The 57,671-nt window shown below is 39.7% G+C and carries 45 protein-coding genes and 1 pseudogene (1 of these 46 running past the window's edge); 28 read left to right on the top strand and 18 right to left on the bottom strand.

What is annotated here, in order from left to right:
- A protein-coding gene (locus N523_RS0102135; protein WP_024600939.1) for a diacylglycerol kinase family protein crosses the window boundary here: on the top strand, window positions 1–1,322 show its 3' portion. 301 nt of this gene lie to the left of the window's left edge; the window shows 1,322 of its 1,623 coding nt (coding positions 302–1,623); its start codon lies off the left edge, out of view; its stop codon occupies window positions 1,320–1,322.
- Between the two features lie 42 nt (window positions 1,323–1,364).
- Here N523_RS0102135 and N523_RS0102130 read toward each other — a convergent pair whose 3' ends face one another.
- Together N523_RS0102130 and N523_RS0102125 are read right to left on the bottom strand one after the other, a co-directional pair.
- Window positions 1,365–1,673, bottom strand: coding sequence for a VF530 family DNA-binding protein (locus tag N523_RS0102130; RefSeq protein ID WP_028834132.1), 309 nt, complete (start codon window positions 1,671–1,673; stop codon window positions 1,365–1,367).
- A gap of 97 nt (window positions 1,674–1,770) precedes the next feature.
- Window positions 1,771–2,073, bottom strand: a complete 303-nt coding sequence (locus N523_RS0102125) for a DUF1496 domain-containing protein (RefSeq protein ID WP_028834131.1) — start codon at window positions 2,071–2,073, stop codon at window positions 1,771–1,773.
- Between the two features lie 102 nt (window positions 2,074–2,175).
- Here N523_RS0102125 and N523_RS0102120 point away from each other — a divergent pair, with 102 nt between their 5' ends.
- The gene (locus N523_RS0102120; RefSeq protein ID WP_008112333.1) at window positions 2,176–2,409 is read left to right on the top strand and encodes a TIGR02647 family protein; all 234 of its coding nucleotides are present in this window, start codon (window positions 2,176–2,178) and stop codon (window positions 2,407–2,409) included.
- A gap of 9 nt (window positions 2,410–2,418) precedes the next feature.
- On the opposite strand, the gene maiA is transcribed toward N523_RS0102120, so the two are convergent.
- Together maiA and hmgA are read right to left on the bottom strand one after the other, a co-directional pair.
- On the bottom strand, window positions 2,419–3,048 hold the full coding sequence (gene maiA, locus N523_RS0102115) for a maleylacetoacetate isomerase (protein ID WP_028834130.1): 630 nt from the start codon (window positions 3,046–3,048) through the stop codon (window positions 2,419–2,421).
- Between the two features lie 7 nt (window positions 3,049–3,055).
- Complete coding sequence (gene hmgA / locus N523_RS0102110; protein WP_028834129.1) at window positions 3,056–4,357, bottom strand: homogentisate 1,2-dioxygenase; 1,302 nt, start codon at window positions 4,355–4,357, stop codon at window positions 3,056–3,058.
- Window positions 4,358–4,509: 152 nt separating this feature from the next.
- Here hmgA and N523_RS0102105 point away from each other — a divergent pair, with 152 nt between their 5' ends.
- Window positions 4,510–4,941 carry a MarR family winged helix-turn-helix transcriptional regulator gene (locus tag N523_RS0102105; protein WP_028834128.1) on the top strand — a complete coding sequence of 144 codons (432 nt, stop codon included), beginning with the start codon at window positions 4,510–4,512 and terminating at the stop codon, window positions 4,939–4,941.
- 48 nt (window positions 4,942–4,989) lie between these two features.
- Here the strand turns inward: N523_RS0102105 and N523_RS0102100 are convergent, their stop codons facing one another.
- The 3 genes from N523_RS0102100 to N523_RS0102085 all read right to left on the bottom strand — a co-directional run bounded on the left by N523_RS0102100 (window position 4,990) and on the right by N523_RS0102085 (window position 12,550).
- Window positions 4,990–8,118: a TonB-dependent receptor gene (locus tag N523_RS0102100; protein WP_028834127.1), complete on the bottom strand. Its 3,129-nt coding sequence runs from the start codon at window positions 8,116–8,118 to the stop codon at window positions 4,990–4,992.
- Between the two features lie 327 nt (window positions 8,119–8,445).
- Window positions 8,446–11,652 (bottom strand): TonB-dependent receptor, encoded by a 3,207-nt coding sequence (locus tag N523_RS0102090; protein WP_028834126.1) that lies wholly within the window; start codon window positions 11,650–11,652, stop codon window positions 8,446–8,448.
- A 43-nt stretch (window positions 11,653–11,695) separates the two neighbouring features.
- The gene (locus N523_RS0102085) at window positions 11,696–12,550 is read right to left on the bottom strand and encodes a S1/P1 nuclease (protein WP_028834125.1); all 855 of its coding nucleotides are present in this window, start codon (window positions 12,548–12,550) and stop codon (window positions 11,696–11,698) included.
- A 236-nt stretch (window positions 12,551–12,786) separates the two neighbouring features.
- Here N523_RS0102085 and N523_RS0102080 point away from each other — a divergent pair, with 236 nt between their 5' ends.
- A complete protein-coding gene (locus N523_RS0102080) occupies window positions 12,787–13,656 on the top strand; it encodes a hypothetical protein (protein WP_028834124.1) in 870 nt (289 codons plus the stop codon).
- On the top strand, window positions 13,656–14,603 hold the full coding sequence (locus N523_RS0102075; protein ID WP_028834123.1) for a hypothetical protein: 948 nt from the start codon (window positions 13,656–13,658) through the stop codon (window positions 14,601–14,603). The genes N523_RS0102080 and N523_RS0102075 overlap by 1 nt, the downstream gene beginning before the upstream one ends.
- 205 nt (window positions 14,604–14,808) lie before the next feature.
- On the opposite strand, the gene ushA is transcribed toward N523_RS0102075, so the two are convergent.
- Entirely contained in the window at window positions 14,809–16,428 is a 1,620-nt protein-coding gene (gene ushA, locus N523_RS0102070; protein WP_028834122.1) for a bifunctional UDP-sugar hydrolase/5'-nucleotidase UshA, read from the bottom strand.
- Between the two features lie 75 nt (window positions 16,429–16,503).
- Window positions 16,504–16,698 (bottom strand): hypothetical protein, encoded by a 195-nt coding sequence (locus N523_RS0102065; protein ID WP_028834121.1) that lies wholly within the window; start codon window positions 16,696–16,698, stop codon window positions 16,504–16,506.
- A 295-nt stretch (window positions 16,699–16,993) separates the two neighbouring features.
- Here N523_RS0102065 and N523_RS0102060 point away from each other — a divergent pair, with 295 nt between their 5' ends.
- Window positions 16,994–17,737, top strand: coding sequence for a peptidylprolyl isomerase (locus N523_RS0102060; RefSeq protein WP_013463156.1), 744 nt, complete (start codon window positions 16,994–16,996; stop codon window positions 17,735–17,737).
- Between the two features lie 357 nt (window positions 17,738–18,094).
- On the opposite strand, the gene N523_RS0102055 is transcribed toward N523_RS0102060, so the two are convergent.
- Complete coding sequence (locus N523_RS0102055; protein ID WP_028834120.1) at window positions 18,095–18,514, bottom strand: MAPEG family protein; 420 nt, start codon at window positions 18,512–18,514, stop codon at window positions 18,095–18,097.
- A 153-nt stretch (window positions 18,515–18,667) separates the two neighbouring features.
- Here N523_RS0102055 and N523_RS0102050 point away from each other — a divergent pair, with 153 nt between their 5' ends.
- Window positions 18,668–21,550, top strand: coding sequence for an insulinase family protein (locus tag N523_RS0102050; RefSeq protein WP_028834119.1), 2,883 nt, complete (start codon window positions 18,668–18,670; stop codon window positions 21,548–21,550).
- Window positions 21,551–21,652: 102 nt separating this feature from the next.
- On the opposite strand, the gene N523_RS0102045 is transcribed toward N523_RS0102050, so the two are convergent.
- Window positions 21,653–23,035: a Na+/H+ antiporter NhaC family protein gene (locus N523_RS0102045; protein WP_028834118.1), complete on the bottom strand. Its 1,383-nt coding sequence runs from the start codon at window positions 23,033–23,035 to the stop codon at window positions 21,653–21,655.
- Window positions 23,036–23,338: 303 nt separating this feature from the next.
- Here N523_RS0102045 and N523_RS0102040 point away from each other — a divergent pair, with 303 nt between their 5' ends.
- Window positions 23,339–23,848 (top strand): GNAT family N-acetyltransferase, encoded by a 510-nt coding sequence (locus N523_RS0102040; RefSeq protein WP_028834117.1) that lies wholly within the window; start codon window positions 23,339–23,341, stop codon window positions 23,846–23,848.
- Window positions 23,849–23,850: 2 nt separating this feature from the next.
- On the opposite strand, the gene N523_RS0102035 is transcribed toward N523_RS0102040, so the two are convergent.
- The 3 genes and pseudogenes from N523_RS0102035 to N523_RS0102025 form a co-directional block, all read right to left on the bottom strand.
- On the bottom strand, window positions 23,851–24,459 hold the full coding sequence (locus tag N523_RS0102035; RefSeq protein ID WP_028834116.1) for a PqiC family protein: 609 nt from the start codon (window positions 24,457–24,459) through the stop codon (window positions 23,851–23,853).
- Window positions 24,459–26,114 (bottom strand): intermembrane transport protein PqiB, encoded by a 1,656-nt coding sequence (pqiB, locus tag N523_RS0102030; protein WP_028834115.1) that lies wholly within the window; start codon window positions 26,112–26,114, stop codon window positions 24,459–24,461. Before pqiB ends, N523_RS0102035 begins: the two co-directional genes overlap by 1 nt.
- Window positions 26,111–27,339: pseudogene (locus N523_RS0102025) on the bottom strand (PqiA/YebS family transporter subunit). The gene pqiB and the pseudogene N523_RS0102025 overlap by 4 nt, the downstream one beginning before the upstream one ends.
- Window positions 27,340–27,469: 130 nt before the next feature.
- Here N523_RS0102025 and N523_RS0102020 point away from each other — a divergent pair.
- Window positions 27,470–28,240: a substrate-binding periplasmic protein gene (locus N523_RS0102020; RefSeq protein WP_028834113.1), complete on the top strand. Its 771-nt coding sequence runs from the start codon at window positions 27,470–27,472 to the stop codon at window positions 28,238–28,240.
- Here the strand turns inward: N523_RS0102020 and N523_RS0102015 are convergent, their stop codons facing one another.
- On the bottom strand, window positions 28,241–29,050 hold the full coding sequence (locus tag N523_RS0102015; protein ID WP_008464384.1) for a thioesterase family protein: 810 nt from the start codon (window positions 29,048–29,050) through the stop codon (window positions 28,241–28,243).
- 239 nt (window positions 29,051–29,289) lie between these two features.
- Between N523_RS0102015 and dnaK the strand changes: the two genes are divergently transcribed.
- The 11 genes from dnaK to N523_RS0101960 all read left to right on the top strand — a co-directional run bounded on the left by dnaK (window position 29,290) and on the right by N523_RS0101960 (window position 41,974).
- Window positions 29,290–31,206 (top strand): molecular chaperone DnaK, encoded by a 1,917-nt coding sequence (dnaK, locus tag N523_RS0102010; RefSeq protein ID WP_013463167.1) that lies wholly within the window; start codon window positions 29,290–29,292, stop codon window positions 31,204–31,206.
- A gap of 215 nt (window positions 31,207–31,421) precedes the next feature.
- On the top strand, window positions 31,422–32,561 hold the full coding sequence (dnaJ, locus tag N523_RS0102005; RefSeq protein WP_013463168.1) for a molecular chaperone DnaJ: 1,140 nt from the start codon (window positions 31,422–31,424) through the stop codon (window positions 32,559–32,561).
- Between the two features lie 104 nt (window positions 32,562–32,665).
- Window positions 32,666–33,127 (top strand): Cys-tRNA(Pro) deacylase, encoded by a 462-nt coding sequence (gene ybaK, locus N523_RS0102000; RefSeq protein ID WP_028834112.1) that lies wholly within the window; start codon window positions 32,666–32,668, stop codon window positions 33,125–33,127.
- A 182-nt stretch (window positions 33,128–33,309) separates the two neighbouring features.
- Window positions 33,310–33,678 carry a response regulator gene (locus N523_RS0101995; RefSeq protein ID WP_008112370.1) on the top strand — a complete coding sequence of 123 codons (369 nt, stop codon included), beginning with the start codon at window positions 33,310–33,312 and terminating at the stop codon, window positions 33,676–33,678.
- A 136-nt stretch (window positions 33,679–33,814) separates the two neighbouring features.
- Complete coding sequence (locus N523_RS19600) at window positions 33,815–34,066, top strand: hypothetical protein (protein WP_013463170.1); 252 nt, start codon at window positions 33,815–33,817, stop codon at window positions 34,064–34,066.
- Window positions 34,067–34,229: 163 nt separating this feature from the next.
- Window positions 34,230–34,493 (top strand): CBU_0592 family membrane protein, encoded by a 264-nt coding sequence (locus N523_RS0101985; protein ID WP_008112375.1) that lies wholly within the window; start codon window positions 34,230–34,232, stop codon window positions 34,491–34,493.
- 171 nt (window positions 34,494–34,664) lie between these two features.
- A complete protein-coding gene (locus N523_RS0101980; RefSeq protein WP_028834111.1) occupies window positions 34,665–36,395 on the top strand; it encodes a sensor histidine kinase in 1,731 nt (576 codons plus the stop codon).
- Window positions 36,388–37,749 (top strand): sigma-54-dependent transcriptional regulator, encoded by a 1,362-nt coding sequence (locus tag N523_RS0101975; RefSeq protein ID WP_028834110.1) that lies wholly within the window; start codon window positions 36,388–36,390, stop codon window positions 37,747–37,749. Before N523_RS0101980 ends, N523_RS0101975 begins: the two co-directional genes overlap by 8 nt.
- A 174-nt stretch (window positions 37,750–37,923) precedes the next feature.
- Window positions 37,924–38,880 (top strand): porin, encoded by a 957-nt coding sequence (locus N523_RS0101970; RefSeq protein WP_028834109.1) that lies wholly within the window; start codon window positions 37,924–37,926, stop codon window positions 38,878–38,880.
- Window positions 38,881–38,891: 11 nt separating this feature from the next.
- Window positions 38,892–40,367 carry an SLC13 family permease gene (locus N523_RS0101965; protein ID WP_028834108.1) on the top strand — a complete coding sequence of 492 codons (1,476 nt, stop codon included), beginning with the start codon at window positions 38,892–38,894 and terminating at the stop codon, window positions 40,365–40,367.
- A 188-nt stretch (window positions 40,368–40,555) separates the two neighbouring features.
- Complete coding sequence (locus tag N523_RS0101960) at window positions 40,556–41,974, top strand: coniferyl aldehyde dehydrogenase (protein ID WP_028834107.1); 1,419 nt, start codon at window positions 40,556–40,558, stop codon at window positions 41,972–41,974.
- A gap of 63 nt (window positions 41,975–42,037) precedes the next feature.
- Here N523_RS0101960 and N523_RS0101955 read toward each other — a convergent pair whose 3' ends face one another.
- A complete protein-coding gene (locus tag N523_RS0101955) occupies window positions 42,038–42,763 on the bottom strand; it encodes a tetratricopeptide repeat protein (protein WP_028834106.1) in 726 nt (241 codons plus the stop codon).
- Window positions 42,764–43,079: 316 nt separating this feature from the next.
- On the opposite strand from N523_RS0101955, the gene N523_RS0101950 reads away from it, so the two are divergent.
- Complete coding sequence (locus N523_RS0101950) at window positions 43,080–43,943, top strand: DUF6279 family lipoprotein (protein WP_028834105.1); 864 nt, start codon at window positions 43,080–43,082, stop codon at window positions 43,941–43,943.
- A 111-nt stretch (window positions 43,944–44,054) separates the two neighbouring features.
- Complete coding sequence (locus N523_RS0101945; protein WP_028834104.1) at window positions 44,055–45,077, top strand: GGDEF domain-containing protein; 1,023 nt, start codon at window positions 44,055–44,057, stop codon at window positions 45,075–45,077.
- On the opposite strand, the gene N523_RS0101940 is transcribed toward N523_RS0101945, so the two are convergent.
- Window positions 45,074–46,012 (bottom strand): LysR family transcriptional regulator, encoded by a 939-nt coding sequence (locus tag N523_RS0101940; protein WP_013463180.1) that lies wholly within the window; start codon window positions 46,010–46,012, stop codon window positions 45,074–45,076. The two genes, N523_RS0101945 and N523_RS0101940, sit on opposite strands and share 4 nt — an antisense overlap.
- A gap of 118 nt (window positions 46,013–46,130) precedes the next feature.
- Between N523_RS0101940 and N523_RS0101935 the strand changes: the two genes are divergently transcribed.
- From N523_RS0101935 to N523_RS0101915, 5 genes are all read left to right on the top strand, one after another.
- A complete protein-coding gene (locus tag N523_RS0101935) occupies window positions 46,131–47,300 on the top strand; it encodes an efflux RND transporter periplasmic adaptor subunit (protein ID WP_028834103.1) in 1,170 nt (389 codons plus the stop codon).
- Window positions 47,301–47,309: 9 nt separating this feature from the next.
- Complete coding sequence (locus tag N523_RS0101930) at window positions 47,310–50,459, top strand: efflux RND transporter permease subunit (protein ID WP_028834102.1); 3,150 nt, start codon at window positions 47,310–47,312, stop codon at window positions 50,457–50,459.
- Entirely contained in the window at window positions 50,452–51,864 is a 1,413-nt protein-coding gene (locus N523_RS0101925; protein ID WP_028834101.1) for a TolC family protein, read from the top strand. Before N523_RS0101930 ends, N523_RS0101925 begins: the two co-directional genes overlap by 8 nt.
- A gap of 8 nt (window positions 51,865–51,872) precedes the next feature.
- Window positions 51,873–52,898 carry a zinc-binding dehydrogenase gene (locus N523_RS0101920; RefSeq protein WP_028834100.1) on the top strand — a complete coding sequence of 342 codons (1,026 nt, stop codon included), beginning with the start codon at window positions 51,873–51,875 and terminating at the stop codon, window positions 52,896–52,898.
- Window positions 52,899–53,189: 291 nt separating this feature from the next.
- Entirely contained in the window at window positions 53,190–55,445 is a 2,256-nt protein-coding gene (locus N523_RS0101915; protein ID WP_028834099.1) for an acyl-CoA dehydrogenase, read from the top strand.
- 173 nt (window positions 55,446–55,618) lie between these two features.
- On the opposite strand, the gene N523_RS0101910 is transcribed toward N523_RS0101915, so the two are convergent.
- A complete protein-coding gene (locus N523_RS0101910) occupies window positions 55,619–56,587 on the bottom strand; it encodes an integron integrase (protein WP_028834098.1) in 969 nt (322 codons plus the stop codon).
- Between the two features lie 311 nt (window positions 56,588–56,898).
- Between N523_RS0101910 and N523_RS18840 the strand changes: the two genes are divergently transcribed.
- Complete coding sequence (locus N523_RS18840; RefSeq protein WP_051440299.1) at window positions 56,899–57,171, top strand: hypothetical protein; 273 nt, start codon at window positions 56,899–56,901, stop codon at window positions 57,169–57,171.
- Window positions 57,172–57,671 lie beyond the last annotated feature (500 nt).

Below are 57,671 nucleotides of genomic sequence, written 5' to 3'. Positions count from 1 at the left end.
CATGTCGTTTGTTTCCCTCTGATATAGATACATTAAAAGAAAATGGCATTACCGCTATTTTAGATGTGACTTGTGAATTTGATGGCCTTGAATGGACATCTACCCAAGAAAATATTAGTTATTTAAACATTCCTGTTCTTGATCATAGTGTGCCTACTCACTCGCAATTAAACCAGGCAATTAACTGGATCCATCACCATATAAAGAAAGACCGTCGTGTTGTGGTGCATTGTGCATTAGGTCGCGGACGTTCGGTGTTTGTTATGGCAGCGTATTTATTGAGTCAAAATAAAGAAGCTGATGTACATGACATTCTTGCTCAAATCAAAGAAACACGTGAAACAGCCAATCTTAATAAACGGCAATTACGCCATTTAGTTAAGCGCCATCGCAGGGGGGAGCTACTGATAAAAAATAAAGCATATTTAATTGCTAATCCTGTATCAGGCACTAAGTTATGGTCTGAAAAAGAGCATTTAATCGTTACACGTTTATCTGCTTATTATGATTTAACCATTTTAAAAACTACACCGGAACAAAACGGCATTACATTGGCTAAACAAGCTATAGAGCACGAGCCTGATATTATAATTGCCTGCGGTGGAGATGGAACCGTGACTGAGGTTGCCAGTGTGTTGGTGGGTACATCGTGTCGATTAGGGATAATACCGCTGGGGACCGCTAATGCGTTGGCCCATGTGCTGATGGGAATAAAATCTAAATTTATTCCTGTTGAGCAAGCGTGCGATTTAATAATTGATGGTCAGACAAACCTGATCGATACCGCATATTGTAATAACGATTTGATGTTATTGCTAATTGGCATTGGCTTTGAGCATGCAATGATTGAAAAAGCAGATAGAGAGTCGAAAAATAAATCTGGCCAGCTTGCTTATTTAAATGGGTTTTTACATTCCTTTGGCGAGAATAAAGCGCAAAAGCTGATGGTTAAACTCGATGATAATGAGCCTGAAGCTATTAATACAAATAGCTTTATTGTCGCTAATGCTGCCCCATTTACAACCCTTTTAGCCCAAGGTGGGGGACAACCCGACCACCGTGATGGTTTATTGGATGTAAACTGGTTAACGCCAAACAAAGACAATGAAACCACAGTATTGAGTATTGCTGAGCTAATGTTTAGCAGTATCACGCAAACACATTTTGCTATTAACTCGCATTATACTAACGCAAAACGTGTAGAGATAAGCGCAGATAAAACGCTAGATTATGTAATTGATGGTGAGGTTAAATCTGCCGATAAAGTGGTAGTGAGTATTCACCCTGCTTCATTGAATGTAATATGCCAAGAACAAAACTAACTGACTAAAAATGGCGTAAATATTACGCCATTTAGCACTCATTTATTTTTTAATAGAGGGCCATACAAAATCTGATGTATCAGGTTGCGTGGGCTCTGTTAGTTTTGGTTTATTTCTGGGTTTTCGTAGCGGTTTATTACTCATGGTATGAATATAAAGTGCTTCTACTTTATCTCTTGCCCATGGGGTTTTACGTAAAAATTTTAAGCTTGATTTGATACTCGGAGAATCAGTAAAGCATTTTATGTTTACTTGTTCACCCATTGCTTTAAAGCCTAAACGTTGCTCTAGTTCTACAAGAATTTGCTCTAAAGTTATCCCATGTAGCGGGTTTTTTGGTTGATTATTCATAGTCACACTGCTTTTTTAAACTGCATGTATTGTAACGTATCCCACCGCATCTTAATAGTTTGGAGATGGCTGGTAGATTCCAGATTGTTAATCTTGATTAATTTACAGTGATAGTTGCAGGCTTCTTGGGGTAAATAAGGTTACCTTGCTTATCAAGCTTTAGCCAAATCAATTGACTGTTGTTATGTTGGGGGTACTTTGCAGCACAAATAAGCGTAACTGAGTGAACCTGCAGTATAGCTCCTTCGCTGTAACGTTTATTATCATACCAGCACTCAGTGCTAGTGTTTATAAGCTGGGTAGCATCAACAATAGGAAGCGTTTTTATTGTGCTAGCGAAGCTTAAAGCTGAAAAACACAAGCATAAAACAGCAATAAACGAAGTAAAATAATAACGCATCAAAAACCTCCAGTGTTTAAAATAAGTACACTTAGCAAAAAACATGCTAGGGTAAGTAAGACAACATAAGTAAAACACAGAACAATAAAAAGGTGAACAGATATGCTATTTAATCAAACGATGATTGACGAATTTACACTACTAGCAAAATTTCCACGCGAGAGCAAAATGCAGGGAATTAAACTTCATTCAGACGCTGAACCCGCCTTACTAAGCGCAGCACAACGTTTGTTCGATAAAGGGGTTATAGATAGCCCAGATGGCGGTTATTTAACCGAACTGGGCTTAGATTTAATTGAGCATGTGACGGTAATACACAGTGCACTTAAAAGTTAATTTACTCTATTAGTTTGCATCAGGTTGATTTTCAGGGGCTGCATCAATAAAGGCTGCCAACTCATTACAACGCTGATATATGGCTGCTATTTTAGGGTAGGCAGCCATATCTACTTTAAAACGAATGGCATTAAATACCTGCGGTACTAAACATACATCAGCTAAGCTTGGCGACTCGCTTGCGCAAAATGTATTTTTACTATCGAGCATGCGTTCTATTTTTTCAAAACCCACTTCAACCCAGTGGCGGTACCATTTATTTTTTGCTTCATCATCAACATTGAGTTCACTACTTAAATACTTAAGCACACGTAAATTATCAATCGGGTGAATATCACACGCAATTGCATAACTTAAATTGCGAATATGTGCTTTTTGCCATGCATTACCAGGCAGTAATGGTGTTTCAGGGTATTGCTCTTCAAGGTACTCTAAAATTGCTAGAGATTGACCTAATACGCCGTCTTCTGTTTCTAAAGAAGGTAAAAGTCCTTGGGGGTTTTTCTGTAAGTAATCTGTGCTTTGTTGCTCTGATTTTAGTAAGTTTACCGGCACCAACTGGTGATCAATATTTTTTAGGTTTAATGCGATGCGCACACGATACGCTGCAGATGAGCGAAAATAAGTATAAAGCTTCATAATCTAATTACCCTTGATTGCCGTTAAAGTGTTTTTTAATTGTGCGCCAGCAGTCAGTGTAATTAGCTTGGCGCTCTTTACCTTCTAATGCGTATTTAGTTGGCGATATTACATAACGTGACTCAAACATAAACGCCAATGTATTATCGTAGCGTTGTGGTTCTAAGTCCGCGTTTGACGCTTTTTCAAATACATCCGCCTCAGGACCATGCGGCGACATACAGTTGTGTAAGCTCATCCCTCCAGGGACAAAACCATGCTCTTTTGCATCATAAACGCCTTCAATTAAACCCATAAACTCACTCATAATATTACGGTGATAATAAGGTGGGCGGAAGGTGTTTTCAGCCACCATCCAACGCGGTGGGAAAATAGCAAAATCGATATTTGCAACGCCTTCAGTGCCTGATGGCGAGGTTAGTACCGTGAAAATTGATGGATCGGGGTGATCAAAGCTAACGGTATTCATGACATTAAAGCGGGCTAAGTCGTATTTGTAAGGCGCACTGTTACCTGTCCATGCAACAACATCAAGGGGTGAATGACCAATATCACAACGAAACATATTGCCATTAAATTTAGCAATAAGTTCAAATTCGCCTTCAATGTCTTCAAAAGCCGCTACTGGATATTGAAAGTCGCGGTCGTTAGCGTAACCATTTGCGCCCACAGGGCCGCGCTCAGCTAACACATAAGCATGGCCGTAGTTTTCACAAATATACCCACGGGCTGTGTCAGTTAATAATTGAACCTGAAACTTAATGCCGCGCGGGATGACCGCAATTTCACCGGCTTTAATACTTAAATGCCCGAGTTCTGTTTTAAGTAATAACTCGCCGTGTTGTGGTACAAATAACATTTCGCCATCGGCGTTATAAAAAAAGCGCTTGTCCATTGATTTGTTAGCGACATAAACATGAATGCCAATACCGGCTTGCCCATTGGCGCTGCCATTTGCAGCCATTGTGATCAACCCATCAATAAAATCAGTAGGTTCTGCTGGTATATCAATGGGATCCCAACGAAGCATGGTGGGCGGCGTTGGCACTTCAGTAATGGGTGCTGTTCTAATTAAGCCATTGTCTATGGCTGTGTAATCACCTTGCACAACCGATGGACGAATACGGTACATCCACGTGCGGCGATTATCGGCGCGCGGAGCAGTAAATGCAGTGGTACTAAATTGCTCTGCGTATAAGTCGTATTTTACTTTTTGCGGGCTAAATTGCCCTATCGGTAATGCACCAGGCAGCGCTTCAGTTTCAAATTCATTACCAAAGCCGGTCATATAGTTTAATTGTGTCGCCATTACTGACTCCTGTGAAAGTGGGGGAGTGTTATATTTTTGTTATTTACGCTAAGATACTCTCAAGTGAGACTAATATCAAACACACTGATTATGACTCTTGTAAATAAAAGCGAACAAATAAAAGTCGTATGTAAATAAATAAGTGATTCAATATGAAAATAGATTTAACGACATTTTTACCTTATCAATTAACACACTTAGCAACACAGGTAAGTAATGATTTTTCGAGTATTTATAAAAAAGAGTTTGATTTAACTATTCCTCAGTGGCGAATAATAGCTAATTTAGCGCAATCAGGCCAAAGCACAGCTAAGCAATTATGCATTCAAGCAGATATGGATAAGTCGACAGTATCAAGGGCAGTAAAAACGCTAATTGATGAAGGGCTTATTTATAGCGAGTTAAATAAGCATGATAAGCGCGCTGCATTTTTGATGCTAAGTGATAAGGGCATGGCTTTATATGAAAAAATAACGCCACAAGCATTGCAGTGGGAGCGTGCATTATTAAGCTGCCTGTCGGATGCTGAACAGCATCAGCTAATCGCAATTTTTGATAAATTAAAAAATAAATTACAGGCATAAAAAAGCCCACAAAGTGGGCTTTTAAATACACTAATTTAATCAATCAAATTAGAACGTGTAACGAACACCTACACGCATTTCCCATAAAGAGGCATCGCGTTGTACAGACTGTTCAGCACTACGTGCACTGAAGTTTGAGTAAACGTATTGACCTTGGTCATTAATATTTACTTCAACCATCTTATTACCCACGAAAGAGCCTTTTCTTAATACACCCCAATCATCGTTTAACATATTCGTTAAGTTATCGATTACGAAGAATGCTTCACCTTTATGGCCATCCATAAAGCCAGGTACTTCTTGAGTGATTTTAAAGTTAAATTTAACAAACCAATCAGAGTTCTGTTGGTTACGACCAGTGATTTCACCACGTTTAAGACCTTCAGATGCAATAAAGTCGTTAAACTCATTGATTTCATCCGCACTCATGTTGTAGACAACGTTTGGATCATTTTCAAGTGGTACATACAATAATTGACGCGCGCCATTTGAATTGTCGTCACCAAATTGAATATCGCCCGCACCGGTGTCACGATTACTCTTGTAAGTAAAGCTATATGGTAAACCTTTGTATGCTTCACCAAATAGGTTAAAGCGGGTGTTATAACCATCGAAGAACTCGTGTTTATAACCTAGGTTTAATGTAAAGCGATGTGGGATTTCGTAATCAGATGATGCCACGCCAGGGTTACCTGGGTTTGATGTTGCTAGATTACCGTAGTTTGAGCTGGCTACAGAGCTAGTCATTGGGTTTACATCATCTGCATCAGTGTAAGCGTATGAGAACTGAACGCTAACGCCATTATCAAACGCTTTGCTCACTGCTGCTGAAATGATTGATGATGAACCGCTATCGCCGTTAACATTAGTCAATAAAAGCTCGCCATCACGACCTTCAATTGATTCATACAAAGGACGACCGTCAAAGCTAACTTCACCTGTAGGGCGAAGTGCGATATCTTGTAATGTCGCTGCATCGCGTTTATCAGTGTAAAGGTAATCTAAAGCAATAACATAATCGTTTTCAGTAGTGTAGGTTGCACCTACTGAATATTTCCATTCTGATGGAATTTCAAAGTTAGGATCAACAGCGTTAACAGTACCATCACCTGAACCGATTGGCGTATTAGCTACCTTATCAAACTGAGATTTTGGAATATCAAAACCTGGGCCCGCACCTGTAACTGTAACGTTTTCAGGAGCAAATAAGTCTACGCTACCAAACTGGTTAGCACTAATATTTGTAATACCGTCATTTGAGTATGAGTTAGATAACCATACATTTGGATTACCGCCTGAGAATAAGCCAACACCTGCACGTACTTCTAATGCATCTGTTGCATACCACTCAAAACCAACACGTGGTTGAATTAGATCAATACCATCAAACGTTGACTGATTGCTAAAACCGTAACGATCAGTAAAGTTTTGGTTGAAAGTAGGTTTATCATCGCTTGAATAACTATCGTAACGAAGACCAAATGTTAATGATGCATCGATATCTGAAAAGCTGTATTCATCTTGTACATAGAATGTATTTTGTGAATAAGCGAAGCTAGCAGCCGCATCTGTAGGATCATTTGTGCCTGCTGCATTATTGTAAAATACTGCACTAGCAATACCTTGCTCATAAGCATCGATAGATGCAAAGCGCCATTCACCTTCAGTATGTTGTACGAATTGGTTAAATACTTCTAACTTTTCATACTCAAAACCAGCGGTAATCGTGTGCTGATCAAGGTAGTAGGTACCCGAGAATTTAGCTGTTGTGGTATCGTAGTTTAAATCATTTGATTGACGAGAGTCATCAGGACCAACGTACACAGTAGCGTCGTCAGTGCTGATTTGGAACTCACCAAAACCGCTTGCTGCGTCTAAAGATTGAACGCGAGCGTCAAGCTCTGATTTACCTAAACGAACTTCAGTTGAAAAATTGTCATTCCAATCAGAGTAAAGTGATGCAACGATTGAAGTGAACTCTGCGCCTTGCTCATAAAAGTGGCTGTCAAATGCGAGCTCATCACCATCTGCATCTGATTGCGATAAGGTAAAGCCATCATTGTAGTTATAAATTAGGTTAGCACGGTGGTCATCGTTGATGTTCCAGTCTAACTTCACTAAGATTTTTTCATCTTCTACTGGTGAGCTTGCTGGTGTTGCACCTGCTTCGTAACCATAAACATCACGTGTAATTTGTTTAATACGCTCGATGTCTGCTGACGATACTAAAGATGAATAGTTAAACTGTTTAACACCTTCAAGTTTTTCGTAAGAAGTGAATAAGAAAAGCGTGTCATTAATTAGCGGTAAACCAACATTAAAGCCATAACGTTTTTCACTGTAATCGCCATTATCAACGTCATTACCTTCAATCTTATCACCTTTCATCGAATCGTTAGTGTAATCGTAGAATACACCACCGTGAATGTCGTTGCCGCCAGATTTGGTAACTGCATTAATGTTACATGATGTAAAACCACCATATTGAACATCAAAAGGGGCTAATTCTACCGCTACTTGCTCGATTGAATCAAAAGAGAACGGAGCGCGAATAGTAGGGTAACCGTTTGAGCTTAAACCAAAGTTATCGTTCATGCGAACGCCATCAAGGGTTAAGCTGTTAAAACGTGGATTACCACCACCACAGTTGATTGAACCACGGCTATCATCGATAGCAACGCGAGGGTCAATACGAATAATATCTTTTAAATCACGGTTAATAGCTGGTTGATTTTCAAGATCGCTTAATGTAAATGTTGAAGCAGGACCCGTACCACCAGACATAGTGCTAATAGGGCGACCAGTTACTACAATTTGTTCAACATCTGAGATATTTTCAAGTGAAGTATTTACAGGGTAGTCGCTACCAATGTTCAAGATAATATTATTGAACTCTTGGTCAGCGTAGATGTCTGAGTCTACAATTACTTTGTAAGGGCCGCCAACACGAAGACCTTTAGCAGTAAAGTAACCAGCGTCATTTACTTCAGTTGTTTTAACAGAGCCTGAAGGAACATGTAAAATAGTAATTTTAGTTCCTGCAGCAGGGTTACCGTTAGGACCCTTTATTTGACCTTTAATTGCAGAGGTTGTTTCGTTTGCAATTGCAGCACCACTCACACCAACACATGCTGCTATAGCAAGTGATAGAGCTGTTTTGCGAAGTTGAATTTTCATTTTATTTTCCCGTGTAGTTAAATAAACTTTTAATAGCTTTTTTATTTTAATTTTGGATTAAGCGACCGCAAAATACACTTAACCCAAAATACTTACATAGTGTACCTCATTTGTTTGTTACAAATAAAATACAACTGTAATTTTTTTATTATAAAACACTTTATTTATGAAATTTAGCATTTTATCTATGTTTCAATATTTTACCGTGCAAATAGTAAGTAGTTTTTATGACAAACAGATGAAAAGTGATTTTTTCCATAAAAAAAGCCATTACATTCATGTAATGGCTTTTTTAATTTTACGAGTTTTTGATGTACAGGCTATGTATTAAAACTTATAGCTAACACCAATTTTAGCTTGCCAAGCTGATGAGCTAGTTTGATATTGGCTATAGTTACGAACATCAGCGCCATTAAATCTGCTATCAATTATATAACGACCTTGATCGTCTAAGCCGCCAAAGTCGTAAACTGCTTGGTCAGAGAAACCTAAGCGCTTTTCTACGCCCCAGTCACTGTTTAATAAGTTGGCAAAGTTATCAATCATAAAGTAAACCTCACCGCTATGACCTTTTGCAAAACCAGGGATCTCTTGTTTAACGCTAATATCCATAGTGGTAACCCATGGTTGCGTACCTGAGTTACGGTCTAAGATTTGGCCTCGCTCAGAAATACCCGCTCTATTAAGTAGTGTCTCAAGTTCACTCCATGATAGCCCTGATTCATCCCAATTTACATTGGCATCATCTGCACCAGTTGGAATATACGCTAAATAAGCTGAGCTTGAATAAAAGTCACGCGTATCACCTAAGTCACTATCTTGATACATACCCATAGTATAGCTAAATGGACGACCAGAGCGACGTTCGAAATACACATTAAATCTTGTGGCATAGCCACTGAAGAACTCAGTGTTATACGCTAAATTAACTTTAAAGCTATGCTCTACTTCATATGCACCACGGGCAGCAAAGTCTTCATTTCGGCTCTTAGTGATATTGTACTGATAGTTGCTTTGTGCACGTGATGAAGAACCTGAAGACGCTTCTGTTACATCTTGATGTGCATAGCTTGCTGAAATATAAAGACCATTTTCCCACTCTTTAGCAAGTGCTGTTGAAATAATAACAGAACGACCATCATCAGTTGAGTTAGTCATTGCGATATCAAAGTTATCAGCTAAGTCACCGCTGTAAATACTTTCATAGATAATACGTTCGCCGTCTGCTGCTACACCTACAGGTTTAATGGCGGTGTTATGCCACACAGCTTCGTTTTCTTTTTTGTGATAAGCAATTTCTGCTTGCCATTTAAAGCCTTCACCTAATAACTCAGAATCAAAGTCGTACTCAAAACCAAGTTGTGCACGGATGCTTGACGGTAGTTCAAAATTTGGGTCAACATAGTTTGTGCTACCTGCACCTTGAACTAAAGAGCCTTTTATGGCATCTGGTACTTGAGTGATATCAGCTTGATTATTAGCATAATAATCGTTAATAGCACTTTGAGGTGCATCTACAAAAGTAATGCCATCGTTTTGGAATGAGTTATTGTACCAAACGTTAGGGATACCACCTTGGAAACGACCTACACCACCGTTAACTGTTAATGCTTCTGTAGCGTAATACTTAAAGCCAATACGCGGTAGAATAATATCTAACCCATCGAGATTTTCTTGATTGCTAAAGCCATAGGTGTTTAAAAAGTTTTCGTTGAGTGCTGGTTTATCATCAGAAGATAAACGCTCATAACGAACACCTGCCGTTACTTCTAAATCATCACCAACATAAAAAGTATCTTCAATGTAAAGTGCTAATTGATTACGGGTTGCGTCGTAAGCGGTGTCATTAGGGTTATTTGTAAAGGCATTGCTGTAGCTAAAATCGTACTTTCCTTTGTAGTTACCTACTTCACGATTTTCGAAACCATTAAAGTTATCAAATTCCCATGAACCGAGAGAGTTAGCTGCAAAAAGGTTGTATAAGTTTAACGACTCATATTGCATACCAAAGTTAATTTCATGCTCGTCCATTAAATAAGTGGCATCAAGAGAAAGTGTTAAATTTTCTGTTGCTGAGCTATTTGCATGGCGAAACTCATCGGTACCAAAGTTATAAGAAGGCCCGCGGAAGTATTCTTCAACTTTAACGCTACCAATATCAGAATTTGTTAAACTTCTCGATGATACATCTTTGTATGCAATACCGATTTCAGTTGAAAAGTCTTCATTCCAATCTGAATATAGCTTGGTAGCAAAGTTATTAAACTTGGTTGCGTAGGTATAACGACTTGATGCAAACTGAACTGATGTGCCACCAGTACCAAAGTTTGTTTCATCTTTGTCATCTTGCCACTGATAGGTAAAATCTAAACGATGATCATCGGCAATGTTCCAGCTTAGCTTTACAAGTAAAGTTTCGTTGGTGTCTTTAGGATCGCCACCAAGAGAATCGGTTAAACCGTATTCGTTATTTAGAATATTAAGGAAACGGTTATAGCTTTCTTCACTCACATCGTATTCGTTGGTTGCGCCTGAACCTTCAAAACCATAATCTAAATCTAGTTCGCTTGACCATTTATTGTAGTTAACAAAGTAAAATAAGGTATCGTCTATAAGTGGGCCGCCAACATTAAAACCGTAGCGTTTTTCAGTTTGGTTAGGTTCTACTTGTTCAACAATGTATGTGCGGTGACCATCGTCATCTAAAACAGGGCGGTTATCAGCAAACACTTGAGATATGCTGTCTACATCGCCTGCAATATCAGGTGTTGATGTTTCGTAAAAACCAGAAAACTTAAGTTCGTTAGTACCTGACTTAGTTACCGCGTTAATAGTACCACCACCAAAGTTACCTTTAGAGGCAGAGAATGGAGAAACATCAACAGATATTTGCTCAATTGCATCAAGGGCTACTGGGGGCTGCGAAGTAGGGTAGCCGCCGTAACTTAAACCAAAGTCATCATTTTGGCCAATACCATCTACGGTTAAACCATTCGTACGTGGGTTGCTGCCAGCAAAAGTTAGCTCACCACTGCCATTAATACTCGCAAGCGGATTTAAACGTGCGATATCTTTAATGTCACGGTTAAAGCTAGGCATATTATTGATAGTATCTTCGCCAAACGTACTACTAGAGCCACCTGATTGTTGTACAATTTTATAACCAGAGACTTCAATCTTTTCAATGTTTAGCGGCGCTAATTGCGATGTTAATCGGTAAGTTTCGCCAAGGTTTAAAAAGATGTTTTCAACGGTAGTATCGTTAAACGTATCAGAGTCGATGATCACAGTGTAAGGTCCACCAACACGTAAACCATTCGCAATGAAAGTACCACTTTCATTGGTAGTTAGTTCACTAATTGTGCCGGTTGGTTGATGAACAACCTTAATTTTAACGTTTGCAGCGCTCGCACCTGAAGGTGTGGTTATTTTACCACGCATTGCAGATGAAGTGTCAGCAGCCATAGCGCTTGTTGAAACTCCTAGAGCTAGAATTACAGCCCCAGTTAATTTCGAAAGGCGAAGCTTAGTCATAATGTTGATTTCCCATGTAGATGATTTAAGTTAGAAACTAAATTTATTTTTGTGTTTGCTGTGTTAAGGCCATTTTTGATTGCGTGTTAGCAGGATCAAATAATGTATTTAACAATCCAGCCAAGCGAATTCCCGCTTGTTGCAAGCGTGTTTTCACAATAGGGGTGTTGTTGTAGATATAGTCGTAGCTAATCTGTTCTTCTGTTGATTCATATATTTTTAGGGCTAAGTTGTGCGACTCTTCAAGCCAGCTTGTTGGTGTACTTTGTAAATATTCACTAATTAGCTCGCTGTTGTTGGTATTTATAAATTGAGCGTACTCAGTAAAAGATAAGTTTTCGTTTTCAACTAGTTTGGTATCCCATAAGCTATGAAGATTGGTTTGTTGGTTAAAAAAAGAAACCTTAACGCGATTCCCGCCTCTATCTTCAGCTCTACCTGCATGAAATGGTTGATGGCTGTCGCCGACTAAGTGCACTAAAAAACGTAAACTAAACTGCTTTGCTGCAAGGCTTGATTTATCATCCTTCAATACTTTAATTGAATAGTGAATGCCTTCTAATATGTTTGTTACTGATTCTTTGTGTTTAGTGTGGTCGTGGTCAAAACTAAAGGTCGCGTTGTCATCAGCATTAATGTAATGCCAACGAGATGATTTTTTTTGCCAAAAGTCACCTGGTGCAGATCGCATTTCGTCAGGCCATGTTGAAATCTGAGCTAAAGATTCGCCGTTGAGATAGGGGATAAGTGCAGTCTTAGTAGTTTCGCTTATGTGTGACTCTGCAATTTTACCCACTACACGATGCCCGTTTTGGCCCCAAGCATTACAATCTGTGCTTGCAAATATTGCACTAATTAAAAGTGTTAAAGAAAGCGAATATTTTACATTTTTGTACATTGAAGCATCCTAGTTAGTGTGACATTTATTTTGTAAACGCTGATAAGGTCAATTGTCCTCATTTTTTTAGTTGATAGAAAGGACTCAATAATATTCATATTTTCTTGTTTAAAATTGTCTTTATTCAATGGCTTGGGTTTGACAGGTAAAATTACCTGTTGTAATAAGTAATTAAAATTGTTCAAATGAGCTATTACTCTAATTTAAACGGGTGTTTTTTGAATATTAAGAAGTTAATGTTGCATAAAACAGCAGTTGTTACATTTATGTTTCTGGCTGTGTTGCTAAGTTGGTTTTCAGGTCAAGTTATTGTGGGCGAAGAAGATATAACATTCCCAGTGATAATAGAGACATCAACGACATGTCAAACAACGGCAACGGCTAATAAGAGTCAACTTATAGTATTTACCCCCTCAAAATACGTTGCTCAATTACTTACTCAAAATCTCTGTGGCGACAAAGTAGTGGCAAAACAGTATGGCTCTGTCATTGGCTATTGGGGATATAGAACCGTTGATAGCTTAGAGTTTGTAGGTAAAGGTATTGCAGATTTAATTTTAGCGAAAAATAATATTATGGATGCGTTTAAGGCTGAATCTACTTACAACTATCAGCCTGTGGTTGGCTTTTCTGATTACACTGCGTTTTTTATCTCTTCAAAAGAAAAACCAAAGATCAGCAAACAATATTTTTTAGATAAAAAAATCGGTCTGTTAGATTATCCAACGAGTCGCTCAGGACACATTTTACCCAAACAAGCCTTTAAAGAGCTAGGCCTAAACATTGCTCAGCTAAAAATAACCTATGCGAGTTCACACAATGAGTTGAGAGAATTATTGGCGAACGGGGAAGTAGACCTTATTGCCTCTTTTTGGAGAGAAAGTGACAGTCAGCGTTTTTCAAAAAATTATATTACGCCTATTAGTAGTAATGTGGCAGGCACCCGTTGGTACTTAAAAATGCAGCATAACAATACTGATTTACTCTGTGCTGTACAGTCTCACTTATTGAGTATGTCTAAAGAACAATCGTTTCAATATTATCAAGATGTTGAGCCATATTGGCAGTGCAACAGTTACCCCGTTACCTTTATAGGGGAGTCGTAATGAATAGGTTAATATGGATAATATGCACAATTTTTTTATTCTTGGTTTTCTCGTCTGTTTTTTATATTTCGACAATGCAAAAACAACAGCAAGTAAATAAATTACAAATAATACAAATAGAAAAACGAATCGCTTTAGACTTACCTTTGTTAGATTTATCAAATGAGCTGCTCAAACACTCAGGTAATAAAGCAGCTTTACTTAATTATATTCAAACCTTAAACACCTTTATTGATAGTACCGGTATTGAGGTTGTAGCTATAACGCCACAACATGAATTTGATGCTTCTTTAAAAACTTCTACAGAGTTTATTCGAGAGTTAAATAGTAATAATGGTGTGGTGTTTATTGTTTTGTCTTTGAGGCAGCCGTATTTTACGGGTGATGTGGTAGCTATTTATGTGATGCTTTTTATTCTTAGCATATTACTAACATACCTAATAAAATTAGCCTATATCAACAAAAATGATGATAAGCAGGTTATTCACGCAGAATTAAATACTACAGAGTCAAAACCATTAACCCTGATTATTGATTTAAAAAGTAAAACCTTATCGAGTAGCGTTTCTTTGGATCACCAAGTAGCTTTGGCAAACAAACCGTTATGTTTTTATTTAGCGCTTGTGGAATATTGCACTAACAATCCAGAGATCAAGCTTAATCATAACAAGAATGTACCCGAGGAATTGATAGAGCTTGCCAATAAGTATTTCTATCGTTTAGTTGAGCTTGGTCATACAGTAAGAAAACGTCCAAACTTTAATAACAGTCTAGAGAAAACATTAAGTGAAATTCGTGCGGCACTGGATGACGTGTTAAACGATTGCCCTGAACAAAAGGGATTATACTACCCACCGAAAGCATTTGGAGAGGGCTCACGCTCACGAATGCACAGTTATGGGTTAGCAAATGTGGGTCAAGGAAATATAGAAATAATAGGAAAGTAATCGTGCTTTGCTACTTAACCATAACTCTGATTAAAAGAGCTACCAACTTAAATATAGTGTAAGAGGTTTGTGGGTTGAAGTGCGCTTGACTTAAGTGCGCCTAAATTAGCTTGGTGATCATATAAACCTGAATGATGTGTGCCATTGCTATATCAATGATGCCATTGCTATATCGATGACACTCATCACTGTTCAATACAGATTACTATTTAGGTGCAAACTCATGTGCATCAACAGGGCTGTGCTCTGCAAAAAATCGTTTTAATGCCTGAGCGTCCGTTTCATCGGTGCTTACGAATCCTTTCATGTGAGTAATTTTAGGGTAACTATCGCCACCAGAAGCATTATATTCATTAATACTCATGCGGTATGTTTTGTTTATATCAAGCGGCTTGCCGGCGATGAACACGTTAGTTACTTGATCCTCTTTAAGTTCAAAGGCTAAGTTGTGATATTGCATATAGGCACCAGAGTCTGGTGGAAAACGTGTCACGACATTTAAATAGGTTAAAATATCATTGCCTTTGAAATCGATATAGGCGACACGGTTTTTAAAAGGCTGTACTTTGAGTATGTCTTTATAACTCACGTCACCCGCATTGATGCTATCGCGAACACCACCACCACTGATAATGCCAAAATCGGCACCTACGGTATTCATTTGCGCTTGAATAATAACGCGAGCAAGGTTAGTTTGCTCAAAGCGTACTTTGTTACGATCACCCTCGAGTCTGTCATTCACAAAGCCAATTTTACCTTCAATTTGTTTTGCCCCTTTTTGTTGGTACGCCGCTAAAAAGGTTTGTAGCGCTGGATCTGGTTTAATGTAATTTGCAGCAAGTACGGATTTTACGCTACCGTCTTTTTGCTTTTTATCTACGTATAAATTAACGGGCAATAATTGATAACTTAGCAGTGATAATTGACCGTTTTCTAATTTAAACTCCGCTTTACCCACATACTTACCCCATTCATGGGCTTGCATTATCCAGGTTCCATTTTGTCGATCAGGTTTACAGGCTAAACCTGGCTTAAAATTCTCATCTGTGACATTTTCTGCAGCCATACACACTGGCTCTTGGGAATGGCCACCAATAATCATATCAAGGGCATTTTTATCTAAAGAGCGGGCAAGCGTAACATCACCTGGAGCATTTATTCCATAATTGGCATCTACATAATGCCCCATGTGCGTTACCGCAATGGTAATGTCAGGATTGTATTTTGCTTTTAATGTTTGGGTAAGTGAGGCGGTTATTTCAACCGGATCTTTAAAATCTAAGTGGCCAATGTATTGCGGGTTACCAATTTTAGCGGTGTCTGTCGTTGTTAACCCAATTACAGCAATGGTTAAGCCGCCTTTGTTGAATATTTTATAACGTTCAAAGATAGTTTCATTAGTTTGTTTATCAAAGATATTAGCTGATAAAAGAGGGAAATTAGCCCATTGCTGTTGCTGTCTTAATACACTTAATGGATTATCAAACTCGTGGTTACCTAGTGCCATTGCGTCATAGCCAATTTTCGACATGCCTTTGAAATCGGGCTCAGCAAATTGTAGATCTGATTCAGGAATCCCGGTATTAATATCGCCACCTGATAATAATAAAACCTGATGCCCTTGTGCTTTTGCATCGGCTCTTAGCTGGTCGATTAGGGTTTTACGCGCAGCCATACCATATTCGCCTTTTTCATTATGCCAAAAGCGACCATGATTATCATTGGTATGAAGAACAGTTAAATAGTGTGCTGCAGGTTTATTGACAGAGTCACTGGCACAGCCATATAAACCAAGAAATAAAATGAGAAAAACAAGAGTACGCATAAAATACCTATCGATTAACAAAACTCAGTATAGTAGGCGGCTAGTTTAAACTAGTTCGAGGTTAAAAAAACGCACTTATTCATATTTTTCAGCCAATGAGACTTCACGTTGCTGCTCTACAACCCGTTTTCTGCGTGCGAGCTCATCATGTGCGTATTGAGATTTTTGATGATTTACATCAATCATCCATTTCAAAAAGCTGACGGGAACTTGAGTGTATGGTTCACCTTGGTGTAGCCCAAAGTCACAAATAGTCGTGTTGTTTGCCATTATATTTACTCCTATCACTGTGTAGGCTGATAATAACAAAAAAAGAGTGATTGATAAGGGGCTTTTTAAGTACCTTGCTAGGCTTAAAGTTAATTAAAAAAGAGTCACCGTGATGTACACCAAGGCACTCAGACAATTAACTCTCCATCACGTGTTTAAAATTAAAATGTAAACAGTTGTAACTGCAGTGTAATTACTTTGATATGAATTGTAGCGTTAAGTGCTTATGTATCGATTTATAAAATGAATAACACTACTCTATGACGCCTAATGACAATAAAAAATAGGAATAATAATGAAGAAGCTTATCTTAGCGTCAATTTTAACTGCAGCGAGCTTTTCAAGCGCAGCAACCATAGTCGAAATGCAAACGAGCCAAGGAACGATAGAAATTAACTTGTTTGATCAACAAACACCTAAAACAGTAGAAAACTTCCTAAGTTATGTTAATGATGCAGCGTATAACCAAACAGTAATACACCGCTCTGTTGATAAGTTTGTCATTCAAGGAGGAGGTTTTACTTTTTCTGACAAAATGGATCCCATTACAACCAAGCCAGCGGTTATTAACGAACCTGTTTACTCAAATGTAAAAGGCACAATTGCCATGGCAAAGCAGGGCGGCAACGAAAACAGCGCCACTAGCCAATGGTTTTTTAATATGAGTGATAACAGCCAAAACTTAGATTTACAAAATGGTGGGTTTACCGTTTTCGGACAAATAACAGCACAAAGCCAAGAAACTTTAGATAAAATAGCGGCCTTAGTTCATTGTGCAGAGGTACCATTGGTTGGTATTACTAAAGAGCAATGTTCAGATGAAAATGTGGTTATTAGTAATCAAAACTTAGTATCAATACAAACGGTGGTTGTGCTTGATGACGATCCTAATTCAGCACAAAATTTAACACCTAAAGAGAATACATTAATTGATAACGTAGAAGTGACACCACCACAAAGTTCAGACTCTAGTGGCAGTATGGCATGGTTATTAGGCGCACTATTGCTTGTAGCACCTAGGTTAAAACGCACTAAATAAGCCGTAAAAATAACGGCGACTTATCATAGCCGCCGTTTTTTTAGTTAGGGTCTGTTGATCTTTGCGGATTACAATTTGTTCAAACTAGGGGCGGTTTAATCGCGGCGCGAGGTTTGTAACCTAGTGGGCTAAGTAAAAACCGAGCAAAGCTTCCGCGTCCTGCTCACGCCCCTTACCTACATCCATGTAGGCAACAAAGAGTAAATCGCCCTTAGGCAGAACTCTTCGGGCAGCGTCTGTTTGGTATTGATGCTGCGTTATCGCCTATTTATGGGGAATAACCACACCACATAGGCTCTGCCTTGCCTAAATACCAAACAGACTGCTGCAAATTTAACCTTGAAAGGTCATCAGACCCTAGTTGTAAAGTACGCTCACCAGTAACATTACCCACATTACAAACACAGCTAAGCAGCCTAGCAAAAATACTCTAAAACGGGCTCTTAAATGATTACTACCAAGGTGAATGAGGCTATGAATAATGCGTGTCGCTACAAATATACACGCCAATACTGCAATAGGGACACTCGCCATATTAAGCTGTAAAGCAAGCAAACATCCCGCATAAAAAAGCACAGGTATTTCAAATTGATTGCTAAAATTACGATCAGCGACTCTGACATGATCGCCCGCATTATCAAGTCGCATAGCAGCAAAGTCACTTAACTGTATGTGTTTGTTTTTAGCCGCCGCAAAACGTCGTTTTCCCATTATTACCATCACAACTAATGAAAGTGTTACCTGAACGAACATGGCTATTATTATTATCTTTTCCATAACTTACCTTATTATTTATATTAACTATTCACAATGTGTTACACAATTAAGTGCTAATTAGTAGCATAGTATTAATTGATAATGGTAGTTTATAAGTGATTTAGTCTTTTTATAACACTAAGCCCATATTTAACAGCAATGGATATAACTAAAATGAAACACATCATCGGCTTAAGTGCAATTGCACTGGCAATATTAAGCGGTTGTTCGAATACCGCCACACTTACTCAATCACCACAAACGTCACTTTTATCACCAACGCTTGTTGTCAGTCCTAACGATAACCGTGAATATAAAACACTAACACTTGCCAATGATATTGAAGTGATTTTAGTTTCTGATCCAAGCGCAGAAAAATCGGCTGCTTCATTGAGTGTCGGCGTCGGCCTGCTGCACGACCCAATGAGCCAGCAAGGTATGGCGCATTATTTAGAACATATGTTGTTTTTAGGCACTGAGCGCTACCCTGACACTAAAGGGTACTCTGATTTTATGACTAAAAACGGCGGAGCGCATAATGCCTATACGTGGCTCGATATTACAAACTACATGTTTAAAATTAATAACGATGCGTTTGATGAAGGCTTAGACCGCTTTTCAGACTTTTTTAAAGCCCCTAAGCTTTACCCAGAATACACAGAAAAAGAAAAAAACGCAGTGAATGCTGAGTGGTCAATGCGTCGTGAAATGGACTTTTTTGGCCAATTTAAACTTGCACGTAAAATGATGGGTGAACACCCAGCTAATCGATTCTTAATTGGTAACCTTGAAACGTTAGGCGATAAAGCTGATAGTTCATTACACAAAGAAACTGTTGATTTTTATAATAAATATTATTCATCAAATATTATGAAAGTGGCGTTAATTTCTAATTTACCGCTTGAAGAAATGCAGAAAAAAGCAGAAAAATACTTCGCTGATATTAAAAATAAAAATATTGAAAAGCCAAAAGTATCAGCCAAGCTAGATTTTGATAATGCCGGTGGTAAACGTGTTTTTTACTCGCCAAACGAAGACGTTAAACAATTACAGCTCGACTTTACAATCACTAATAATCAAACTGAATTTGCAGTAAAACCTAATCGTTTTGTTGCCTATTTACTTAGCAATGAAATGCCAGGTAGCCCAGCACAAATATTACGTGATAAAGGCTGGGTATCGCAGTTATCAGCGTCTGCTTCACCAAATCAATATGGTAACTATGGCTCTTTAAATGTGAACATAGAGCTGACTGATGAGGGCATGAAAAACCGCGAAGCCATTGTTGCGACTATTATGCAATATATTGATTTAATTAAACGTGAAGGTGTTAATAGTAAGTACTTTAATGAAATTCGCACCTCTTTAAATAATCAGTTTAAATTTTTAGAAAAAGGTGATGAGTTTAACTACGTCAGTGCGCTGACTCAAAGCATGCAAGATTACCCGTTAAATCACGCGATAAACGCACCATACTACTACGCTAAGTTTGATGCTGATGCGGTTAATAATGTACTAAAACAACTTAACGCAGATACCTTACGTGTTTGGTATATTTCTCAACAAGAAGATACTGATTCACAATTACATTTTTATGATGGTAAATACCGAATTAGTGATATTAGCGACGCAGAAATTGCCAGCTGGGAAAAACCAAGTGAATTTAATTTAGCCTTACCAAGTGTTAACAACTTACTGCCAGAGAGTTTTGCAATTAAAACGCAGGCCTTTAAAGAGCAAAAACACCCAGAACTTAGTTATGATAAAAACGGTGTAAAAATTTGGCGCCAAGCAAGCCAGCAGTTTGCAGAGCAACCCAAAGGTTTAGTTGAGGTGTATATCAACACACAAACAGGGTTGCGTGATATTAATTCAACCGTCCTTTATTCTGTGTGGGCAGATTTATATAACACTCAATTAAGTCAGCTACGAACCGAAGCGGCTATTGCCGGTATGAATGTTAATTTAAGCTCAAGCAATGGCTTAGTTTTATCATTAAGTGGTTTTACCGATAAACAAGATACCTTACTTAAACAAGCGTTAGCTGGATTTGACGATAAAATTTCAGCGCAAGCATTTAATCAAGCGATTGACCGTTATCAACGTGATTTACTCAATCAGCAAAAACAGTTCCCGTATGCACAAGCGTTTAGTGAATATTCAAAACTGACTCGAACCGGTAGTTTTGATACTGACGCGCTTATTAAGGCAGCTCAATCACTGACACTCGCTGATTTACAAGCATTAAAGCAAAGCACATTAGCGAATAATAACTTACGCGTATTTAGCTATGGCAACTATAACCAAAAAGATATTGATGCCATTGCTGCTGAATTAACGGCTATTTTACCAAATAATCATACAAAATCTGAGTTTGCTCGCAGTAAAGCCTGGTTACCACAACAAGGTGAAGCGCGCGTATTACACAAAGATATTGATGTAGCCGATGTAGCCGTTGTCGATATGACCATTCACCCAACGCCAGGTTATAAACAAAAAGCGCAGGCGGCGGTTTTACAAGGGCACTTTAGAACAATCGCGTTTGACAAAATGCGTACCGAAGAGCAACTAGCTTATGCGGTAGGGGCATTAGCGCGTCCTATTGAGGATTACTCTGGTATTGGTTTGTTTATTCAAACACCGGTTAAAGGACCAAAAGAAATTCAAGTACGCTTTGATAAGTTCAAAAAAGAGTACGCTTTAGAGCTTAATGCCATGAGTGAAGAGACATTTGCACAGCTTAAAAATGCAACGTTGGTCTCGTTAAAAGAACAGCCAAAGAATTTAAGCGACGAAATGAGTCCATTGATTAACGATTGGTACCGTGAAAACTTTGATTTTGATTCAAAACAAAAGCTAATTGCCGAAGTAGAAAAGGTCACCCTTGCTGATATTAAAGACTACTACCAGCAAACCATGTTAAATCCACAAGCAGCACGCTTAAATGTGCAATTACGTGGCAGTAAGTTTAGTGATAGCGAGTTTGCTGATTTGCCAAACCAAACTAAAGTGACGAGTTTAGATGCTTACTACAGCGATATAAAATTGCAAAAGTAAGTTGAAATTACTCAAAAACCAAACAAAACCCAGCCATTGTTGACTGGGTTTTGTTTTAACGGCGTTAATTATGGTTTTAGTAAAATGGCTACCATTGCCATGTTAGGCCATAAGTAAAAAGCCAATGATGGCAAAGCCTGCAGCAATTAAGGTATAAGGTAATTGCGTTACAGCATGACTGATCAAATTACAGCCAGAGCCTTGTGCTGCTAGTACGGTTGAATCAGAGTAAAAACAGGCTTGGCTACCAAATGAAGACGCTGAAAGCAATGCGCCAATCACCAATGGAATATTTGCATCAACCGCCGTCGCAAGGGGCATGACAATAGGAATTGAAACCGCAAAAATCCCCCAACTTGAACCCGTCGCAAACGCTAATATCGACATCGCAATAAATACCACCGCAGGTAAATAGCCAGCGGTCATATACGGGCTTAAGCTGCCAATCACAAATTGTGGCAAGCCAATTAAGTCGCATACATCTTTAAAAATAAAGGCGGCAATCACGGTTCCAATTGCGGGGATCATACTTTTAAAACCATCCAGCATACGCTCAATCATTTCGCTAAAGCTCATTAATTTTTGTAACGCATAAAATGGCAAAGTGACAGCCATTGTCGCTAATAGACCTTTGTACACATCTATTTCAAAATATACGGTAAATGCGACTAATAAAATAATCGGCAACAAAAAGTTATATAACTTACCTTTAGGATCCGCATCTTCAAAGTGTTCTTCCGCTGCTTTTACTGCATATTCATCGGCGGTTTGTACTTGAGTATAAATCGCAGGCTCTAAAGTAGGAGCGTGAGTTAGCGCCTGTTGCTCGGCTTTTTTCATGGGGCCAAAAGTAGGGATCACGCCGGCAATAACCAGCACCACAGTCAACACCGCAAACCAGGCATAAAACATGTACGGAATGGCTTGAATATAAACGGCAATGCCTTTGCCTTCTTCTGCAATGCCGTTATCGACTAACAGGCCACCAAAAAATACAGCCCACGTTGACAAAGGGACGAGTACACAAATAGGCGCTGCCGTTGAATCAACAACGTAAGCGAGCATTTCACGACTCACTTTAAATTTGTCGGTGATCCGCTTCATGGTTTCACCCACGGTAAGCGCGTTTAAATAATCGTCAATAAATATCACGACACCCAAACAAAAGGTCATAAATAAGGAGGATCGTTTACCTCGGGTGTACTTTAAAGCCAAACTACCAAACGCAGAAGCCCCTCCAGTGCGCACTAATAAGGCAATAAGCGCACCAAAGCCGCCACACACAAGTATTAACCAACCAATGGTTTCATCTGTCATTACTTTGAGTGATGTGCTGGCAAAATTTGAGAGAACTTTGCTAGGGTCAGCTAAAACAAGGCCAACTAATGCACCAATCAGTAACGATAAAATAGGGCGGCGTAAAACAACAGCCAATACAACCACTACCACAGGCGGCAGTAGAGTTAACGCAGAAGGTTCAAGCATTTATAAGATCACAAAATTAAAAGCAGATTTAAAAAGTAAACTGCTTATACAAAAACAAAGAAGATGATAAGTTTGTTGTTAAATCATTTTCCAAGTCACTGCTTTTGCACGCGTGAAGGGCACTTAAAAAATTATGTTAAATTAATAGTTTTAGTGAAACGCGTTGGCTTTGGCGCCAGACGGAGCAAGGAATGCATGCCGCTATTGTTGTGCCTTTAAAAACATCGGCGCAAAAGTAATCTTCTTTTTTATTTCAGTCAATAAAAAAATATCGGGTCGTGACAAATATTATCAGGAGTTATTTTGAATATTGCTTTTACAACAGAGCGCTTACACATACGCTTCGCACAAATAGCAGATGCGGCGGAGTTACTTAAGTTGGTTAATCAGGCTAATTTCACCAAATACATTGGTGATAAAGGTATTTATACTTTAGGCGACGCTAAAAAATACATCAAAGACAGTTTTATATCTGCCCATAAGCAGCATGGCTTTGGGCCTTATATAATCGCATTACATGATGAAACACTAGTTGGTATTGTTGGGTTTTATCAGCGAGCTGTTCTGCAATATCCCGATTTAGGGTTTGCGCTAAAAGACGGTTTTGAAAAAAAGGGCTATATTTTTGAGGCGGCAAATACCTTGCTAAACCATAGACAAAACTTGGGGATTAACCAGGTTACGGCGATCGCCCGCTGTGATAACCGTGCATCAAAAAATGTATTACAAAAGCTCGGTTTTAAAACCCAAGGTCAAGTGATCATAGAAAGCACTAACATTGCGGTAGATGTATATTTACTTAATACAGAGTGAAATTAAATTCGCGCTTTTTCAATTTCTTTCGCCGCAAGGATGTTGATTTGTTGCCACATTTTTTCAAGAGTAGCCACCAATGAATCATAGCCATCATCATCGATTGGCATAACAGATGAGAAATTATGGATGCTTAGTAAACGCCTACCCGATTCTGGGTGAGTGTAGTATAAACGCCATAGCCCTGAAATATCTGCATTACCTTGCAGATCACCGTTAAAGTGGTGTAGTTCGTATTCTAATTCGTAAAATGTTTGTTGCTGTTGGTCAGTAATAACGGGTAAGCCTTTAATAACCATCCAGTTTGTCATGGTATTAAATAATGTTTGCTGCGCGCTGGCACTGAGCATAACATCTGGCGACTCACCCCATAGATGATAATTAGCAGCATGGATTTGATTACTATCTACTTTCATAGCAATACCCCGGTTATTCAATGCGCCTCTTAGGGTAACTGTTTGCACGCGCAGTTGTGCCTGTGTATCTTGCACATTTCGCGAAGAGTCATTAATGGGCTGCTCAAATTGGTAATACTGAATTGTTGTTTGAATAGCAGAGCTGCAACCACTGATAAAGATCACACCCGTTAAAAGTAAAAATAGTGCTTTCATTATTGCTTCCTCGGTTGTGGATCTTTAGGTAGTGATTTGTCAAAAATGAGCATATTAGGTTGCTCGTTTAAGCCACGAGTAAGAGGCTGAAACTCTTCTGTTAAACGCTTAATTTGTAGCAGTGTTTGCTCAAGTTGATAGTGCATTTGAGAGCCTGCTTGATAGCTTGCCATGGTTTTGTCAAACTGGCGCATGGTTATTTCAAATTGTTCCATACTTTTAGTTATTTTTTCGAGATTACGATTAAAGTCGCCCGGTAAATTTTGTGTATCGGGCTTATTTAATAACGTGCGCATCTCACTTGCCAGAGCTTGATACTCGCTAAACGTAGTTTGCATTTTGGCTAAACTGTCTTCAATTTTTAAATTATTCACTTTATTAAGTACATCCGATACTTGATCGGCAAGCACCGTTATACCGCTCGATACACTAGGAAACACATCGTATTGAGCAAGTTTTTTAAGCTCGCTTTTTGGGGTGTCGGTATAAAAGTCAAAATCGACGTAAACTGCACCGGTTAGCAAATTACCCGGTTTAAGTGACGCTCTCATGCCGTTTTCAATCCACTCGTTAACGCTTGTTTCCCAATATTCTTTTGCTACCGAGGTGATATGGTATAAACGACCATATTCTACTTTTATCAATACCGGAACTGCGGTATTTTTAGCGCGAAAATGAGCCGGTTTCCCATCTATAATTACATTGGCGGGCGCTTCAACCACTGTGCCGACGCGAGTACCTCTATACTCAACTGGCGCACCAACACGGAGTCCTCTAATCGATTGTTCGAATTCAATAAGGTAATAATCAAAATCATAAAAACGCTCTTCTAAAGCTTGATTATAACTTTGACTCAAAGAAAAGCTATGGCCATCTTGTGCTAAATCACCAGGGGCTTGCTGATCAGGTAAGCCAACAGAAATACCGCCTTTTAATAATTTGCTTAGTGAACCAGTATTAATATTTATGCCATCAGCAGAAAGATCTATCTCAATACCTGAGTTAACCCAAAAAATAGAGTTTAAAGTGATCAGGTTCTCATAGGGGGCTTTAATAAAAATACCGTATTGCATTGCTTGGTTTTTCCAATCAAAGGTGGCGGTTTCTATTTGGCCTATTTTGTAGTTTTTAAAAAATATACCAGTACTCACATCAAGTACCTCAGCATTGTAACTGAGTAACTTAAAGCGTCCACCTTGAACATCTTTACCAATTAATGCGGGCTCTTCTTGCAGGGTAAAGCGTTTTTTAAGTTGGCTACTTTCTCCCGGTGAAAACTCTAAATAAACCCCTGAAAGTAGGGTACTCATACCACTGATCCCAGTTTCATCAATGCGTGGCTTTACTACCCAAATACTGGCATCTTCGGTGAGTAAATTATCATAGTTTTTATCTATTTGTGCTCGGGCAATTACACTGTCTTGGCTGTCAGAAAGGCGGACGTGATCAATTTGACCTATTTTAACACTTCGCACTTTTATTTCTGTTTTACCAGCAATAATCCCCTCTGCTTGGGGCATAGTGATGTAGATTGTTTGCCCTTTATTTAATTGATACTGATAAAGCATCCAAACACCAACAAATAAGGCAACCACAGGAATAATCCAAATTGCAGAAATACTTGATTTTTGTGCTACGTTAGCTGTTTTAGTCATGCTTTATTCTCTGCGTTATTATTTTTGGTGAGTCCCACAGTAGGCGAGGGTCAAATGCGTGTGCCGCCATCATTTGGCATAATACCATAACGGTAAAAAAGACGATGCCCAAACCTGGTGTAACCGACATTAAGTTTCCTAGCTGCACCAGTGCAACTAATATAGCCACAACAAACACATCAATCATAGACCATTTACCTATAAATTCAGTAAGTTGATACACTTTTGTGTAACCTTTTGTATGCAGGTTGGCGGGTTTTGTAACCATAAAGCACAAAAAGCTCAAAATAAGCGCTTTGGCTAACGGTACCACTACACTGGCAAAAAATATAATAATTGCAATAGGGTACGAGCCGCTACTCCATAACGTAATAACACCCGAAATAAGGGTTGCAGGTGTTTCATCCCCTAGGCTGATGGTGTACATAATGGGCAGTAAATTCGCAGGAATATAACAAATCAGAGAAGTAACTAACCATGCAGCCGCTTTTTGTACGCTGTTGGGGTTTCTTAAATACGTTTTACTATGGCAACGAGGACAGATTGATTCAACGCTCAGTTGATGGCAAACATGGCAGGCTTTTATATTCTCATCAATAGCCCGCTCAGCGTTTGAAGTATTTTGAAGTGTAGTGGCAGGGCTTACTTGTGACCACAGCCTAGCACGATTTAAACGCGTTAATGCACTAACATAAAAAATAACAAATCCCACATAAGCAAAAAAACTGATACCAAAGCTAACCTCAGCCAATGACATTATTTTTACCATGCTAACTAAAACACCAATCAGAAATATTTCTGACATGATCCAAGGCTCTAGCGTTAAAGTGAATTTTAATAGTTTTCTTGCAACTGCTTGCGGCAGTGCTTTGAGTGCGCCTAAATGCAAAGGGATCAAAATAATCAGCAAACTCATAGGCAGAATAATAATGCTGATATCAATAAATAGGCCGAGTAAGTCACTATCATAGTTAAATAAAATCCGTGCTGCGTCGGGCAGAGTAATAGTTTGGGTAATGCCATTACTACTAAAAGAGATAAACGGATAAAACATACTGCTGAGCAACATTAATAATGCGCTTAAACTCAGTGCGACTATTTCAGTGTCATGGTTTATATTAATACCGCGGACTTTATGGCTACAGCGTGGGCACAATGCCACTTGTTTGGCATTAATCTCGGGAATATCAATGATAAGATCACAGCTTGGGCAGGCAGTTTGCAAAATGTTAGCTTATAATTAATTCAATAATTTAAATATTGCTATAAATAATAGTTAAATACAAACGCTGCGGCTAAATTACTAAAGAAAAGTAACCCCAATAACTGAAAATAAAAACGGATTAGGTGAAAGAGTGAAAGTTGTATTTTTATTGGCCTTAGTGTGTTTATGTGGTGATAGTTTTGCATTTGTTAATGATAATAAGCAGCAACGAGTCATTATTGCGGCTAACCCTACTGTTGCGCCTTATGTAATAAGTGAAAATGATTCAGGTATTCAGCTCGAGATTGTAAAGGCAGCACTTAACAATCAAGACATAAATGAGGTTGATGTACATTACATGTCAAATCAGCGTGCAGATGCTTTATTGAACCAAGGCCATGTTGATATTGCATTAAATTACTCGGGTATTTTAATTGCTGGCATATATCGAAGCCAATCGGTTGTTAATTATGAGAATGTGGTGGTGAGTCTTAAAAAGAGTAACTTCACTATTAATAGTATTTACGATCTGGCGACTAAAAGTGTTTTAGCATTTCAAAATGCGCCTGCTTATTTACCCAAAGAATTTGGTCACAACTTAGAGAACTTGAGAGGCTATGAAGAAGTATTCAATCAACAAGCGCAGATACATCATTTAATGGCAGGGTGGGTTGATACGATTATTCTCGATAGGCGAATATTTCTTCACTATTTAAAGGAATATCAAAAAACTAATGCCACTAAAGATTTTGTTATTCATGCTATTTTTCCACCTGCGGCAAGGCCTGCGTATTTTAACAATGATTTGCTGAGACAGCAGTTTGACAAAGGCTTAGCAAATATAATTCAAAGCGGTGAATATCGCACCATAATGCTTAACTTAGATAAGCAATATACCCAGCGCGACTTCACTGCTCTTTAATTAATCAAATAAGGCAACCGTTTGGCGGGTGAGTGCAATAAGCTCACCGGATTGCGACCAAATACAGCCATCTTCTAAGCCATAGCCATCTTTTGAATGATGAGTGATTGCTTCAAAACCCAACCATTCACCTGGCACTAAATTAGGCGCTTGTACAAATTCTAAATACCACGACATGCTACTAGCCGGTGCAGGTTGCTTAAACATTTGTAGTAATGTTGGCGGCCATGCGTCGGTAAGGGCAATAACATGAGCTTCTGTAATTTCTTCAGGCGTGTGTTTAAATCGCATCCAACCACCAAGGTGAGAGGTTTGCGCACTACTAAACGGCATGGCGCCTTGTTGCGGGCATAAATCAACATGCTGAAAAAATTCTGGCATTTTCCCAGGTACAAAGCCTAAACAATGGCCTTCGTTTACAGGGTGTAAGGTTAACGACTTTGATACTGGCACATTAATTGATGAGTTACGATTTTTTGCAAAACAGGCCTGCACGATGACACACACCGCATCATCTTGAATCGCTTTGGCGAGCACTTGGGTACTGCTTTTACCTTCACGTAATATTTCTACCGATAAAGAAAACGGTTTTTCAGCCAATAATGGCCCTACAAAGTTTGTACTTAAAGAAAGCAGTCTTCTTGATGAATCAACTTTATTGCGCATTGCTTGATAAAGTAGCGCAGCAGAGAGGCCACCAAAAGCAGTACGACCTTGGCACCAGTTAGCAGGAAACTGCATGGTATTGGTTAACGGGTCAGTTTCCTGACTCGCTTGGGCTGCTTGTTTTAATAATTGTTCAAAGTGCACAAATAATGTCCTTTTGCTGTTATTTGCTGAATTTATATCACACCCAAACTCATCAGACCAGACAATAAATAAGCTCCCAAATTACAAAAAATGAGCAATCCCTACTCTTTTTAGGGTTATTTAGTAAATAAATTAAAAAAAATGCGTTTTTTTTCATTTTTACAGTTGAATTAAGTTTGTGGCATCCCTATTAACTAGTCATCGAATGTATTAACGAATTTAGAAGTTGGAGAAGATTCATGGGTAGAATTATTGGAATCGATTTAGGTACTACTAACTCTTGTGTTGCAGTACTTGATGGTGACAAAGCACGTGTTATTGAAAATGCGGAAGGCGATCGCACAACCCCGTCTATTATTGCTTATACGCAAGACGGTGAAACGTTAGTAGGTCAACCTGCAAAACGTCAAGCGGTAACTAACCCAACAAACACGTTATTTGCAATCAAACGTTTAATTGGTCGTCGCTTTGAAGACGAAGAAGTACAACGTGATATCGGCATCATGCCTTTCAAAATTATCAAAGCAGATAATGGCGATGCATGGGTAGAAGCAGGCGGTGAAAAACGCGCTGCACCACAAATTTCTGCTGAAGTACTGAAAAAAATGAAGAAAACGGCTGAAGACTTCTTAGGTGAAGAAGTAACTGAAGCGGTAATCACAGTACCGGCATACTTTAACGATTCACAACGTCAAGCTACAAAAGATGCGGGCCGTATTGCGGGTCTTGAAGTAAAACGTATTATCAATGAGCCAACAGCTGCAGCCCTTGCATACGGTATGGATAAAAACCGTGGCGAAAACGTAGTAGCGGTATACGACTTAGGTGGTGGTACTTTCGATTTATCAATCATTGAAATTGATGAAGTTGAAGGCGAGCACACATTTGAAGTACTTGCGACAAATGGTGACACTCACTTAGGTGGTGAAGATTTTGATAACCGTGTAATCAACTACTTAGTTGCTGAATTCAAGAAAGATCAAGGTATCGATTTACAAAATGATCCGCTTGCAATGCAACGTGTTAAAGAAGCAGCAGAGAAAGCAAAAATTGAGCTTTCATCAGCACAATCTACAGAAGTTAACCTTCCGTACGTAACCGCTGATGCATCAGGTCCTAAGCACATGAACGTGAAATTAACGCGTGCTAAGCTTGAGTCACTGGTTGAAGACTTAGTGACTAAGTCGATTGAACCGCTTAAACGCGCACTAGCTGATGCTGACCTGTCTGTGAACGATATCAACGATATCATTCTAGTGGGTGGTCAAACGCGTATGCCACTTGTTCAAAGAACAGTTGCTGAGTTCTTTGGTAAAGAGCCACGTAAAGACGTTAACCCTGATGAAGCGGTAGCTGTGGGTGCTGCGATTCAAGGTGGTGTACTTGCAGGTGACGTGAAAGACGTACTATTACTAGACGTATCACCATTATCTCTAGGTATTGAGACGATGGGGTCAGTAATGACAGCACTGATTGAGAAAAACACCACGATTCCTACTAAGAAATCGCAAACATTCTCAACAGCAGAAGATAATCAATCTGCAGTAACCATTCATGTGTTACAAGGTGAGCGTAAACGTTCAAGTGATAACAAATCGCTAGGTCAATTTAACCTAGAAGGCATTCGCCCAGCACAACGTGGTACGCCACAAATCGAAGTAACATTCGATGTTGATGCCGATGGTATCTTACATGTATCTGCAAAAGATAAAGATACAGGTAAAGAGCAAAAAATCACTATTCAAGCATCTTCTGGCTTAAGCGATGAAGAAGTTGAAAAAATGGTTCGTGATGCAGAAGCGCACGCTGAAGACGATAAAAAGTTTGAAGAGTTAGTAGCTGCACGTAACCAAGCTGATGCACTTGTTCACGGTACACGTAAGCAAATTGAAGAAGCGGGTGATGCTCTACCAAGCGAAGACAAAGACGCGATTGAAGCGGCTGTTGTTGACCTAGAAGCAGCAATTAAGAGTGACGACAAAGCAGAGATTGAAGCGAAAACGCAAGCGCTTGCTGAAAAGTCTCAAAAGCTAATGGAAATCGCTCAAGCTAAAGCACAACAAGCTGGTGGTGACGCTGGTGAACAACAACAGTCAGCTAAACAAGATGACGATGTTGTTGATGCAGAGTTCGAAGAAGTTAAAGACGACAAGTAATTGTTGCTAACGCTTCTCGCTAATTTAAAACACATGACCAAATCAAGTGTTTGAGTTAGGATGAACACATGAGGCGCGTAGGCTAAAGCTTAACGCGCCTTTTGCATGTAAAGAGAAGTGAATAAAACGCTTTAAAAATTCAATGATAAATCGATATGATTTATCGGTTTGTCCAGCAGCTAACGCTGTAAATAGAAAAGAGTAGTGTGATAGATATGTCAAAACGCGATTATTACGAAGTCCTCGGCGTAAGCAAAGATGCGAGTGAGCGAGACATAAAAAAAGCGTATAAACGCTTAGCGATGAAATATCACCCCGATCGTACCGCCGGTGATAAAGACCTTGAAACTAAATTCAAGGAAGTTAAAGAAGCTTACGAAATACTGACTGATGCGCAAAAGCGTCAAATGTATGACCAATACGGCCATGCAGCCTTCGAACAAGGTGGTGGCGGTGGTCACGGTGGCTTTGGCGGCGGCCAAGGTGATTTTGGTGATATTTTTGGTGACGTATTTGGTGATATTTTTGGTGGCGGCGGTGGTCGACGTCAATCACGCCAGCAACGTGGCTCAGATTTACGTTACAACATGGACTTAAGCTTAGAAGAAGCGGTTCGTGGTAAAGACGTTGAGATTAAAGTGCCTACTTGGGTTAGTTGTGAACCATGTGATGGCAGTGGTGCTAAAGCGGGCTCTAAACCAAAAACATGTACAACCTGTCATGGTGCAGGCCAAGTACAAATGCGCCAAGGCTTTTTTGCCGTACAGCAAACCTGTCCGACGTGTCATGGACAAGGTCAGATCATTTCAGATCCTTGTAATAAATGTCATGGGCAAGGCCGTGTAGAAAAAACTAAAACGCTATCGGTTAAAATCCCGGCAGGCGTAGATACTGGCGATCGTATTCGCTTATCAGGTGAAGGCGAAGCTGGCATGCATGGTGCACCAGCAGGTGACTTGTATGTGCAAGTATCTGTTCGTGAACACAAAATATTTGTTCGTGAAGCTAATAATTTATATTGTGAAGTACCAATAAGCTTTACCACCGCAGGCCTTGGCGGTGAAATTGAAGTGCCAACGCTTGATGGGCGTGCAAAGCTTAAAATACCGTCAGAAACACAAACGGGCAAAATGTTCCGTATGCGTGGCAAAGGTGTTAAGTCAGTACGCAGTGGCGCTCAAGGCGATTTAATTTGTAAGGTTGTGATTGAAACGCCAGTTAATTTAAACGAGCGTCAACGTGACTTACTTAAAGAATTAGATGAAAGTATGGGCAAAGACAGCTCAAAAAACCGCCCTAAAGAGCAAGGCTTTTTTGATGGGGTTAAAAAGTTTTTTGATGACTTAACTAAGTAATTAGTCGGATCAATAGACCCTAGTAAAAACGGCGCTTTTTTAGCGCCGTTTTTTTATGTTTAATGTGCTAAATTATTAGGGAAATTTATTTTGGACTTTATCAGATGACCCCCGCTATAGAGCAGCTAAAAAAAAGCAATATTAAGTTTGACATACTCAGTTACGAGCACGATATAAACAATACTAATTACGGCCTTGAAGCGGTTGAAAAGCTAAATCTAAATAGCGCCCAAGTATTTAAAACCTTAGTGCTAGAAACCTCAGAGCAACAGCTTATTGTAGCGGTGACTCCCGTCACTCAGCAGGTTAATTTAAAACAGCTTGCGAAGCTTTGTGCAGTAAAAAAAGTGATGATGGCAGACCCACAAAAAGTGCAGGCGAGTACCGGTTATATTTTGGGAGGAGTAAGCCCCCTTGGCCAAAAAAAACGGCTAAAAACATACATACACTCCAGTGCGTTAGATTTTGAAATGATATATGTTAGTGCCGGAAAACGAGGGTTAGAAGTAACACTAAGTGCAAAAAGCTTAGCACATATAACTCAAGCTTCGTTTGCAGTTTTTTAAACTTTTGTTTAGCTAAAATAAGGGGATATAAGTATCCATCTGATTACTTGCGGCAATAGGTATTATTAACTAATGTTGTTACTACACATAACACGTTTTTGTTAATACCTTTTAGATTGGCGTGTCGCCTTTACTTTGTTTTAATGAAAATTTGCTCGCAGCTATTTTGGTAAAACATACGCATGAAAATACTTGTTGTTGATGATATGCCGTTAATGCGTCATGTATTAATTAATATGTTAAGGCAGTTAGATTATAAAGATATTGTTGAAGCCACAGATGGGCTTCAAGCATTAAACATACTGCAAAATCAAATGTTTGATTTGGTTATAACAGATCTTCATATGCCTAAAATGGATGGCATTACTTTACTTGATAATATTAGAAAAGATGCCGAGCTGAAAAACCTTCCTGTACTTATGGTGACCTGTGAAGATAGTTCTTCGACTGTCAAAAAAGCGATTAATGCTAAAGTGTCAGGGTTTATCGTAAAGCCTTTTAATATGAATGTGTTATCAGCTCAATTAACCCGTTTATCGATAAAAGCCTAAAGCTAATCGTTTATAAAGTAGAGTTATCTACCGACTGTTTAAAAAATGTATTAGCGCAACAGCCGTTCATTATTTTCTACCACTGATGTGATAGCATTATGCTATTAACTAATCGTAAAGTAATCATTGAGGAAGTATGGCTAAGCCCAATAAAAAAGGGCCTACAAAAACGGTCGATATATTTTGTTCTGCGTGTAAGGCACCGTTATTCAAATACCGTAAAGGTGGCAAAGGTGCTTTAGTAAAATGTTTTATAGAAAGAATAACCCAAGATCACACCCATACTGAATGCGTATGCCCAGGCTGTGAACGACCTTTTGCCCGCCCCACAATTATAAGAGGGACCCCTGCCTATAAAATGATTGGTGGTAAAGTCACGTTTAAATAAACGTTTTGTTTATAGTCTAAAGTAGTGAGGGGCGGACATAAGCCCTTGTTTGCTTTTTTTGCACTGGTAAACTTCGCTGGTTTTGCTGTTTCAATGATTGAAAAAAACCCTCCCCATGGATTGGGCCAGTCAGTTGGGTTTTAAAATGGAAAAGGATAGACGTGTGATCGCACTTTTATTTGATATTGTAGGTATGAGTGGCACTTTTTTAGTGGTTGGTTCATTTTTTTTGCTGCAACTAAATAAAGTTTCACCTAAAAGTTTAACGTATAACTTAATGAATTTAAGTGGCGCTATTTTGTTACTTATTAGCCTTTGTTATAACTTTAACTTAGCAAGCTTTGTGATTGAAATATTTTGGATTGCAGCCTCATTAATTGGCTTATACAAATATTTTAAAGACAAACCTGTCGTTGCAAAAGCGTAAATTAAGCTAAAACAGCACACCTTAAAAGGTGATTAAACCGTGGAATGTAATATTTCACGGTTTTTTAGTTTCAGTACAATTGTTAACAAAAAGTTTCTTCTGCAAAGGGGGATAACTCGTTACAATATTGGCTATTACTTATTATTGGCATCATAGTTGTCATAGGCGTTTATGTTCTCCATCCCCAAAAAAATTATTTTTGCCTGTATATTGTTAGTACTATTATTGGTGGTCACCTTTTCGTTTGGTCGTGCTTATGATTTAGGGCAAGCCAAAATTCAAGCTGATCAACAAGTTATCCAATTAAATAATTATATCGATAACGAACTCGCTCGATTTGCGGCTATCCCTCAGCTGCTAACTGAAAATAACGTATTGATTCGTTTTACTAATAATGAATCACAACACTTTAATGCAATTAACAATTACCTTGCTGATATTCAACAAGCCAGTGGTGCCTCAGATGTATACATACTAGATACTCATGGCGATGTTATTGCCAGTAGTAACTGGCAAACCGACTATACATTTTTAGGTAGTAACTTTGCATTTAGACCTTATTTTAAACAAGCGTTTGCCGGTGAAAAGGTCGCATACTTTGCACTTGGTCAGCGCTCAAAAGAGCGCGGAATTTATTTTTCCCAAGCTATTTACCTAGATGGAAAAGCCATTGGCGTGGTGGCGCTTAAAATTAATGTCGCTAAATTTGAAAACGATCGTTCGCTTTTAAATACCTCAAAAGGAAGCCATTTTTATTTGCAACTTGCCGATAATATTATTGCCATGTCGGATGAACCCGAATGGCGTTTAAATAGTTTTACAGAGCTTGATATTACCGCGCGTCGTGATATTAAACAGCGCCGTGCTTACTTAGATCATCAACCGCTACAAATTAAACAACAGCGCTACAAAAGCCAGGGCATTGAGCAATTTAAAATTGCTAAAGATGAATACGTTTCCGCCTCAAGACCCTTAACTCATCTGAATGCAACCATGACAGTGCTTGTTGATATTTCAAACATTAACGCCTTACAGGTGCCTAGATTGTTATGGCTAGTGTTGTTTTATTGGGTGTTTATTTTTGTTGGATATAGCTTATTGGCACGCTTTGCCGGGTATAAAAAATTACTGTATTCGCGTCACAGTTTAGAGCTCGAAGTACTAGAGCGTACCCAAGCACTCGAAAAAGCCCAAACCGCATTAGTACAGTCGGCAAAATTAGCCACTATTGGGCAATTGAGTGCGGGCATTAATCACGAAATTAACCAACCGCTCAGCGCAATGAACACCTATTTAGCCAGTGCTAAAATTTTCCTAAAAAAGGGAAAGCTCAACGCATTAAGTGAAAACTTAATCATTATCGAGAATTTAGTAGAGCGGGTGCATAAAATAGTGGCGCAGCTTAAACACTTTAGTAAACCGGCGACCATGCAACTTCGGCCTCATCCACTGTCGGCGTTATTAAACAATGCGTTGATGATCACCCATCCGCAACTTAAACAAGACGATGTTAACGTAAGTGCACCGCAGTTTTCGCAAGAGATCACGGTGTGGGTCGATGCGTTAAAGTTTGAACAAGTATTGGTTAATGTGATCACCAATGCATCACAGGCAATGAAAGGTGAGCCAGTTAGAGAGCTCAGTTTTGATGTTGAATGCTTTGAAGAGCGCGTTAAGCTTTCTATATTAGATAGTGGCCCTGGTATTGAGCATCATGTGCTGGGGTCTATTTTTGAACCTTTTTATAGTACCAAATCAAGTAACGGTTTAGGGCTGGGCTTGTCGATTTCAAAGCAAATTATTGAATCATTTAATGGTTACTTAACTGCACATAATCGCCCTGAAGGCGGTGCGCAATTTATTATTAGTTTATCAAGCATAGAGGCCACTAAAAATGATTGAAGCCGTTGTTTGCAAACAGATTATTGTTATTGATGATGAAGCGATGATCCGCGATTCATTGAATCAGCTATTAACGCTCGAGGGGTATGAGGTACAGTGTTTTAGTGATGCAAGTGTTGCCTTAAGTCGCTTAAATCGCAGTTTTTGTGGCATTGTACTCAGTGACATAAACATGCCCACTATGGATGGTTTAACGTTTATTGAGCAGGTAAAAGCATTCGATAGTGAACTACCAGTGATATTTTTAACCGGTTATGCTGATGTTTCTGTTGCGGTAAAAGCGATGCAACTAGGCGCGTATGATTTATTTGAAAAACCACTGAACGAAAATTTATTAGATTGTATTGCCAGAGCCTCAGATAAACGTGCTTTAGTAATGGAAAACAGAGCGCTGAAGCGCGCGGTTGAGAAAACGTCGGCGCCCGGTGTGCGTATTTTAGGTGATACGCTTAAAATGCAGCATATGATGAACCTACTCAACACGGTGATTGATACTCCGGCTGATGTGCTGATTGAAGGTGAAACTGGCACAGGTAAAGAATTGGTTGCCCGTTATTTACACGATCATAGTAACCGTTCAAGCTGTCAGTTTGTGGCTATTAACTGTGGCGCAGTCCCAGAGCAATTAATAGAAAGCGAACTGTTTGGGGCTATCAGCGGAGCCTTTACTGGCGCAACACACGATCGCAAAGGTAAATTTGAGTTTGCACAAGGCGGCACCGTTTTTTTAGATGAAATTGAAAGCACTCCTTTATCACTTCAAGTTAAATTACTACGGGTGCTTGAAGAGCGAAAAGTAACTCCGGTCGGTGCTAATAAAGCGATAGAGCTTGATATTCGTATAGTTGCGGCAACCAAAGTCGATTTACTTTCGCTGGTAGAAAAAGGTGAGTTTAGAGCCGACTTATATTACCGACTGAGTTTAGTAAAAGTCAGCATCCCTGCATTAAGAGACAGAAAAGCAGATATTCCACTGTTGTTTAAACATTTTAGCTCTATAGCTGCGACCCGCTTTCATAAACCGTTAGGGGCGCTCAATATAGAACTACAACAACGTTTACTAGCGCACGATTGGCCTGGCAATGTGCGGGAATTGAGAAATCAAGCCGAGCGCGCGGTATTGCTAGGCCCCGATCTGGCATTTGCACAAAGTGACTCAAGCAACAGCACGCTATCATTAGATTTGAGCCTAGCCGAAAAGGTCAGCTTTTATGAGCAATCCTTAATTGAAGAGGCGCTAGAGCTTAACCATGGCAGCATTAAAGACACCATGACAACCTTACAAATTGCGCGTAAAACCCTCTACGATAAAATGAGTAAATATAACCTTAATCGAGATATGTTCACCGATTAATGGGTGGAAATGGTGATATTGAGTGTTTTTTATGTGTGGAAACCCGCACATTTCAATGTTTATTTTTAAACCTTTATTTTTTAAATCACTGAAAATTATTGTTATTTTTTAGTTGGTCATGTTCTTGCTTTGTAGGTGCAGACAACAAGTAGCATCACATAATTAGGACACATAATGAAAAACAATATATTCCAAGGTTCAGTACTTGCTGCGTTATGCAGTGCTGCCACGTTACCTGCAACCACTTTTGCTGCAGACTACACAGTGTATGGTAAAGCCGAAGTACAAATTGCTAACACCGATACAGGCATAATGCGTTACGCTGACGAAGGCACGCAAATAGATGCCCCTTTTTCGCGTATTGGCATTAAAGGTGACCATAAATTAAATGAGTATTTTACCGCGGTATTTAAATACGAAGTTCAAGTAAAAGGTTTTGAACACGACGACACCAATGAGCCTTTTGCAGCACGCAATACTTACCTTGGTCTAAAAGGTGCTTTTGGTGAAGTGGTGGTTGGGCGAAACGACACGCGCTTTAAATATTCAGAAGGTAAGCTTGATAATTTTAACGAAACCCAAGCTGATATTGCTCAAGTAATTGCAGGGCAAGACCGCTTAGGCGATACCATCACCTATACCTCTAAGTATTGGCATAACGCGCAGTTTTCATTTACCTATGCGCCAAAAGATGACAACAAAGATAACGAAGCAGGATTTGCTGCTACGCTAATTTACGGCGACCGAAATTTAAATAAAACACCTTACTCTATTTCAATCAGCCATGTTGATTCGCTTAATAACATTAAAGCAAGCCGTATTGCGGGTGTGTATAAGTTTGAAAAATTACAATTAGGGGCATTATACCAGCATTCAGAATCGATTGACGGCGCTAAGTCTGGCAACGGTTATGTACTAAGCGCAAGCTATAAGTTAGACAAATGGGTACCTAAAGTACAATTTGCAAAAGATGATTCAAAACTACGTCAAACCTCAGACGCTTCACAGTGGACTACGGGTGTAGATTATGTATTTGACAAGCAAACCACAGCTTACCTTTTATACACTGACCTTGACCTAGAAGAAAATGCTGATAGCAGTGTTGCACTTGGTCTTAAATATAAATTTTAAGGGCTGAACAAATGACAAAACGTATTTTAGAAAATAACGCGAATAAAAAGCCATTTATGCAATGGCTGTTATTGTTACTTGGTCCATGTGTCATGCTACTTACTTGCTTAGTTGAGCCGCCAGTAGGTATGTCGGCGGCAGCATTTAAAACCGCAGGCTTAGCATTTTGGATGGCCTCGTGGTGGGTGAGTGAGGTAGTGCCTATTCCTGCTACTGCGTTACTACCTTTAGTGATTTCGCCGATTGTTGATATAGCAGCGATAAAAAGTGTTGCAGCGCCTTATGCGCATCCGCTGATCTTTTTATTTTTAGGTGGCTTTTTAATCTCAATAGCGATGGAGCGTTGGGGATTACACAAGCGTATTGCATTAAAAACAATGCTTTATGCGGGTAAAAAACCAAGCTTACAAATTTTAGCGATGATGTTAGTGACTGCATTTTTATCAATGTGGATGTCTAATACCGCTACAGCAGTAATGATGCTACCTATCGCTTTATCTATTACCCATTTAGTTAAAAGCTCAGATCCTAGTAATGAAGGTTTTGGTAAAGCCCTTTTACTGTCGATTGCTTATGGCGCGAGTATTGGCGGTATTGCTACTTTAATCGGTACTCCACCAAATGCATTAATGGCGGCGTACCTATCAGACAGTTATCAGATTGAAATTGGCTTTGCCGAGTGGATGATTGTTGGTGTGCCTTTAGCGCTCGGTATGTTGCTGATCAGCTGGATTTGGTTAACTAAATTCACTTATAAGGTCGATGCGAATGTACAAGCGAACAAGCGTATTGATACCAAAGCGGTATTCTCTTCACAATTAAAAGACTTAGGCCTAATGCAACGTGCTGAAAAGGGCGTGTTGTTTGTATTTGTGCTTGCCGCTATTTGTTGGATATTTAGACCTTTATTAGGCGATGTTACCGGGCTTAAAATTTCAGATACCGGTATTGCTATTGCTGCAGCATTATTACTGTTTGTACTACCGGCAAATAAAGGCAGCGATGCGCGTATTTTAGATTGGGAAAGTGCCGCTAAAGTGCCGTGGGGTGTGTTGCTTTTATTTGGTGGCGGATTAACACTTGCCTCGCAAATAAAGTCATCAGGATTAGCTGACTACATAGCCAATATGATTGAAGGGGCGAGTACTATTCCATTAGTCATGAGCATTCTTGTTGTGGTTGCGCTGATTACGTTCTTAACTGAAATAACCAGTAATACTGCCACAGCAGCAGGCTTTTTACCACTGCTAGGCCCCGTTGCTGAGTCAGTAACAGGCAGTCCGTTAGTATGGGTTATTCCAGCTGCGATTGCGTGTAGTTGTGCGTTTATGATGCCAGTAGCCACACCACCCAATGCGATTGTGTTTGGCTCGGGTGAAATTAAAATGAAAGACATGATCCGTGCTGGCTTTGTGTTAAATATTGTCGCTATTGTTTTAATTACCTTAGTAACAATGACCATAGCAGCCCAAGTTTTTGGTTTTTAATAACCCACTTTAATCAACTAACAAAACAGATAACCGATGCACACAAAAGCAGTGCATCGGTATGCGTTCCAACCAACCTGTTGAGTGTTTTTGCAATCCTTTTCCTCGTGTTGCAAAATCACTCTTTATTGCTCGAGTAACAGAACAAGGTTATAGTCTTGAAAACGTTATAAATCGGGTAGCCTATTTTGAACACTGACACATTATCTACAGGGTCTTTGCGTTCGCAATTTAATGAACTAAAGCATGCTTTTGAAGACACCCCTTATTTACCCATTGAGCAACGTCTTGCTTTACTCAAAAAATTACGCGCTAACATTGTAACGTTAGAGCAAGACTTGATTGCTGCAGTATCTAAAGATTTTGGATACCGAACGGCGTTCGATACCTTAGTGGGGGATATTTTGCCCACCATGCAGGGACTTGCGCATATTATTAAAAAGCTACCTCGATGGTCTAAGCCTAGTCAGCGCAGCGCGGGGTTAAGCTTATGGCCCTCAAAAGTAAGTGTAACCTATCAGCCTATTGGCGTGGTCGGTGTGATTGCACCATGGAACTATCCTATTCAATTAGCATTGGTACCTGTTATTACTGCGATTGCAGCGGGTAACAGGGTGATGTTAAAGCTCAGTGAATTTACGCCTAACACCAATGCCGTTATTGAAAAAATATTTGCAGGTGAATTAAGGCAACACTGCACAATTATTCAAGGTGGTAGCGACGTGGCAAGTGAGTTTTCATCATTGCCATTTGCGCATTTGCTGTTTACAGGCTCGACTGCCGTTGGCAAGTTAGTTATGGCCGCGGCCAGTAAAAATTTAACGCCGGTAACATTAGAGCTCGGCGGAAAATCGCCCGTCATTGTGTTAGAAAAAGCCGATGTAAATAAAGCCGCGCGTGCATTATTATTTGGAAAAATGGCCAATGCAGGGCAAATATGTGTAGCGCCTGACTACGTGTTTGTTCCTAAAGCATTGGAGCATCAATTCATTAAAGCGCTTTGTACCCTTTATAAAAAACACTTTAAGCAAGGTGTTGAAGGTAAAAACCTGACCTCGATTATAAGCCCTGCACATTATCAACGTTTGCTAGGTTATTTAGAGCAAGCACAAGAGCAAGGCGCTAAAATTACTAAACCGCTTGAACAAAACCAGCAAGATGGCGAAAAGCATCGTATGGGTCTGCATATTGTTACGCACGTAACAGATGAGATGACATTAATGCAAGAAGAGCTATTTGGTCCCATTTTACCCATTATGAGTTACGACAAATTAGAGGACGTGCTTAATTATATTCGATTACGCGACCACCCATTAGCCCTTTACATTTTAGGTCAAGATAAACAGGCGCAACAGTACATTATTAAGCAAACACTTAGCGGAACAGTTGCGGTAAACGACACATTAATACAAGTAGCTGCCGATGATGTGCCGTTTGGTGGCGTGGGGCATTCGGGGATGGGGCATTATCACGGTAAAGAAGGTTTTCTCACCTTTAGCCATGCAAAAAATACCTTAGTCTCTGGCTCGGTTAACCCGCGCATTGGTTTATTACTTAAACAAAATAAATTACTGATCAAAGTGCTAAAGTGGCTTTATGTAAAATAGCCTGTAGCGGTTAAAACAAAAAAGCTGAATGAATCACTTCATTCAGCTTTTATAATAGCTAACTTAAAACAGGCGTCCTTCGCCAGCGTATGTTCCCGCTAAAATTTTGGTATAAATTGCATCGGCTTTTTCTTTGGCCTCAGCTACCTCTTTAGGGAGCATAGTACGTTCATCAAGTTTACGGCTGTGACTCGCTTGCATGTTGCCGTTATACTCGGCAATGGTATTCCACACATACGACATTTCAAGATTTTTTGGCATTCCTAAGCCTTCAAAATACATCAGTGCTAAATTAAACTGCGCCAATGTATAATTATTAGCAGCGGCTTTTTCATACCATGTTCTGGCGACTTTATAATCTTGGCTAACACCATCGCCATTTGCGTACATTACACCTAAGTTATACTGTGCTGCGGGAAGGTTCTTATTGGCTGCTTTTTCAAATAAGGTTATGGCCATTTGTTTGTCTAATTTAACGCCATTACCTTCATCATATAAAACCGCAAGTGCAAACATTGAATCTACATGGTTTTTCTTTACGGCTTGTTGGTAAAGCTCAGCTGCTTTGTAATAATCACGGGTAACGCCATGGCCACCTTCGTATAGCTTACCTAATTCGTAAATACCCGGTGCATAGCCTTTGTCAGCTAAATAATTAAACTCTTTAAGTGCTTCTTCAAATTCACCCGCATTAGCAGCTCTGATCCCTTCTTCTAGTCCAGCATGGGCAAGAGGGGTAGCGAGCATAATACTGGCCAGTAGCAGTGCTTTAAAATTAGACTGTGACATAAGCATGTCTCCAAATTAGTTGTCGTTCTATGTAAGCGCCATAAAAGTAAAACTTACCTAGTGAATCTATTAGTGATAGGTAAAAAATTATGAGCTAAATTAATAACGCCAACGTTTATAACCTAGGTATACAAACGTATTAACAAGTAGCTTTAACTATAGCTCAAAAATTCTAAACTTAAGCATATAGTCATGATATAAATTGCGTTAGCTTGCGATTCTATAGAAAAATGAAAAAAATAAAAGCGAGCAATAGCTTACATAATTACTTATGATGATTTTTGACATCCAAAGCATCATAAAACGGGGTCTGTTAATGTTAAATAATTTAAAAAATATAAAACTAAGCAAAATTATTTTTATAACCAGTTTATTGTTTATTGCCAGTTGTTCTACTTCCTTTGCTTATAACAATCTTGCTTGGCTGTCTTCGTTTTGGATAGACGATTATGTCGACTTAAATAAAAGCCAATCAACGCAGTTAAAAGTAATTATTAATAACACTCGAGATTGGCACCGAGAGGTTGAGTTACCAAAATATAAAGCCGATTTACTCGACTTAAGGCAGTTGCTCGATAAACAAGCCGATACAGCGCAGTTAATGGCAAAAATAACGCAGGTAAAGCAGCATTGGCGCAATTTACTTTTGTACGCGAGTGATCCCTTAATCGAGCTGGCAAAAACGTTAACTCCATCACAACGCAGTGAAATGGTAGAAAACATTCGCGATCAAATTAATGATGAAATAAAAGAGCACGCTTCATTAACCAAAGAGGAGCATCAGCAGTCTCGTTTAGACAGGCAACTAGACTATTACGAACAATGGCTTGGTAAGCTCACCTCAGAGCAGCGAACGCTAGTGTCACAAGCCAACAGTGAATATATCAGTACCAGCAATTTATGGTATGACTATAAACTAACTCGGTTAGGTGCACTTGAAGCACTGTTTAATCAGCAAACCCTTGATGATGCCCAATTTGCGCAGCAGTTACGCACTATCATTACAGAACGAGAGCTGTTTATGAGTGCTGAACTCATTGAGAGAAATGAGGAAAATTTAAGGGCATACGCACAGTTGCTGGTTAAATTAAATCAAACCTTAAGCCCTAAACAAGTCGCACATGTTGATGAGGAGTTTGCTGACTTGGTTGGCACAGTTAATGAACTGCTTACAGAATAGCTGCATTTAACCAATCCTTTTTGCTTATTTTAAAGGGGGTTGTTAAGCATAAAATTGTGATTATTGCATTTCAGGGTTAATATAAACCATTAGTTTTGATTTAAGTTTTTTATGGATATAGCCGCTCTTAACAGTACAAAAATATTACGTAAGCATGTCTTAAAATGGATGTGTTTATTTTTTGGTTTGCTGTCATTTATTTTTGCTGTGTTTAACCTATCAAAAAATCATTTTTATATTGTAGGCGGCTTAGAGGTGTGTTTTTCCGCACTTTGTTTTTATATTTTTATACAATTGGTTAAAAACAAGCAACGAAACTGGTATGCCATAACGGTTTGTATGACTGTAACGCTCGTTATATTATGTGGAACCTTTTTGGCACCACTTAAAAATGGTTTGTTTTTGTGGGCGTTTTCTTTACCCATTTTGTATTATCTACTTCTTGGTCGAAAATACGGTATTGTGTTATCGGCCACACTTTTGGTTATGCAATCATCAGTGTTGCTTTATAAATTACCAAGCCCTTATTTTTCCTCTTTTAACCTAGCGCTCAACTTACTGTTTATTTATATTATTATATGGGTCATTTCTCATGTTTTTGAAGGAAATAGGGCCGAATTTTCGAAGCGACTTAAAAACTTGGCTTTACTTGATCCTCTCACGGGGGCAGGAAACCGTTTGTCTATGAGTCATTATTTTGAAGTGGAGATAAAAGACAAATCACAGCTGTACTTGTTTTTAATTGATCTTGACCACTTTAAACAAATAAATGATGAATACGGCCATGATGTAGGAGATAAAGTGCTGGTTGAGTTGGCAACTCTATTTAGGATTACTTTTGCAAAAGGGTATGTGTTTAGGGTGGGGGGTGAAGAATTTTCTTTAATGAGCAATTTTGATAGTGCACAATCCGCGCTGGCAATGGCTGAAAATCTTAGACAAGCCGTTGCAACTAAATATATTGAAGCCAATGGTATAACCATAAATTTAACAGCCAGTGTTGGCGTAGTTAAGTACCAACAACAAAATTTGGCTGAATTAATAGCGCAAGCAGATAAGCAGCTTTATAAGGCGAAAGATGCGGGGCGCAATGCGGTTTTTTCTGATATTAACCTCTGTGCAGATGCGGCTTAATACATTTGATCAAAATTAGGAATACTATTTTCCCAAATCGGTCTTTCTTTGCCAATGTATTCACGCACGGCATCAAAAAACAATCGTGTTCTTACCGGTAAATCTCGGTGTGGGTATACAGCATACATTGCACTGTGTTCCATTAATTTTACATCGGTAAGTAAGGGCACCAGTTGCCCATCAATCACTTCTTTATCTAAAATAAATGCCGGCGCTAAAAAGTAGGTGGTGCCAGAGAGAGTTTTCATCAGTAATACTTCTGCATCGTTTGCTCTAAACACACTTTTTATTTTTTGCTCGCAGTGCTCGCCAGTGTGGTTATAGTAATTTATGCCTTCTACCCGCAGTGAGTTGCTGGCATAACTGGCCGCTGGCAATTGTGCCAAATCAGTGATTGTTATTGGCATACCGTATGTTTCTATAAACGCTGGCGCGGCTAATAGTAACAGACGATTACGGGCAATTTTACGAGCAATTAATGATGAGTCTTTGGGTTCACCCACTCTAAACGCTAAATCAAATCCTTCAGATACAATATCAACCAGTCGGTCATCTAAACGCAGTTCTACTTCCACTTGTGGAAAGCGTTTTTGGAAATCGTTGATCACTGGCTGTAAGTAGCGTCGACCTATTAAAGTCGATGCGGTCACTTTTAATACGCCGCGAGGCTCTTGGTGGTAGTTTTCTGCCATGCGCACCGTTTCGCCAAGCAGGCTTCGCAGCTCACCCGCTTTTTTTATCATTTCAGCGCCCGCTGCTGTAAGAGAGAATGAGCGGGTTGTTCTGTTTAATAGTCTTACCCCAAGTTCATCCTCTAACCGACTAATTTGCTTAGAGATCACTGAGCGGTCAATATTTCGTATTTCGGCTGCTTTTGCAAATGAGCCTTGCTCTACCACTTCAAGCAGCATTAATAGTCGACTGGTTGTATCCATTATTTCATCACTTAGTGAGTATTGATGCCATTTTGGCACTAATGAATTTAAAAATCTATTGTTTTTGTCATCAAGTATGTTCCGTATTATGCAATGCTAAATTAAAAGGAGCGTCGTTATGAACAAACACTTAATTGCTACAGCACTATCTGTTGCATTAATCACACTGGCCGGTTGTGCCGATGAAAGTACAGCGCAATCAGCCCCCGCACAGCAACAACAAGCTATTGATGTAGCCGAAGTCTTGGTTAAGCCAGTTCAAAGTTGGCATACCTATACAACACGCTTAGAGTCACCGCAAAAAGTGGCATTAATGCCGCGTGTATCCGGCATTATTGAGCAAATTGAATTTAAAGAAGGGGATAGCGTTAAACAAGGCGATGTATTATTTCGTTTAGACGATCGCTCATTCGCTGCAACCGTTGACAGTTTAAGCGCTCAGGTAAAAAGTGCTCAAGCAGCACTTGAACAAGCAAAAAGCGAAGCATCGCGTGCTGTACGCTTAACTGAGCGAAAAGCCATTTCGACTGAGCAAGCACAAGCGCGTACATCGACTTTACGTCAGCGTGAAGCACAACTTGCTGCACTGCAAGCGCAGCTTAAAGCTGCAAAGCTCGATTTAGAGTTTACGTCAGTGGTTTCTCCTATTGATGGCGTGATTTCTCGCGCAAATATTACCAAAGGTAACAACGTACTTGCAGGGCAAAGCGTGCTTACTTCAATTGTTTCTAATGACAAAATGTACGCTTACTTTGATGTCGATGAACGTACTTGGAATAGCGCATTTGACGAAGTAACAGCTGCAAGCAAACAGCCTGTTGTAATGCAAAAAGTAGGGCAAGACGATTTTAACTATAGCGGCCATATTAACTTTATAGATAATCAAATTAACGCATCTACAGGCACTTTACGCGTTCGTGCGGTATTTGATGATCGCAGTAACGAGCTGCGTTCGGGCTCATTTGCACGCATTAAGTTAGCTGCTAATGCAGTGCGTGAAACTGTCATTATTCCAGACAGAGCCATAGGCACAGATTTAAAAAATCGCTTTGTGTTAACGGTAGGCGAAAATAATGTGCTGCAATATAAATTGGTTACTGTAGGTGAGCGCTATGGATCGTTACGAGCCATCACATCAGGACTTGAGCAAGGCGATATTATTGCTGTAAACGGCCCTGCTCGTGTAGGACCCGGTATGCCGATATCACCAAATAAAGTGGCAATTAATACCCAAGGCGTGGCATTTACGCTAAGTGCTAACCCTGCTGATTTAGTTGCTAAGCAATAAGGTTATTAGATGAAATTTTCACACTTTTTTATACAGCGACCGATTTTTGCGGCCATGCTGTCGTTGATTATTTTAATTGCAGGTAGCATTTCATTATTTCAGCTGCCTGTCAGTGAATACCCAGAAGTCGTACCACCAACAGTGGTTGTGACTGCCAGTTACCCAGGTGCGAACCCGACGGTTATTGCACAAACAGTGGCAACACCGCTTGAGCAAGAAATAAACGGCACCGAAAACATGCTGTATATGTTTTCACAAGCAACCAGTGACGGACGTATGACGCTCACGGTGACATTTGCGTTAGGCACTGATTTAGACCGTGCCCAAGTGCAAGTGCAAAACCGAGTAAATAGTGCCCTGCCGCGTTTGCCACAAGAAGTGCAGCGTTTAGGTGTAGTTGCTGAAAAATCATCACCCGATTTAACCATGGTGGTGCATTTATATTCACCTCAAAACAGCCATGACACCGCATATTTATCAAATTATGCCGATTTAAATATTAAAGATGAAATAGCGCGTTTACCTGGTGTGGGTGATATTCGTCTATTTGGTGGTGGTAAATATGCAATGCGAGTTTGGCTTAACCCAGATGCGCTAGCATCACGTGAGCTTACTGCAAGTGACGTGGTCAATGCACTGCGCTCTCAAAATCAGCAAGTTGCAGCGGGTAGTTTAGGTGCGCAACCGATTTCAAATGACAGTCAGTTCCAAATTCTATTAAACGTCAAAGGACGCCTTAATAGCATTGAAGAGTTTAAACAAGTCATTATTAAAGTTGGGGAGCAAGGGCAGCTTACGCGTTTGTCAGACGTGGCTCGTGTTGATTTAGGCCAAGATTCTTATGCATTGCGTGCTGAGCTTGATAATCAACCCGCTTTAGCGATGCCAATATTTCAACGTCCAGGGTCAAATGCCATTGAGCTCTCTGATCAGGTGCGTGAAACTATGGCACGCTTATCAAAAGACTTTCCAGCAGGTGTTGAATACGACATTGTTTATGATCCAACGGTATTTGTTCGTGGTTCAATTGATGCGGTGATCGCCACTTTACTCGAAGCAATCGTGCTGGTGGTTATTGTGGTTATTGTGTTCTTACAAACCTGGCGCGCATCTATTATTCCGTTAATTGCGGTGCCTATTTCACTCATTGGTACGTTTGCCGTAATGCAGTCGCTTGGAGTGTCTATTAATACCTTATCGCTATTTGGTTTAGTACTGGCAATCGGTATCGTGGTTGATGACGCAATTGTGGTCGTAGAAAATGTTGAGCGAAATATAGAAGATGGCTTATCACCGCTTGAAGCCACCCGCGTGGCAATGACGGAAGTAACCGGCCCTATTATTGCGATTGCATTAGTATTATGTGCGGTATTTATTCCGACGGCTTTTATTACTGGGCTTTCAGGGCAGTTTTATAAACAATTTGCATTAACCATTACGATTTCAACGGTAATTTCGGCGTTTAACTCATTAACGCTGTCGCCAGCACTGGCCGCTTTATTGTTAAAATCACATGATGCCGAGCCTGATGCGTTTACCCGCGTGCTTAATAAATTATTTGGCCGTTGGTTATTTCAACCTTTTAACCGCGTGTTTGACCGTGGTGCTAAAGGGTATGAAAAGCTGGTACAAAAGCTTATTCGTATGAGTGTTGTGGTTATGGTTGCGTATATTGCTTTAGTTGGCGGTACGATTAAATTGTTTGATGCGGTGCCGGGTGGCTTTATTCCACAACAAGATAAGCAATACTTAGTCGCTATTGCGCAGTTACCTGACGCTGCCAGTTTAGACCGTACAGAAGCGGTGGTAAAACAAATGCAGCAAATTGCATTAGAGGTCCCTGGGGTTGCGAACACGGTAGCGTTTCCTGGCCTTTCAGTGAATGGTTTTACTAATAGCCCAAATAGCGGCATCGTATTTACACCACTGGCGCCTTTTGCAGAGCGTACGGATCCGAGTATGTCGGCTTCGGCTATTGCAGCGCAATTAAACCAACGTTTTGCGGCCATTGATGAAGCCTTTGTCGCTGTGTTTCCACCACCGCCAATTCAAGGCTTAGGCACCACAGGTGGCTTTAAACTGCAAATAGAAGATAGAGCTAACAAAGGCTTTGAAGCCTTATTTAACAGTTTGCAATCAGTGATTGCTGCGGCGCAAAAAGATCCGGCGTTAATGGGGCTGTATTCAAGCTTTAGAATTCAAGTGCCACAAATGGATATTGATATTGACCGCGAGCAAGCGCTTATTCAAGGTATTCCATTAGATGAAGTGTTTAACTCGTTGCAAATTTATTTAGGCTCAGTGTATGTAAACGACTTTAATTTATTTGGCCGTACTTACCAGGTTAATGCCCAAGCTGATGCTGATTTTAGGGTAGACCCAGAGCAAATACTAAACCTAAAAGTGCGTAATCGTGCCGGTAATATGGTGCCGTTAGGCTCAGTATTAACGGTAACGCCTACTATTGGTCCTGATCGTGTAATGCATTACAACGGCTACCCAAGTGCAGAGCTTAATGGCAGCCCAGCGCCCGGTTATAGTTCTGATCAAGCGCAATTGGCGATTGAAGCTGTACTAGCAAAAACATTGCCTACTGGCATTGAATATGAGTGGACTGAGGTAACGTACCAGCAAGTATTAGCAGGTAATACCATGGTGTATGTATTCCCTCTGGTTGTATTGCTGGTGTTTATGGTACTGGCCGCACAGTATGAAAGCTTACGTTTACCACTGGCCATTATTTTAATTGTACCTATGACTATTTTCTCAGCGTTATTAGGGGTGTGGTTTGTAGGTTCAGACAACAACATATTTACCCAAATAGCGTTGATTGTACTGGTCGCATTGGCTTCTAAAAATGCCATCCTTATGGTGGAATTTGCTAAAGATAAGCATGACACTGGGTTATCGCACTTTGAGGCGATGTTAGCGGCGTGTCGATTACGTTTACGCCCAATTTTAATGACATCAATTGCCTTTACCGCAGGTGTTATACCGCTTGTATTGGCAACCGGTGCTGGAGCAGAAATGCGTCATGCCATGGGTAATGCGGTGTTCTCGGGTATGATTGGTGTAACTGTGTTTGGACTATTATTTACACCGGTGTTTTATATGCTGGTGGTAAAAAAGCCGCGCGTTGAGGAGTCTTCACATGACTAAATTTAACCTAAGCGCCCTTAAATTATCGCCATGGCTGAGTTCTGTATTAGCGGTTGCTGTGTTATCAGGTTGTGCGAGTAAAATTGACACAGCCGCTCAGCAACAACAGATTAATGAGTTTGTTGCCAAGGCAATATCTGCAGAGCAATTTATGGGTGAAGATGAGCAAAACTGGTGGCGCAAGCTGGGCTCAACGCAGCTAAACCAACTGGTGAGCAACGCATTGGCTAATAATTACGACTTACAAACTAGTCAGCTGGTATTAAAAAGTGCTTTGGCGCGTATTGGCGAGCAACAAGCGCAATACTTACCGCAAGGAGGTATTGAGATTGGTGCTAAGCGAAGTGGATTAGGCGATACCAATAGCCGACAATCAAGTGCGAATGTAGCACTTGATTGGCAGCTCGACTTATTTGGTCGAATTACTGCGTTAGTCGATGCCGCGAATTCACAAGCAATGAGCCAAGCTGAGCAAGTTAGGTTATTGCAAATTGAAGTGGTGTCGGCTGTGGTTAAAGGCTTTGTAAGTTATCAAGGTAATCTGCAAAAGCAGCAAATTATTGAGATGCAAATAGAAGCGCTTGAACAAAGCATTCAAGTGCTACAGGCCCAAGTTGATGAAGGTGTGGCGAATGAGCTCGACTTAAACCGCACTATGGCGCAACTTAGACAGCAGCAAGCCTTGGTGCCGGCAATTGAATATGCCAAGTACCGTGACTTATCTACTTTGGCCGTATTAAGCGCGCAAACTACGCAATCACTGAGTATTAATGATGAACGTACTATATTAACTAAGGCATTTGCGGTGTCATTGGCAAAGCCTAATGATGCAATAGCATTAAGACCTGATATAAGTCGTGCTTTATTTGATTTTAGCCAAGCAAATAGCCTGAGTGTAGCAGCCAGCAAAGCTTTATTGCCGGATATTAGCTTAAGCGGCTTTGCAGGCGTGTTAAGTTTAGGGAGCAACGGTTTTAGTGATACCCAGCAGCAATGGCAAGTAGCGCCGCAATTGCAGTGGTCATTATTAAGTTACCCTGCGCTTTTAGCACAACGCGATGCGCAGCAGTTTTTAAGCCAAGCGGCGTATACCGATTACCAACAAGTGGTATTAAAAGCGATTAACGAGAGTGAACTTTCTCTGCAATTATTGGTCAATCAAGCACAGCAATCGCGCTTTGCTGATGAGCGTTATCAATTTGCTAATAATGCATTTTTACAAGCACAAGCAATGTACGAAGAAGGGCAAATTCCTTACTTAGAGTTGTTAGATGCGCGTCAGGATGTTTTAATAGCGCAAGAAAATGCCGTTGATTCAACTATTTCATCGCTACTTGCTAAAGTAAATGCCTACCAGTCATTTAATGGGCGATGGAGTTACGCGTTAAGTAATACTTACAAGTAGAGTTTTTGATGCCTAATACTGCAGATACAAACCCAAATACTATTCCTACATTCATGCGCTCTATTGTGTTAAACGAGCCTAATGAGGATATTAACTTATCGGATACTCAGTTACCTGTGCCTCAGTGCACAGGGAATGAGCTATTAGTAAAAGTAGAGTACGTTGGTTTAAACCCAGTGGATGCACAATTTGCCAAGTCTGGCTTTTGTACGTGGCAATACCCGCATGTTTTAGGCTTGGATGCAGTGGGGACAGTGGTTAAAGCGGGTAAAGGTATTTTTCCGGGGGTAGGGGAGCGTGTTATGTGGCACGCCAGCGTAGGTGAGCAAGGGGTACTGAGCGAATACGCAAAAGTGCCTAATTATGCGGTGTCTATCATTCCTCAGCAATTAACCAGTGACAAAGCTGCAACTTTACCCTGCGCCGGAATGGCGGCATTGATCAGCTTAGATAAACTATCAGTAACTGAGGGCGATACACTTTTTGTTGAAGGTGGTGCTGGCGCTGTAGGGCAATTTGCTATTCAGTTTGCCAAGCAGCGCGGTGCAGATGTATTTACCACCGCCTCTAAACGCAATCATAAGTTAGTTAAGCAACTCGGCGCCGATGTGGTCTTTGATTACAACGATAAAGCCTTATGTGACAAAATTCGTCGAGAGTTAGGTCCACAAGGGTTTGACGCTGTTATTGATATTATGGGTGGGGAATCGACCATTCAAAATATCGAACTAATGCGTTTTTGTGGTCGTATTGCTTGTTTAAATCCACTCCCTAACTTTGAACAGCAGCTAATGTATCGGCGTGCGCCTAATATTAGTATTGTCTCCTTAGGAGGTGCGTGGCTAGCTAACAGCTTATGTGCGCAGCAGCGGATGAGTTTCATGGGCAATTTGTTGCTTGAAACGGTAGCAAATGGCGAGATAATTCCTCCAAAAGTTTTAGCTGTTGATTTTAATGCAAACGCTGTTTCGGCTGCATTAAATAACCAGTTAGCAGGTGGGTTTACTGGCAAACAGGTAGTTAAAATAAGTTAGACTCGATTTAATCTCTCGCTTTTAAAAAACGCAGCTTAATTTTAAGCTGCGTTTTTTGTTTTTAGCCTCTCCTAAAACAGGCTTTGATTGCCTTGGTGGTCTGAATTATTAATTTTTTAACAAAAAAATTAATTTTCAGCGTACAAGTGTAAGGCTTTCTATTTCAACAGTTTACGTTCAGGTAAAGAAAATAAATTGCAAAAACTGTTAATTAATTGAATAGAGCAATTGATCTAAAGCGATTTTTATGACGTAATGTAGGTATTATTTATCTGGTCGGATGAGTTCGTTATGAGTTTACGTACAAAATTAAAAAAAGTATTACCAAGCATTTCAGTTACTGAGCAAGAAGCGCTAGACGCTGGCGATGTATGGCTAGAAGGGTCTATCTATCGAGGTAAACCAGATTTCAGCGCGCTACGCGACGTACCTGCGGCTAAATTAACCGCAGACGAGCAAGCGTTCTTAGATGGCCCAGTACAAGAATTACTTAGCATGATTGACGATTCAGTCATTCAAAATGGTATTCATTTACCAAACGACATTTTAGAGTTTTTGAAAAAAGAGCGTTTCTTCTCGCTGATCATCCCTAAATCGTTTGGCGGTTTAGAGTTCAGCCCATACGCTAACTCAACAATTGTAGGTACAATTGCTACTAAAAGCTCAGCGGTTGCGGTAACCGTAATGGTACCAAACTCGTTAGGCCCGGGTGAGTTACTTCTTCACTTTGGTACAGAGGAGCAACAGGCACACTACTTACCACGTCTTGCAAATGGTACAGACATTCCATGTTTTGCACTAACCAGCCCAGAAGCAGGCTCTGATGCAGGCGGTATTCCAGATGTAGGTACTGTAACTAAAGGTATGTACAACGGCGAAGAAGTACTCGGCTTAGAAATCACATGGGACAAACGCTACATTACACTCGCACCTATTGCCACTGTACTTGGTTTAGCGTTTAAAGTGGTTGACCCAGATGGTCTACTAGGTGGTAAAGAAAACCTAGGTATTACCTGTGCACTTATTCCAAAAGAGCACCCTGGTGTAGAACTTGGTAACCGTCATGATCCTATGGGTATCCGTTTTTACAACGGTACTACACGTGGTAACAAAGTATTTGTACCAATGGACTTTATTATCGGTGGTCAGAAAAACATCGGTCGCGGTTGGCAAATGCTAGTTAGCTGTTTAGGCGCAGGGCGTGGTATTTCATTACCAGCACTGGGCGTAAGTACTGCCCAAGTTGCATTTAAATCAGCTTCTGAGTACGCAGCAGTGCGTGAACAGTTTGGTTTATCAATTGGTCAATTTGAAGGTATTCAAGAAAAGCTAGCTGACATTGCAGGTAAAACATACCTACAAGAAGCAATGCGAGTATTGACAACTGAAGGTTTAGGCATGGGCTTAAAACCATCTGTAGTGACTGCAATTGCTAAATACCATATGACAGAGCTTGGTCGTGATGTACTTGATTCAGCAATGGATATTCAAGCAGGTAAAGCGATTCAAAACGGTCCGCAAAATACATTAGCGAGTGGTTATGTGGCGCAGCCTATTGCCATTACGGTAGAGGGCGCGAACATTCTGACTCGTAACCTGATGATATTTGGCCAAGGTGTTATGCGTTGTCACCCATACTTACAATCTATGGTTGAGTCTATCCACAGCGATGACAAAAACGCAGATGCAGAATTTAATGGTATTTTACGTAAAACAATTGGCTACAGTACAGCAAATAGCTTACGTGCATTCCGTTTAGGTGTATTACCGTTTACTGCTGGTGCAAACTCGGCATTACCAGAAGTACGTGACTACGAAAAAGCAGTGCATAAACTATCAGCTAAATTAGCTGTATATGCTGACTTTTCGTTACTAGTACTTGGCGGTAAGTTAAAGCAAGCTGAGATGCTTTCAGCACGCTTAGGCGATGTAATGAGCTTCTTATATGCAGCTATGGCATCTATTAAGTATTACGAGCAAAAAGTAGCAAGCAGCGAGCGCGAGCAAGCGGCTCCTTACTTCCATTATGCGACTCGTTTTGCATTACAAAGTGCTGAAGAAGCATTGCACAAGTTTTTAGATAACTTCCCTGCAAGTGGTACTCGTAAGTTCATTCGTTTCATTACCATGAACTACTCAACTAAAATGCCAAAAATCAGCGATGATTTAATTCGTGAATTAGCGAAACAAGCTCAGCTTGATACAGCATTTAAAGCGCAAATTACCCATTTAGTTAAGCCAATTGAAGGTGATGGTCATCACATCAACGAGCAAGCTTACAAAGCTAAAATGGCATCACTTGAGTTATTAGCTAAAGTGAAAAAAGCGCTACGTGCTAAAACCTTTAAGCCGGGTACGCGTTTTTCAATCACGCTTGAAAATGCACTTGCTGCAAAAGTAATTAACGACGCTGAATTTGTTCAGTTAAGTGATTACAACAAAAAACGTGAAAAAGCGATTCGTGTTGACGAGTTCGACTTCGATATGAACATCCTAGACGACAACGCACAGCCAGTTAATCCGCTTAAAAGCGTGGTTAACCAATAAAATTCAATAATGCAAAGCGCCTGCAGTTTAGGCGCTTTTATTGATACAAAATTAGTGTGGAGTCCTGCTTGAGTAACATCAAGCGGGGCTTTTTTATGGGTTTTCAAAGTAGAAATAGATAGCGGTATTGGTCTTAAAGCGAATATGTAGCGTAGAGAATTAAAAAGAGACGCTTATAATCTTGAAAAAGGGCTAACAACCCCGTTGGCACCTTGTTGCAGTACATGGGTATATATTTGTGTGGTTTTAACATCAGAATGGCCAAGCTGAGCTTGAACAGTTCTTATATCGGCGCCATTTTGCAGTAGATGAGTAGCAAAAGAGTGTCTTAATGTATGAGGTGTTATTATTTTTGTTAATCCTGATTTTTGGACGGCTTTTTTCACCTCTTTTCTAATACAAGAGTGATGAAAATGATGTCGTCTTATTTCACCACTTTGAGGATCTGAACTTAATATATGAGAAGGAAATAAATACTGCCACGCAAGCGATTTTGCGGCACTTAGATATTTTTTTGTTAAAGCATATGGCATCCATACGCCAGAATATTCCGTATTATTTAAATCCAGTTTTAAATAGTCATCAACGTTCAAAATTTGATTTCTCAGCATAGGTATTAGCTCTGTGGCCAGCGTAACAATGCGGTGTTTATTACCTTTTCCATTCCATACTTGAATGCATTTATAATCAAAATCAATATCTTTCACCCTTAATTGCACCGCTTCCATTACTCTTAAGCCACTTCCATACATGAGGGCTGCAATTAAATAATAGCGCTTATTTAAATGAGCCATCAACATTTTAACTTCCTCTGGGGTCATAACTACAGGGAGCTTTGCTTGTTTTTTACTATGGGCAAAATTTAAATTTAATGAGAGTTCTTTTTTTATTATGTGCTTGTATAAAAATGACAATGAATTGAGTGCGGTGGCTTGCGTACGTGATGCAACGTTTTGCTTTAACACTAAATGTTCTAAGTAGCGTTCGACTTCATTGTCCCCTATTGAGGCGGGATGGCGTTTATTATGAAAATGGATATAAGATGCAATCCATCTTAGGTAGGTATCTACGGTGCGTAATGAATATTGACGAACTAGCATATATTCAGCTATGTAATTTAAAAATGGGGAACGTGTTTTCATACTATTACCAATAATGGTGCTGTTTTTATATACAGTGTAGTTGTGATGCACACATATTCAAGAAAATGAGCGGCGAGCGCACTTTCTCTTTTATTGAGAGTTTGAGTGCTAATAAAAAATTATATATAGCAATGTGTTAAGTTATTTGGTAAAAATGATTTATAAAATACATGAGCGTATCGTTGGCAGAAATATGCGCGATGAGCGCACTATAAAATTGTTATATCTTTAGATATCGTTCAGTGTAAGCCTTGAAAATAGTTTTATTATCCCCATTATATTAACTCCTAATTAATCAAGTGAGGTACACAATGATAAAAACTATTACACAGCAAACAAGAGCAAGAAAAGAGTTTAATGCCCTTGGTCGCGCAGAAAAGGCAGAAATCACAGATTCAGAACTAATTACTGAAATGACTAAAGATATGAAAAACCCTGATTCTGCTGAGTCTGTAATGCAAGCAGCAGCCGCTCTTTTATATATGAGAGCGGTGAAAGGTGGTGAAACACCTATCACAGAAGCTACAAACCGCTGCCTTACAAAGAAAAAGGCTCAAGAAAAATTATCGCCAGCTACAGTGTAAACACTGCTAATTGGAATGCTTAAACTTTAAATGAAATAAAGCGTATCTTCGGATACGCTTTTGCAAGTTAAACATTTTCGGAATACAAGATATAACAAGTTGCTTAAACGGACAAAAAACAGTTGGCTATCGCTCGTACCTCGCAAATTTTAGCCAACAATTTTATGCCGCTTAGCAAGGCGTTGGTATGACTCCCACTGTCAAGTTAAACGCACTGACCCTTGCCTAACTTTTTAAGCCATAATTACTTCTGCTCGAATTAGAGCGAGTTAATACATAGGATGAAGCAAGTAATGTCGTCGGTTATCTTGCTGATATTCGTTGATTATTACTATTTCTAGTAACAGAGCAGACCTTACTTAGTTCGTCGTGGCACCTGTCTTCAGTCTATGTTCGTGGTTCAATGCAGCGTTAGCTGCATTGCCATCCTAACGCCGTCGGTGGTTGTGCCACACCCGATGCTTGATCCCATGCACTAACTCTAATTCGTTTATCATGCG

It is taken from the genome of Pseudoalteromonas sp. 23_GOM-1509m (genome assembly GCF_000518425.1).
Taxonomy (GTDB): Bacteria; Pseudomonadota; Gammaproteobacteria; order Enterobacterales; family Alteromonadaceae; genus Pseudoalteromonas; species Pseudoalteromonas tetraodonis.
This window is presented reverse-complemented; position numbering and strand designations above follow the sequence as displayed.

Coding starts and splice junctions, on each gene's coding strand:
- N523_RS0101925 (WP_028834101.1), top strand. CDS start 50,452: ATGACTAAATTTAACCTAAGCGCCCTTAAATTATCGCCATGGCTGAGT.
- N523_RS0101975 (WP_028834110.1), top strand. CDS start 36,388: ATGATTGAAGCCGTTGTTTGCAAACAGATTATTGTTATTGATGATGAA.
- N523_RS0102100 (WP_028834127.1), bottom strand. CDS start 8,118: ATGAAAATTCAACTTCGCAAAACAGCTCTATCACTTGCTATAGCAGCA.
- N523_RS0102090 (WP_028834126.1), bottom strand. CDS start 11,652: ATGACTAAGCTTCGCCTTTCGAAATTAACTGGGGCTGTAATTCTAGCT.
- N523_RS0101935 (WP_028834103.1), top strand. CDS start 46,131: ATGAACAAACACTTAATTGCTACAGCACTATCTGTTGCATTAATCACA.
- N523_RS0102050 (WP_028834119.1), top strand. CDS start 18,668: ATGAAACACATCATCGGCTTAAGTGCAATTGCACTGGCAATATTAAGC.
- N523_RS0102035 (WP_028834116.1), bottom strand. CDS start 24,459: ATGAAAGCACTATTTTTACTTTTAACGGGTGTGATCTTTATCAGTGGT.
- N523_RS0102125 (WP_028834131.1), bottom strand. CDS start 2,073: ATGCGTTATTATTTTACTTCGTTTATTGCTGTTTTATGCTTGTGTTTT.
- N523_RS0101950 (WP_028834105.1), top strand. CDS start 43,080: ATGTTAAATAATTTAAAAAATATAAAACTAAGCAAAATTATTTTTATA.
- hmgA (WP_028834129.1), bottom strand. CDS start 4,357: ATGGCGACACAATTAAACTATATGACCGGCTTTGGTAATGAATTTGAA.
- N523_RS0101920 (WP_028834100.1), top strand. CDS start 51,873: ATGCCTAATACTGCAGATACAAACCCAAATACTATTCCTACATTCATG.
- ybaK (WP_028834112.1), top strand. CDS start 32,666: ATGACCCCCGCTATAGAGCAGCTAAAAAAAAGCAATATTAAGTTTGAC.
- dnaJ (WP_013463168.1), top strand. CDS start 31,422: ATGTCAAAACGCGATTATTACGAAGTCCTCGGCGTAAGCAAAGATGCG.
- N523_RS0101910 (WP_028834098.1), bottom strand. CDS start 56,587: ATGAAAACACGTTCCCCATTTTTAAATTACATAGCTGAATATATGCTA.
- N523_RS0101930 (WP_028834102.1), top strand. CDS start 47,310: ATGAAATTTTCACACTTTTTTATACAGCGACCGATTTTTGCGGCCATG.
- N523_RS0102075 (WP_028834123.1), top strand. CDS start 13,656: ATGAATAGGTTAATATGGATAATATGCACAATTTTTTTATTCTTGGTT.
- N523_RS0101965 (WP_028834108.1), top strand. CDS start 38,892: ATGACAAAACGTATTTTAGAAAATAACGCGAATAAAAAGCCATTTATG.
- N523_RS0102065 (WP_028834121.1), bottom strand. CDS start 16,698: ATGGCAAACAACACGACTATTTGTGACTTTGGGCTACACCAAGGTGAA.
- N523_RS0101915 (WP_028834099.1), top strand. CDS start 53,190: ATGAGTTTACGTACAAAATTAAAAAAAGTATTACCAAGCATTTCAGTT.
- maiA (WP_028834130.1), bottom strand. CDS start 3,048: ATGAAGCTTTATACTTATTTTCGCTCATCTGCAGCGTATCGTGTGCGC.
- N523_RS0102080 (WP_028834124.1), top strand. CDS start 12,787: ATGTTGCATAAAACAGCAGTTGTTACATTTATGTTTCTGGCTGTGTTG.
- N523_RS0101945 (WP_028834104.1), top strand. CDS start 44,055: ATGGATATAGCCGCTCTTAACAGTACAAAAATATTACGTAAGCATGTC.
- dnaK (WP_013463167.1), top strand. CDS start 29,290: ATGGGTAGAATTATTGGAATCGATTTAGGTACTACTAACTCTTGTGTT.
- N523_RS18840 (WP_051440299.1), top strand. CDS start 56,899: ATGATAAAAACTATTACACAGCAAACAAGAGCAAGAAAAGAGTTTAAT.
- N523_RS0102055 (WP_028834120.1), bottom strand. CDS start 18,514: ATGGAAAAGATAATAATAATAGCCATGTTCGTTCAGGTAACACTTTCA.
- N523_RS0102045 (WP_028834118.1), bottom strand. CDS start 23,035: ATGCTTGAACCTTCTGCGTTAACTCTACTGCCGCCTGTGGTAGTGGTT.
- N523_RS19600 (WP_013463170.1), top strand. CDS start 33,815: ATGGCTAAGCCCAATAAAAAAGGGCCTACAAAAACGGTCGATATATTT.
- pqiB (WP_028834115.1), bottom strand. CDS start 26,114: ATGACTAAAACAGCTAACGTAGCACAAAAATCAAGTATTTCTGCAATT.
- N523_RS0102105 (WP_028834128.1), top strand. CDS start 4,510: ATGAAAATAGATTTAACGACATTTTTACCTTATCAATTAACACACTTA.
- N523_RS0102120 (WP_008112333.1), top strand. CDS start 2,176: ATGCTATTTAATCAAACGATGATTGACGAATTTACACTACTAGCAAAA.
- N523_RS0101940 (WP_013463180.1), bottom strand. CDS start 46,012: ATGGATACAACCAGTCGACTATTAATGCTGCTTGAAGTGGTAGAGCAA.
- N523_RS0102085 (WP_028834125.1), bottom strand. CDS start 12,550: ATGTACAAAAATGTAAAATATTCGCTTTCTTTAACACTTTTAATTAGT.
- N523_RS0102060 (WP_013463156.1), top strand. CDS start 16,994: ATGAAGAAGCTTATCTTAGCGTCAATTTTAACTGCAGCGAGCTTTTCA.
- N523_RS0102130 (WP_028834132.1), bottom strand. CDS start 1,673: ATGAATAATCAACCAAAAAACCCGCTACATGGGATAACTTTAGAGCAA.
- N523_RS0101980 (WP_028834111.1), top strand. CDS start 34,665: ATGTTCTCCATCCCCAAAAAAATTATTTTTGCCTGTATATTGTTAGTA.
- N523_RS0101970 (WP_028834109.1), top strand. CDS start 37,924: ATGAAAAACAATATATTCCAAGGTTCAGTACTTGCTGCGTTATGCAGT.
- ushA (WP_028834122.1), bottom strand. CDS start 16,428: ATGCGTACTCTTGTTTTTCTCATTTTATTTCTTGGTTTATATGGCTGT.
- N523_RS0101955 (WP_028834106.1), bottom strand. CDS start 42,763: ATGTCACAGTCTAATTTTAAAGCACTGCTACTGGCCAGTATTATGCTC.
- N523_RS0101995 (WP_008112370.1), top strand. CDS start 33,310: ATGAAAATACTTGTTGTTGATGATATGCCGTTAATGCGTCATGTATTA.